The sequence below is a fragment of the Mycobacterium helveticum genome (assembly GCF_007714205.1).
Classification (GTDB): domain Bacteria; phylum Actinomycetota; class Actinomycetes; order Mycobacteriales; family Mycobacteriaceae; genus Mycobacterium; species Mycobacterium helveticum.
On the sequence record NZ_VMQU01000003.1, the window covers coordinates 57672 to 103905 of the forward strand.

Sequence of the window (46234 nt, forward strand, 5' to 3'; positions counted from 1 at the left end):
GCCGGCCAGCCCGGCGAACACGCCGAACTGCACGGCCCACTTGGTCGGGGTGAAGGTCAGCAGCAGCAGCCCCACCGCGGTGGTGCCGATCAGCCGCCAGGCCGGGCCGCTGGCCACGCCCGGCACCCGGCCGCGCCGCAGCAGCACCACCAGCACCACGAACATGCACAGCAGCAGCACCAGCACGGCGAAGCGCCGCGACATCGAGCCCTCCGCGTTGCTCTCCACGGTCAGGAAGTAGTAGCGCAGGAAGTCCTGGTACCAGGCGATCGTCGGGCCGACCTCATATTTGATGCGCGCCGACTCTGCGACCGTGGCCAGCGTCTGGCTGCGGAACACGACGACGGTGATCAGCGACAGCGCCGCCGCCAGCACCGCCAGCGGCGCGAGCACCCCGTCGGTGGCCCGGCGCCGCCGGATCACGACGGCGATGGCCCGCGCCCCGGTCAGCAGCGCGGCGACGGCGATCAGGCCCTGCGGCGCCAGCGTCGCGGTGAGCATCGCGACGATGACGGCGACCGCAGCCGGAGCCAGCCGGCCCAGCGCGATCGCGCGTTCCACCAGCATCCAGGTGGCCACCACCCCGAGGGCGATCAGCGGCTCGGGCCGCAGCCCGTTGTTGAACGGCAGCCAGGCGGCCAGGAACACCGCGCCCGCGGTGAGCACCGCGACCCGGTTGGCCGCCAGGCCGCCGCGGCCCGGTCCGAGCCGGCGCAGCGCCCAGTGCCCGATGATCAGCCAGCACGCGACCCCGGCCAGCGTGGCCGGCAGCCGCATCCACACGCCGGCGGTGCTCACCGACGCCATCCGGGACAGCACGGACAGATACCAGTCGAACGGCGCGTCCGTGGCCCCGAAGAAGCGGTAGTAGTTGGCCACGTAGCCGGCCCTGGCCGCGTTGCGGGCGATGGTCAGGTTGTACCCGTCGTCCGACGAGGTGGCACCGATGACATGCCAGCCCAGCAGCGTCGCGATCACCCCGGCGTCGGCCAGCCGGATCGCGGCCCCGGCGCGCCGGGGCGCCCCCGATCGGATTCGGCCGCGGCTGCGCCGGTCCAGCGCGGCCAGGGCGGCGACGGCCGCCAGCACCGACAGCGCAGCCACGACCATCACGGCCGTCTTCAGCGGGGTGGGTGCGGTGATGAAGCGGGTGTCGATGTCCACGCGCGCCGACAGCCCGGGCTGGGCCGGCACCGTCAGGTCGGTGAAGATGCCGCCGATCTGGGGCTTCTTCTCCGCCGGCAGGACACCGACGGCGCCGGGGATGCCGACGAAGTCCGCGCCGACGGACCCCGCGTCGGCCCACAGGTGCAACGCCCTGCAGGCGGCCGAGGCGACCGCCGAGCGCTGCGCCACCGCGGCCACCGAGTCGCGGAACGCGGCCACGACCACGTCCTTGTTGGCGCGCACGAACAGCCCGTTCTTGCCGGCGTCGACGCCGTTGGCGGGCAGGGTCGAAACCACCAGTCCGCCGTCGGCGGGCAGGGTGGCCATCGCGGGGCAGGGGATGGAGATGTCGAGTGTGCGCGGCGCCCCGGACACCAGCGGCGCGGTGATCTGGGTGACGTGCCCGTCGGCGGTGCCCTGCGGCCACAGGATGGTTGCGGTGGTCTGCCGCACCGGAAGCAGGGGGACGCAGGCGCACAGCAGCACACCCGCGATTCCCGCGGCGACGGCCACCAGCCGCAGGACGCGCCGGGATGGCCGATTACCGTCGGGGGACACGAGGCTCGATGGTAAGCGACGCCGCTGAGGACGCGGGGCATGGACGCGGCGATAGGCCCCAGCGGGTGCGCGCCCGCGCGACACGGCGACATTCGGGTGAATTGGGCGACTTTCTCGGTTGGGCGGCCGCGCGATGGCGCCCCGCCCTCAGTGCCTCAGCGGCCCGGGGTTCCACAGGCCGCCGCGGGTGACCGTCCCCAGTCGCAGCCGAGCCGGCTGGGCGTCGGGGTAGTAGGGCGTCAGCCGCTGCAGCGAGCCCCAGTCCCGCGACCAGTCGTCCTTGAGGTAGCTGGCCACCGTCGTCGCCTTCACCAGCAGTTCGGTGACGCCCAGCGGGCCGCCGCCGTTGTTGTCCATCACCGGCGAGTTGGCCTCCGCGCCGAAGCGGTCCGGCAGGATGCGCCATTTCGGTGTCTCGTCGACGCCGTTCTGGTGGCCGAACGGCCGCTGGCAGGGGAACGCCAGCCCGACCAGCCAGTCCAGGAACACCGGGTCCGTCGAGCCCACGACGTCCTGCAGCGTGCGCAGCCGCGGGATCCGCGGCGGGGTCAGGGCGATCCAGTGCTGCGGCGCCAGGTCCTCGTCGTCGGCGACCAGGCGGACCTGGGTGGCCGACGCCGGGATCGCCGACAGGGCCAGCCGCAGGTTGCGCCACGCCGGGGACGCCCCGACGTCGGCGAACTCGAACGCCCCGCCGGGGTGCCCGTCGGCAGCCTCGGCGTCGGTGGCCCACTGGACCTGGACCTCGCGCGGGTCGAAGCGGCCGGCCGCGCTGACCACCAGCAGCGGGCCCGCCTGGTCGCGGGGCGGCAGGCGGTACCAGCCCGACCGCAGCCTGGCCGGCACCTGCACGCCGGGACGCCAGCTGCCCAGCACCGGGGTGCGCGCCGGGTCCAGGTTGTAGGGCAGTTGCGCGCGGGAATTGTTGACACCGGGCGCGGCGCGGGTGCCCCCCTCGGTGCCGGCCCCGGTCCCGGTGATCGGGTTGTCGTCGCCGACGAAGCTGCGGTCGCCGGGTCGTTCCATCACCGGGTCGGCGCGGACGTCGGCGGGAATGCCGTTGGGCGTGAAGGCCTCCGACATGCCGGCGCCCAGGGCCGCCGCCACCGGGCCCGTGACCGGGGCCAGCATCCCGGCGTTGGGGTCCTGCTCCACCAGCACGTCCTCGGCCAGGCCGCAGGTGTTGCCGGTCAGGGCCTGCAGGTTCGACCGGCCCACCGACCACGCCGGGTATTGGCCGACCATCGCCACGGTCAGCGACGCCACCTCGAAGACCACCAGTGCCCACGCGGCAATCGCCAAGGGGGACTGGACGATTCCGGCCAGCCGCGACCCGAGACGGGTTTTCGACGCGCCCGGGGAACCGACCGCGCCGACGGCGACGAAGTGGAACCACGCGGCCAGCAGCAGCACCAGCATCGTCAGCCCGAGGAACACCGTCGACACGCCGTAGTGCCACCTGGGGAACGAATTCGACCAGGGCACACCGAAGTTGGAGACGTACCACCAGCCGTTCACGCTGGCGAAGCACTGCGCCATCAAGAACAGCACCACGGCCGCGAACACGGTGCGGTTGCGGCGCGAACGCATGGCCCCGGCACTCACCGCGACCGCGGCCAACGCCCCCAGCGATCCGGCCAGCCCGGCGAACACCCCGAAGTGGTGGGTCCATTTGGTGGGGGTGAACATCATCGCCAGGAACGAGATGATGGTGATCCCGATGATGCGCCGGCTCGGCCCGGCGGCCGTGCCGGGGATGCGGCCCTTGCGCAACGCCATCGCCACCGAGATGCCCAGCGCGAGCAGCACCGCCAGCACCGCGAACCGGCGGGCGATCGAGCCGTCGGGGCTGGCCATGAACAGCCGCTCATAGCGCAGGTGCTCGTCGAACCAGGTCAGGCTGGGGCCGACGGCGCGCTTGAGCGCGGTGGCCTGCATCTCCCCGGCCAGGGTCTGGTCGCGGAAGATCAGGATCACCGTCACGGTCGCCGCGGCCAGGATGGGCGCCAGCAGCGGCAGCAACCCGAACCGCTTGGACCTGCGGTGCAGGATGGTCCGCAGCGGCCCGACCGCGACCAGCAGCGCACCCACGGAGGCGATGCCCGTCGGCCCGGAGAACAGCGTCAGCGCGCCGATGATGCAGGCGCCCGCCACGGGCAGCAGCCGGCTGGTGGCCACCGCGCGTTCCACCGAGCACCACGTCAGCAGGATGCCCAGGGCGATGATCGGCTCGGGCCGCAGCCCGTTGTCGAGCGGCAGCCACACCGCCAGGAACATGCCCGCCGCGGTCCAGGCTGCGGCGCGGCTCCGCTTGACGGCGTGGCCCAGGCGGGGGATGACCTCGCGGCTGATCAGCCACCAGGACGTCAGCGCCATGATCAGGGTCGGCAGCCGCATCCAGATGCTGGCGGTGCTCACGTGGGCCCACAGCGCCAGCAGGTCGTAGTACCAGCCGAACGGGGCCTCGGGCGTGCCGAACCAGCGGTAGTAGTTGGCCATGTAGCCGGCGTGCTCGGACACCCGGGCCATGGTCAGGATGTAGCCGTCGTCGGAGGTGTTCGCGCCGACGAAATGCCACCACACCAGCACCGCGATCACCAGCGCGTCCAGACCGCCGATCGACCACCACCGCGCGGGCAGGAAGCGGCGGTGCCGGGTGGCCCCGGCGGTTTCGAAGGCGGTGTCGAGGACGTGCAGCGCGACCAGGGCGGCGGCGGTGCACAGCAGCCCGAGGATCATCGCGGCCAGTTTCAGCGGCGTGGGGCTGCTGCTGTAGCGGGTGTCCACGGTCGCCGCGAGGCTCAGCCCGGGCGGCGCGGGGCCGCTCAGGTCGGTGAACACGCCGACGATCTGCGGCCGGAAGTCGTAGCCGCTGCGCTCCCCGCGCAGCGGCGCCCCGGGATGTTCGGCGTTGGGCCCCTGGCGCAGCCCGACGAATTCGGCGACCACCTTCTCGGCGTGCGCGGTGAACGTCAGCCGCCGGCAGGCCGGGCTGAGCACCTGGCTCAGCGGGGCCGTCACCACCGGGACGTTGCGCACCACCAGTACCAGGTAGTCGTTGGCGCGCTGGATGAGCAGGCCGCGGTCGACGGCCTTGGGGGCCTGCTTGGGCACCGTGGACAGCAGCACCGTCTTGCCGGCGTTCTCGGGCCCGGCCAGCCCGGCGGCGGCCCGGCAGGGCACGCTGACGTTCAATTCGGTGGCGACGTAGCCGATCAGCGGCGCCTCGACGCTGTCGAAGGTGCCGTTTTGCGGCCAGTCGAGCTGGGCGGAGGTCTGGTTGACCGGCAGCAGCGGCGTGGCGACGGCCAGCAGGGCCCCGAGTAAACCGGCGACGGTCGCCACGAGCCGAGCGATCCGGTGGTTGGTTCCCGCGTCGCTCACGGAGCTAGATGGTAGTTCTTCGGCCCTAGCTGGGGTTTCGGTGACCATCAGCCGCCGCTCCCGGGCTTGCGGATGGCCAGGACGAACGGGCCGACGCTGTCGACGGCGAAGCGGGGGCCGGCGAACAGGGCCGCCCGCAAATCGACGACGTAGCGCCGCACGTTGGGCTGGTTGGGGTAGACGTCCTCGGCCAGCCGCAGGGTGTAGTTCCCGTTCGCGCCGCGACGCATCAGGAACACCGTCGGCGGCGGCCAGGGGCAGGTGTCCAGCGCGTGGACGAACTCGTCGGCGCTCTTGAGCGTCGACCACTTCTTGATCTGCGCCGCCCGCAGGTCGAACTGCGCCAGCGGGTTGGCGTAGTGCGAGGTCAGCCCCTGGAACCCCCAGTACGGGTAGTAGGACAGGAAGCTGTAGTCGGCGGTCATCACCACGGTCTGCTCACGTGCCCGGCCGGTCACCTGCCGGATGGTGGCATCGACTTTCGCGTAGAACTTCTCCGAACTCGCCGGCCGCCGGTCGCCGCGCTGCCCGTGGCCGTCGGTGTCGGTGTAGGCGATGGTGAGGTCGGGGCGCAGCACCTCGGGGATGTCCTGGCTGAACGCGATCGCCGCGGCCAGGCCGACGGCGCCGGCCACCGGCAGGGCGGCGCGGCTCCTGTCGGCCAGCGCACGGGTGGCCTCCAGGAAGCCGAACGCCCCGGCCGCGACCAGCAGCACGGTCAGCGTGGGCTGCAGCCGGAACGACAACAGCGTGGTGCGCGCGAGCGTGGTCAGCATCGACAGCAGCGACCACAGGTAGACGGCCAGCACGCCGATGCCCAGCGCGCCGGCCCGCACCGACGACCGGGCACACACCACCAGCCACAGCGTGCCCAGCATGCACACCGCTCCCAGCAGGGAGAACTGCAGCATCGGGAAGGTCAGCTCCGCGCCGTCGGCGGGCAGGTAGTGCTGGGCGCTGCCGGTGTTGCTGACCGGACTGTGCGCGGCGCGCAGCAGGAACGGCAGCCAGGTGGTGCTCGCGATGGCCGCCGCGATCACGGCGATGACGGCCAGCCGCCGCAGCGGGTCGAGCGCCGCCTCGGCGCCGCCGTGCCGCCAGCGCGCCCCGGCCGGCAGCAACGCCATGAGCACCACCGTGAAGGCGGTGAACGCGAACAGCAGTGTGTACCAGGTCGCCGTCCACCCCAGGAACAGCCCGGCGCCGATGACCGCCGCCCAGCCGCCGCCGCGCGCGCCGGCGCGCAGGCCCGACCAGGTCAGCACCAGCACCGGCGGCAGCAGCACCGTGATCATCGCGGCGTAGGGCTCCGGCGAGCCGTAGGCCAGCGTCGCCGCCGCGGTGGCCGCGGTGACCACCAGCGCGTACTCGAAGCGGACCAGCTGCCACCACAGCACCAGCGCCACCGCGACCGCGACGGCGATCGAGGTGATGGCCCACGGCTTGAACACCTCCCAGGCCGGTGTGCCGGTGAGCGCCGCGACGCGGCCGCCGATCCAGAACCAGCCCGGCGGGTAGAACGGCGGCAGGCCGAGGTAGGTCATGTCGTGCAGGGCGGGGCTGGCGGCGAGCCGGGTCAGGTATTCGGTGCGGAACTGCTGGTCCACAGAGACCCCGAACAGGTACAGCGTCGTGGCGCCCAGCGGCATGCCCAGGGTGACGACGGCGAACGCGGAGACGAACGCCAGCCCGCCCAGCCGGGCGAGCAGACGACGGCCCCGGCGCCACGCCCAGGTGGCGGCGACGAGCCCGGCCAGGCAGCCGACCTGTCCGACGGTGGTCAGCGCGTGCAGCTGGTTGGAGGACGGGTAGGCCGGCCACTGGACACCGGCGATCGCGACCAGCGACACGACGGCGACGGCGACGGCGACCAGCACGGCCGCGGCGATCTGGCCGAGGCCGTGCAGCGCGTTGCGCATGGTCAGATCGGCAGCCTGCGGAAGACGCTCCGCGGGATGTGTCGCAACACCATCATCACGTAGCGGAATGCTGCCGGCGCCCAAACCAATTCCTTACCTTTTGCCGCCGCCGTCACCGCGAGGTTCGCGACGTACTCCTTGTCGACGGTGAGCGGGGCTTCCTTGACGTGCGCGCTCATCCGGGTGCGTACCTGCCCCGGCCGGATCACCAGGACGTGAACCCCGTACTCCCGCAGAGCTTCTGCCAAGCCGAGATAGAAGCCGTCCAGGCCTGCCTTGGAGGAGCCGTAGACGAAGTTGGACCGCCGCACCCGCTCGCCGGCGACCGTGCTCATCGCGATGATCTGGCCGAAGCCCTGCGCGCGCATCTTTTCGCCCAGCAGCACGCCCACCGAAACCGCTGCAGTGTAGTTGATCTCGGCCGCCAGCACGGCCTTGCGCTGGTCCTGCCACAGTTCCTCGGCGTCCCCGAGCACGCCGAAGGCCACGATCGCCACGTCGATGTCGCCTCGGGCGAACGCCGCATCGATCGTCTTCGGATGGCTCTCGGGGTCGGTGGCCTCGAAGTCGATCAGCTCCACCGACCGCGCGCCCGCCGCCTTCATCTGGGCCACCGCGTCGTCGCGGCCCGGGTCGTTCGGCATGGCGGCCAGCACGATTCGCGCGTGCGCGTTGCGCAGGTAGCGCTCGCAGATGGCCAGCCCGATCTCCGACGTGCCGCCCAGAAGCAGGATGGCCTGGGGGTTTCCCACGGCGTCAAGCACCATTTACAGCAGCTCCAAACGTCGGGCCATGTCCGAGACGAACACTCCGGTCGGATCGACCTTGCGGCGCAACGCAATCCATTCGTCGATGCGGGGGTACATGGCGTGGAAGGTCTCGGCGGTGGTGCGCGAGTCCTTGGCGGTGTAGACCCGACCGCCGAATTCCAGCACCCGGGCGTCGAGCTCGTTGAGGAATTCGTTGACGCCGGGCTTGTTCGGGAAGTCCATCGCGACGTTCCAACCGGCCATCGGGAAGCTCAGCGGCGCATTGTTGCCCGGACCGAAGAGCTTGAACACGTTGAGGAATGAGTAGTGGCCCCGGGTTTGAATCCAGCGGATGATGCCCTTGAACTCCTCCATCGCATTTGGTGGCACCAAGAACTGGTGTTGCGCAAAACCTCTTGGGCCATAGGCATATTGCCACCCAGTCGTCAAATCAAGCATGTGGTAGAACTGCGTCAGGTTGACGATCTTGTCCTGGTAGTTCCCGCTCATCCGGTAGAACGCCTCACCGACCATGCTGCCCGTCAGCTTGGTCACCACGCCGACCGGGAAGATGTTGGGCACCGCGGGCAACTGGGGGGCGGTGAACTGCAGCGGATTCTTGGCGAGCTTGGGTGGCAGCTGCTCCGCCTTGGCCAGGCTGCCGCGGCTGATCGCCGCACGGCCCAGCTTGGGTGGCGCACTGATCGAGTCGAACCACGCGCTGGAGTAGGTGTAGTTGGCTTCGCTGCCGTCGAGGTGGGCGGCCACCGTCTCGTCGAGGTCCTTGGTGGCGATTCCGTCGGCGATGAAGTATGCCGTCTCCGTCGGCGTCATGGCGATGGTGGCGCGCAGCACGATCCCGGTCAGCCCGTTGCCCCCGACCGTGGCCCAGAACAACTCGGACTCCTCGCCGGCCGGAGTCAGGTGGTGCACGGCGCCGTCGGCCGTCAACATGTCCATGGACCGCACGTGGTTGCCGAAGCTGCCCGCGCTGTGGTGGTTCTTGCCGTGGATGTCGCAGGCGATGGCCCCGCCGACGGTGACCTGGCGCGTTCCCGGAAGCACCGGGACCCACAGCCCGAACGGCAGCGCCGCCTTCATCAACTGGTCCAGGCTGACCCCGGCGTCGACGTCGACGAGCCGGGAGTCGGCGCTGATCGAATGGATGGTGTTGAGCCCCGTCATGTCGATCACCAGGCCGCCGCCGTTCTGGGCGTTGTCGCCGTAGGACCGGCCCAGGCCGCGTGCGATGACGCCGCGTCCGCCCGCGTCGGCGACCTGGGCCACCGCCTTGGCGATCACCTCGGGATCGCGGGTCGACAGCACCCGGGCCACCGAGGGCGCGGTGCGGCCGAAGCCCGTCAGCCGGGTGGGGGTGGTGGGAACGTCACTGCTCGACATCGTCAAAGAGGGTACCGCCTGTACGTCCGGGCTCAGCGGATGCGGAAGATGACGGCCCGCTGCACGACGAAGTTGATGACGGTGGCGGTGCCCTGCGCGACCACGAACGCGGCCGGTATCGCCCACGCCCGGTAGTGCCACAGCGCGAGGCACAGGTGGTTGAGCCCCACCTGCACGGAGAAGGTGACCGCGTAGAGAACCATGACCGCGATGAACCGGGCGGTGCTCGGTGCCGCCTGAAACGTCCACCGGCGGTTGATCAGGTAGGCGGTGATGGTGCCCACGACGAAGCTGGTCGCCTTGGACAGGTCGACCTGTAGGTGCACCGCTTGGTAGAGCACCAGGTACAGGCCGAAGTCCACGATCCCGGCCAGGCTGCCGGCGATGACGAAACGCCCCACCTGCGTCATCAGGTTCAGGTGCGGGCGCGGCGGCGCCGCGCCGGACTCGGCGGGGATCATCGGGAGGAGTCTAACGGGGCGGCTCGGCGACCCGGGGTGCGTCAGCCGGGCAGCTTCACGTCGAGCACTTCGACCCGGTTCTGGCCCTGCGGCGTCGCATAGGTCACGGTGTCGCCGGCCTGGCGCCCGACCAGGGCCCGCCCCAGCGGGCTGTGCGCGGTCAGGGTCTCGGCCTCGCGGCCCGCGGGTGTCTCCTCGACGATGGAGATCACCTGCATGGTGACGACTTCGCCGTCGCCGAAACGCAGCGTCACCTCGGTGCCTGCGGGCAGCGTGGGGGCGCCGTCTTCGGCGGGCAGCGGACCCCCGCGCAGCCGCCGGTCCAATTCGGTGATCCGGTCGGTGAGGCTGACCAGTTCCTCGGCGCGCTGAATGGCCTCCGCCGCGTCGCCGTGGTCGCCGACCATGCCGCGGTCGTTTCTGACCTCCAGTTGCAGGCGCTCGCGGCGCTGCCGCAGCCGGTCCAACTCCGCGGCGAGGTTCTCGCGCGCCGCATCCGCCGCTGACGGGGCATTCTCGCTCACGTTCGCCGTCCTTCCGCCCCGCCTGGTTTTCCGTCGGTTATACACACCGATCTCGGTCCGGTCGACCGGACTACCCGTTCGGCGCCGCTGCGCCGGCCGGGCCGGCGCTGATCCCGCTGCTGTACGGGGCGCCGTATCGGGATCCCTACGGCAGGACGAGCAGCATCTGCGTCCCGCAGCGCGCGAACATGGCGTCCGCGCTCAACATCGCCGGCATCGCCGGCATCGCCGCCAAGGCGGAGGCCGAGCTGAAGGGGAAGATCGACAGCGCCGCCCATTCCGTTATGCGGCAACGCTTACGGGGACCTGGCGTGGCTGCGGGCACCGGATGCGGGCAGCCGGACCTAGTCGACGGCTCCTGGTGGCGCCACCCATTCCGTGGGCTGACCGGTGATCGTCGCTATCCGATCGAAGTCATGGTCGTAGTGCAGCACCACGAGCCGCGCACGTTCGGCGGCGGCGGCGACGAGCAGATCCCCGAGTTTCACCGTGCGGTGCAGACCTGCCACGGCGAGCGCCCCTTGCACCTCTAACGCACGGTCCAGCACGTCCTGATCGATCGTCGCCCGGGGCCAGGGTGACCGAGCGTGCCGGGTGCGTTTCCAATCCCGCCCGTTGCGCGCGCTGATCCCGGCTTCGAGGTCGGTGATGGTGCAACGGGCCACCAGCCCGGCCTCGATCAGCGGGATCAGCCGCTGCGCCACGGCCGGCTTGGTCACACGAGCGACGGCGGAGGTGTCGCCGAGAAAATGGGCTTTCAAGCCCACGCGGACCCGCGCTGCTCGTCGGCGGCCAGTTCCGCACTGCCCGCTATCACCTCAGGGTGCAGCAGGGCTTGACGCCGCTGAGCGAGCGCCAACACCTCCGCCAGAGCCTCGTTCACCGTCGCCTTGGCCGTCGACGTGCCGAGCAGTCGCCGCGCCTGCTCAAGCTTGTCGTCGTCCACATCGATCAGCCGCTTCGTCATCCGCCGAGTATATCCAAAAGGACAGAAGTGAATATCCTCGGCGAGCTCTGCCGCCGGCTTGCAACAAGGGGGACCGGACGTCCGGCGCGGCCCGGGCTCAGACCCAGTAGGGCACGCGGGCGCGGTATTGCCGCATCGCGAAGGCCGCCAGCAGCCAGCCGACCACGGTCAGCGCCAGCACCACCGCCCAGTGCCGCAGCTCCTGATGGGCGCCCAGCAGCGGGGCGCGGACGATGTCGAGATAGTGCAGCAGCGGGTTGAGTTCGACGATGCTCGCCCAGCGCCCGGCGCCCTGCTGGCGCAGGGTGTCGTCGTTCCAGATGATCGGGGTCATGAAGAACAACAGCTGCACGACCGAGAACAGCAGCGGGCCGATGTCGCGGTAACGGGTCGCCAGGATGCCGAAGCACAGTGCCACCCAGACGCAATTGAGCACGACGAGCACGAGCGCCGGGAGCACCGACAGGTCGGCCCACGACCACGGCTTGGGGTAGATGATCGCCACGACGACATAGATGACGATGTTGTGCGCGAACAAGATCATCTGCCGCCACACCAGCCGGTAGACGTGCACGGACAGCGGCGTCGGCAACTGCTTGATCAGTCCCTCGTTGGCGACGAACACGTCGGCGCCCTCCAGGATGGCGGCGTTGATCAGGTTCCAGATGATCAGGCCCAGCGTCACGTAGGGCAGGTGCACCGACAGCTCGAGGTGGAACAGCTTGGAGTACAGGCCGCCCATCGCCACGGCGGTGGTTCCGGTCGCGATGGTGATCCAGAACGGGCCCAGCACCGAGCGGCGGTAGCGCTGCTTGATGTCCTGCCAGCCCAGGTGCAGCCACAGCTCGTGACGCCGGAAACCGTCGGCCAGGTCGCGGCGTGCGCGGGCCAGCGTGCGTGACTGTGTCGCCGCATCCAGCAACGTCATCGGCGCCGCTCCTCCTCATCGCTTCGCTCTGCATCGTCGTCGGCGCGTGTCATGCCGGGCCTCCAGGCGTGCCGAACTGCTCGCGGCGCCCCATGCGGCGCAGCCGAATCCATTCCCGGAACCCTGCGGGGTCGCGGCGGGTCACCAGGAAGAACCAGCCGAAGCGGACCCACTCCTGCACCAGCAGCTTGCGCAACCCAGGCTGCGAGAGCAGGTAGCCGCGGTTGCGGTAGGTGAAGAAGCGCTTGCCGGGGTCGTCCGGGTACTGGGTGTGCATCCGGCCGCCCAGGATCGGCCGGAACTCGGAGGTTCCGCAGGGGTGCAGGTAGACGGCGTCCAGGCAGGTGCCGAACGGCAGCCCGGAGCGCACCAGCCGCCGGTGCAGCTCGACCTCGTCGCCGCGGATGAACAGCCTCAGGTCGGGCACCCCGACCGACTCCAGCGTGGCCGCCCGGAACAGCGCCCCGTTGAACAGCGACGCGATGCCGCGCAGCAGGTCGTCGCCCGCCTCGGTGCGCAATTCGCTGGTCAGCCTGCGCCACACCAGGCCGCGCCGCAGCGGAAAGGCCAGGCGCCGCGGGTCGTCGGAGTTGCACACCATGGGCGACACCTCGGCCAGCCCGTGCCTGTGCGCGCAGGCCAGCAGCGTGGCCAGCACCCGGCTGTCCCGGGGGCGCCCGTCGTCGTCGGCCAGCCACACCCAGTCGGCGCCCAGCGCCAGCGCGTGCAGCATGCCCAGCGCGAAACCGCCCGCTCCGCCGAGGTTGCGGTGCGACGCCAGGTAGGTGCTCGCAAGCGGTTGCCCCTGCACCAGATCGCGCACCCGGCCGTCCGCGGCACCGTCGTTGTCCACCACGACCAGGTGATCGGGCAGCCGGGTCTGGCTGCTCAGCGCGTCGAGCGACGTGGCGAGCTGATCGGGACGCCGGTGGGTGACGACGACGGCGATGACGGATTCGGTGACGGATTCGCTCATCCCACGGACCGGGTCTCGGCCAGCACCTCGCGCACGTGCCGGGCCGCGTCCTCGCCCTCGTAGGCGCGCACCACGTCTTCGATGCCGCCGGACTGCCGGATGACGCCGTGCTCGATCCACATCGCGGTCTTGCACAGCCGGGCGAGGAATTCGTTGGAGTGGCTGGCGAACACCAGGATCCCGGACCGCTCCACCAGGCTCTGCAACCGGGACTGCGCCTTCTTCAGGAAGTCGGCGTCCACCGCGCCGATGCCCTCGTCGAGCAGCAGGATCTCGGGGTCGATGCTGGTGACCACGCCCATCGCCAGCCGCACCCGCATTCCGGTGGAGTAGGTGCGCATCGGCATCGACAGGTAGTCGCCCAGCTCGGTGAACTCGGCGATCTCGTCGACCTTGGCCAGCATCTGCCTGCGGGTCTGGCCGAGAAACAGGCCGCGGATGATGATGTTCTCGTAGCCGGAGATCTCCGGGTCCATGCCGACGCCGAGGTCGAAGACCGGCGCCACCCGGCCGGTGACCTTCGCCCAGCCGCGGGTGGGTTCGTAGATGCCCGACAGCAGCCGCAGCAGCGTCGACTTGCCGGCCCCGTTGTGGCCGACCAGGCCGACCCGGTCGCCCAGTTCGAGCGACATGGTGATGTCGCGCAGCGCTTCGATGACGACGACGTTGGAGTTGTTGCGTCCGATCGTGCCGCCCGCCTTACCGAGGAAGGCCTTCTTCAGGGAGCGCGACTTGGCGTCGAAGATGGGAAACTCCACCCACGCGTTGTGCGTCTCGATGTGAGGACCGGAACCGGGCACCGTCACCTGTTTGCGACCTCTTACAGGTATTGGCCGTGCCCGGCGTGGCCGGCCTTGCCCATGCCCGGGGGCAGCGCGCCCTGGCGCATCTGCTCCAGCTGTGCGCGGGCGGCCATCTGCTGGGCGAATAGCGCGGTCTGGATGCCGTGGAAGAGCCCCTCCAGCCAGCCGACCAGCTGCGCCTGGGCGATGCGCAGTTCGGCGTCCGACGGGGTGGTGTCCTCGCTGAACGGCAGCGTGAGGCGGTCGAGTTCCTCGCGCAGTTCCGGGGCCAGGCCGTCCTCGAGTTCGCGGATGCTGGTGGCGTGGATCTCGCGCAGCCGGTTGCGGCTCGCGTCGTCCAGGGGTGCCACGCGCACCTCCTCGAGCAGTTGCTTGATCATCGTGCCGATGCGCATCACCTTGGCGGGTTGCTCGACCAGGTCGGTCAACGAGCGTTCGTCGGAGTCGTCATCGACCGCCATGATCCGCGGGTCGACGCCGCCGATGACCTCGATGCCGTCATCCTCGTTGCCCGTACTCACTGGGTCACCATCTTTCTGGGCCACCATCCTTCTCGGAGCTAAGCGTGTGGCGCCGCGGCCTGCCCGCGCCATTCATAGATTTTGGCCCCGCCGTTGTCGTAGATCAGGTTCCACGACTGCGATTTCTCCAATGACATTAGCCCGTCGGGAACGGCGAAACCCCGAACCGTCGGCTTGCTGATCAGGATGTAGCGGATGTGCAGGGCCCGCACGGCCTCGACCACCCGCGGATCGGAAACCCCGTTGCGGGCGTAGGCCCAGATGATGAAGCGGTTGTAGCCCGGCCCCGCCTGTTGCGGGTAGTCGTAGTGGGTCCACAGCGGGTGCAGGTCGGCGACGGCGTACATCCACGCGGTGCCGTCGGTGTTCGCGTCGGCGATCAGGGTTTCGCGGGCGCCGGGCAGTTTGGCGAGGTAGGCCATCGCCATGAGGTCGCGCTGGTCGATGATCACCGAGTCGTATTTGTCGCCGAACAGGAACGCGTGACGCGGGAAGTAGTGCCAGGCGCTCAGCACCCCGGCCACCGCCACCAGGACCGCCGTCGCCGCGGCCCAGGCGCGTTCCGGCAGTGGTTTGGACCGCGCGGTCAGGCGCCTGGCCGCCCACACGACGGCCCCGACGATCGCCAACAGCCCGACACCGGCGATGGGCGGGAGCAGCAGCGTCGTGGCGGCCGCCACCCGGCGCGGGTCCTTGTAGAAGAACTCCCCGAGCGCCCCGGCGACCGCGCCGACCGGACCGCCCAGCGGGGTCCCCGCGTCGACGTTGACCACGACCAGTACCAGCCAGACCGCCAGCGGCCACCAGATCCGCTTGACCAGCAGGATGAGCCCGCCGACGGCCAGCAGCGCGCTCAGCCCGTACTGCACCGGGAAGTCGTTGAGGTGACGCGAGTGCTGGAAGACGGCGTCGAAGAGGCCCCGCTTCTTGCTCAGGTAGGTGAGGAAGGAGTGCCCGGCGATGATGTCTTCCTGCTGCTTCACGCTGATGAACTGCGGCAGCATGATCAGGCCGCCCGCGACCGCGACGCCGGCCAGCGTCAGGGCGTCGGCGAGCCGTCCGCGCACGGGATGCCACAGCGCGTCGAGCAGCCACCAGGCCAACAGGAACATCACGACGACGATCCCGCCGGTGATGTGCACCGAGAACGTGCCGACCAGCGCCAGGATGGCCGTCGGGATGCGGTCGCGGTGGCGCAGCGTCGACGTGATCAGCACCATCGTCGGCACCGCGACACCGTAGGCCGCCAGGTTGGGCATCGCGGCGACGTCGAACTCGACGTAGGGCACCGCGGTGAACGACGCCGACAGCACCGCCGCGGCGGCCGCCGCGCCCGCGGTGCGCCAGACCGTCGTGCGCGCGCGCAGCAGGCGCCAGGCGAGAACCGCCGCGCTGACCGGGACCAGCCAGACCGCCACGGCCACCGAGTTCAGCGTGTAGCCGGTGGTCGGCGCGGCCCCGGTGAGCTGACAGAACACCGCGGTCAGCGCGTGGAAGACCGAGGGGTAGTAGAGCAGGGCGTGCGTCTCGACGTTGCGCAGCTCGCCCATGTGGGTGGAGGAGGCCTGGCCGGTGTCGAGGATGAAACGCACGGTGTTGGCGTGCCAGACCGAGTCCCAGGTGCTGGGGACCGACTGCCAGTGCGCGCCGAGGCCGCGCCAGGCCGCCCACATGATCGCCCACGCACCCAGCAGCACGCCGGCGGCCACGGTCAGCGCCGGCCCGCGGCCGATCCCGCGAGCTTCGTCTTGTTCGATGGAATCGGTGTCCCGGTACCGGGCGAGCAGCAGCTGCAGACCCGTCATCACCGCGCACACCAGCACCAGCGTCGCCAGCGCGGTCCAGCCGTTCCACGGGACGCCGACCGCGCCGAGCGGGATGATCGCCAACGCGACCATGCCGTAGGTCAGCGGCGGCCCGACCGCGATGGCGACCGGCCAGCTCAGCTGGTTGATGCGTGCGACGATCGTGCCCGGTGCGATCAGCAGGAACAGTGCGATCAGCGTTCCGAACCAGAGGCCCACTGGACTAGTATGGCTGCCCGGGTGCCGCGGCTCGGGATGCCACTGTCTGGCCGGGATGTCTGGGCACCCGCTACCGTCACAATTTCGCGGGACGGCGAAAGCTCTAAGGTGGCTGGCATGGCTTACGACGTTGCCCGGGTGCGCGGATTGCATCCTTCGCTGGGTGACGGATGGGTGCACTTCGACGCCCCGGCCGGGATGCTGATCCCCGATTCGGTCGCCACCACGGTGTCGACGGCTTTCCGAAGGTCCAGTGCCAGCATGGCGGGCGCGCACCCGTCGGCGCAGCGCAGCGCGGCCGTGCTGGAGGCGGCACGCGCGGCGGTTGCCGACCTGTTCAACGCCGACCCGGCCGGCGTGGTGCTGGGCGCCGACCGCGCAATCCTGTTGTCCGCGCTGGCCGAAGCGTCGTCCTCGCGCGCCGGCCTGGGCTACGAGGTGATCGTCAGCCGCCTCGACGACGAGGCCAACATCGCCCCGTGGCTGCGGGCGGCGCACCGCTACGGCGCCAAGGTGAAGTGGGCCGAGGTCGACATCGAGACCGGTGAGCTCCCGACGTGGCAGTGGGAGAGCCTGGTCGGCAAGTCCACCAGGCTCGTCGCGGTCACCTCGGCGTCGGCGACGCTGGGCACGGTCACCGACCTGCGGGCGATGACCAAGCTGGTGCACGACGTCGGCGGGCTGGTGGTGGTCGACCATTCCGCCGCCGCCCCCTACCGGCTGCTCGACGCCAAGGAGACCGACGTGGACGTGGTGGCGGTGAACGCCGCGGCGTGGGGTGGTCCGCCCGTGGGGGCGATGGTGTTCCGCGATCCCGGGATGATCAACTCGTTCGCCTCGATCTCCACCCACCCCCGGGCCGCCGGCCCGGCGCGACTCGAGGTCGGCGCGCACCAGTTCGGGCTGCTGGCCGGGATGGTCGCCAGCATCGAGTACCTGGCGGCCCTCGACGAATCCGCCCGCGGCACCCGACGCGAACGCCTGCCCCTGTCCATGCAGTCCGCCGGTTCCTACCTGAACCGCGTCTTCGGCTACCTGATGGTGTCGCTGCGGTCGCTGCCGCTGGTCATGCTGATCGGCCAACCGGAGGCGCGGATACCGGTGGTCAGCTTCGCCGTGCAGGACGTGCCCGCCGCGCGGGTGATGCAGCGCCTCACCGACAACGGCATCCTGGCGGTCATCGACGAGAGCTCGCGCGCCCTCGACGTCCTGGGCGTCAACGACATCGGCGGCGCCGTCACCGTCGGGCTGGCGCACTACTCGACGACGGCCGAGGTCGACCAGTTGGTGCGTGCGCTGGCGTCCTTGGGCTAGACGGTCAGCAGGATCTTCCCGCTCACCTTGCCGTCCACCATCTGGCGGTGCGCGTCGCCGGCCCGCTCGATGGGCAGCCGCGCGCCGATCACCGGCCGCACCCGGCCGTCGGCGAGCATCGGCCACACCGATTCCGTCACCGCCCGCACGATCTCGGTCTTGCTGTGGGGCCCCTTCACCGGCCGGGCCCGCAGCGTGGTGCCGATGACCCGCAACCGCTTGGACAGCAGCTTGCCGAGGTTGAGCTCGCCCTTGACCCCGCCCTGCATGCCGATGACGACCAGCTGCCCGTCGGCGGCCAGCGCGTCGAGGTTGCGGTCCAGATAGGCCGCGCCCATGATGTCGAGGATCACGTCCGCGCCGCCGGCCTCGTCGCGCAGCCGGGCGACGAAGTCCTCGTCGCGGTAGTTGATCAGGATCTCGGCGCCCAGCTCGCGGCAGAACTCGAGCTTCTCCGCCGATCCGGCGGTGATGGCCACCCGGGCGCCCAGCGCCCGCGCGACCTGGATGGCGTGGCTCCCGATGCCGCTGGACCCGCCGTGGACCAGCAGCAGCCGGCCCTTGCCCAGGTGGGCGGTCATCACCACGTTCGACCACACGGTGCATGCCACCTCCGGCAGCCCGGCGGCGTCGATCAGGTCGACCCCGTGCGGAACCGGCAGCACCTGCCCGGCCGGGGCGGCGACGTACTCCGCGTATCCGCCGCCGGCCAGCAGCGCGCAAACCTCCTGTCCCACAGACCATTCGGAGACGTCCGGGCCGACTTCGGCGACGACGCCGGAGACCTCCATGCCGATGGTCTCGCTGGCGCCCGGCGGGGGCGGGTAGTAGCCGGCGGCCTGCAGCACGTCGGCGCGGTTGACCCCGGCCGCGCGGACCTCGATCAGCACCTCGCCGGCGCCGGCGGACACGTCGGGGACTTCCTGCCAGGAGAGCCGGCCGGAGGATTCGGCGACGATGGCGTGCATGACGGCCACGCTACTAGCCGGCCCGGGCGGGCAGCCGGGCCCCGTTACGCTTGTCAGCGGTGGCGTGGCAGAGCGGCCTAATGCACTCGCCTTGAAAGCGAGAGACGGCTAACACCGTCCGGGGGTTCAAATCCCTCCGCCACCGCGGCTCACCGGCGGGTCCGTGCCCGATTTCGGGCCCGGGCTCAACCGGCGGGGATCTGCGCGGCGATCGTGTCCATCAGCGCGGTGTAGCGGCGCAGTTCGGGGTCCCGGCCCGGTTTGCCGCTGCTGATCACGCCGGCGGCGAGGCCGCGCTGCGGGTCGGCCCAGATCGCGATGTTGGCCAGGCCGAGGTTGCCGAACGCCGCCGGGGCGTTGCGCCCGAACGGCCCGAACCGCTCGGTGCCGAGCATGTACCCGGTGCCCCAGCGGGCCGGCATCAGGCCGAGCGCGACGTCGGGCCGCAACCGCCGGCACTGCCGCACCGCGCCGCGCATGGTCGCCTCGCTCAGCACCCGCACGCCGTCGAGTTCACCTCCGCGGCGCCACATTTCGGCGAACCGCGACAGCTCGTCGGCCGTCGAGACCGTGTTGGACGACGGCACGATGGTGGTCAGGAACAGCGGGGTGTTGGTGTAGGGGATGACCTCGTGCACGGTCCCGCCGATCGCCTTGCGGAAGATCTTCGCCACGACCGGCGGCACCGGCCGGCCGGTCGCGTGACTGGGCGCGACCAGCCCGACGTCGTGTTCGGGCACACCGAAATTCGTCCACCGGAAGCCCAGCGGGTCCAGGATCTCGGTGGCCAGGATCTCGCGGATCTCTTTGCCGGTGGCCCGCCAGACGACCTCGCGGATCAGCGGACCCCAGGTCAGGGCGTGATACATGTGCACCAGGCCCGGGCGGTAGAGCGGGCGCAGCTCGGAGAGCTTCTCGCACGCGTAGTCGTGGTCGTCGGCACGGGTGACGTCCGGCCGGGGCCCGGTGGCGAAGGGCAGGCCGGCGCTGTGGTTCATCACGTGCCGGATCGTGATGCGATCCTTGCCGTGGCTGGTGAACGTCGGCAGGTACTCGCAGACCCGGTCGTCGAGGGAGAAGACGCCGCGCTCGACGAGCATGTGGACCACGGTCGCGGCGATGCCCTTGGCCGCCGAGTACACGCAGAACGGCGTGTCCGTGCCGACCGGGACCTTGTCGGCGTCGGGCGCATCGGTCGGGGCGTTGCCCCACCCGTGGCCGATCGCCCGGTTGAGCACCACCCGCCCGTTATGGCGCAGGCACACCTGGACGGCCGGATGCATGCCGGCCGCGTACCAGTGCCGCGCGGCCTGCCAGATGCGTTCGACGGCGGCCCGGTCGATCCCGGAGTGGTCCTCGTCGCCGATCGCGGTCACCGAGTCCAGGTCGGCCGGCACGCGGATCTTGCCGTCGGGTGTGGTCACCTCAGCGAGGGTACGTGCCTCACTCGCCGGTGAACTGCGCCGGGCGCTTCTCGAACGTCGCCGAGATGCCTTCGGTCAGGTCCTTCGACGGCAGGAACGCGGCGTTCCACGCGGCGACGTAACGCAAGCTCTCCGAGACCGCCGCCACGCGCTGCTGGTCGAGAACATCCTTGACGCCGTGCACGGTCAGGGGCGGGTTGGCGGCGATCTCGTCCGCGGTGGCGTGCGCGGCGGCCAGCGTCGCCTCAGCGTCGTCGAACACGCCGTTGACCAGGCCGATCTTCTCGGCGCGCGCGGCGTCGATGTCCTTGCCGGTGAGCGCGAGCTCGCGCACGTGGCCGTCGCCCAGGATCCTCGGCAGGCGGGCCAGGCTGCCGACGTCGGCGACGATCGCCAGCTTGACCTCGCGCACCGAGAACTTCGCGTCGGCGCTGGCGTAGCGGATGTCGACCGCGGAGATCAGGTCGACGCCGCCGCCGATGCACCAGCCGTGCACCGCGGCGATGGTGGGGGTGCGGCAGTCGGCGACGGCGCTGATCGCGTTCTGCATGCGCCTGATCTCGGCGTGGAACTCCGCCCGCGGGCGGGCCAGCGCGTCGCCGGCCAGCAGTGGGGTGAACGTACCGCCCATCGCGGGCACATCCAGGCCGTAGCTGAAGTTGCGGCCGGATCCGGTGAGCACGATGGCCCGCACGTCGCGGTCGGCGTCCAGGGCGGCGAACAGCTCGGGCATCTCCGACCAGAACGCCGGCCCCATCGCGTTGCCCTTGCCGGGTCCGAGCAGCGTCACCCGCGCGACGTGGTCCTGGGTCTCGACGGCGAGCGATTCGTACGCTCTTGCTTCGTGGGCCATGCCGAGACCGTAGCGTGGCGCGCATGCCCCGTGATCTGCGACCCGGACCAGACTCCCCGCCCACCGACGAGCTGGATAGCGCCGAGGCCTGCCTGGCGGTGCTGCAGCACGTCGTGCATCCCCTCTCCGGTGACGACCTGTCCCGCCGGACGCCGTGTTCCGAATACGACGTGCGCCAGCTGACCGGGCATCTGCTGAACTCCATCAGGGCGCTCGGGGGCATGGTGGGCGCCGAGATCCCGCCGTGCGACGACTCCGACTCGGTGGAGCGCCAGATCGTGACCGCGGCCCGGCCGGCGCTGGACGCCTGGCGCCGCCGCGGCCTGGACGGCAGCGTGGCGTTCGGCACGGGGGAGATGCCGGCCCGGGACGCCTGTGCCGCGTGGTCGCTCGAATTCCTGGTCCACGCCTGGGATTACGCCACCGCCGTGGGCGGTGACGTCGATGCCCGCGAACCGCTGGCCGAGTACGTGCTGGAGCTGGGACACCGGATCATCAGGCCGGAGCTGCGCGCCATGGCCGGGTTCGACGACCCGGTCGGAGCGTCCGAGGGGGCCGGCGCGCTGGAACGCTTGATCGCGTTCACCGGCCGCAACCCGGCCCGGGTGAAGTGAGGCCGGGTCGCCCTACACGCGCTCGAGGTACCCTACACGCGCTCGAGGTAGAAGTAGTAGTAGCGTCCGCCATCGCGGACGCCCTTGCCGTTCATGATGCCCATCACCGCGTCGTCGTCGATCGTCTTGAAGTGGTCGTGCACGGGCTGGCCGTCGTAGACCATCGTGGCGGTGACCTCGCCGCGGAACACCTCGAGCCACAGGCTGGCCTCGCCCTTGCCCATCTCCACGTTGGAGAACTTGTTGCCGTCGGCGTCCAGGCAGACCAGCGGCTGCACGTCGGCGACCGACGTGAACGTCTTGCCGAACCAGCCGGCCTGCTCCAGCAGGCCGTTCATCTTGTGGCCGGTGACGAACTCGCCGCCCTTCCACTCGCCGAGCATCTGCTCGAGGGTCGCGGGCTGCAGGGTCGCCCAGAACTCGTCGAGCTCGGCGTCGGGGATCTGTCCGCCGCGATCCTTGAGTTCGGTGAACTTCTTGCGGGCCAGGGTCATCGGCTCTCCTCGGTAGGGGTGATCCAGTCGCGGGCGAAGTCCAGCAGCGCGTCGTTCTCGTCCGGGGCCCCGATGGTGATCCGGACGCCGTCGGCGCCGAACGGGCGGACCACCAGATGCGCGTCGGCGGCCCGGGCCACGAAGTCCGCGCTGCGCGGCCCCAGCGGCAGCCAGACGAAGTTGGCCTGCGTCGGCGGCAGGTTGTACCCGGCGTCCCGCAACGCCGCGCCGACCCGCGTGCGCTCGGCGACGACGGAGTCGGTGCGGGCCAGCAGTTCGTCGGCGGCGCGCAGGCACGCGATCGCGGCGGCCTGCGAGACGCTGGTCACCGAGAACGGCACGTAGACCTGGTCCAGGGCGGTGATCAGCTCCGCGGGGCCGACCGCGTAGCCGATGCGCAGGCCTGCCAGCCCGTACGCCTTCGAAAAGGTGCGCAGCACAACGACGTTGCCGTGGTCGCGGACCAGCGCCAGGCTGTCCGGTGCCATGCCGTCGCGGACGTACTCGACGTAGGCCTCGTCGATGGCGACCAGGATGCGCGACGGCACGGCGGCGACGAAACGGGCCAGCGCCCCGGGGTCGACGACCGTGGAGGTCGGGTTGTTGGGGTTGCAGACGAAGATCAGCCGGGTGCGGTCGGTGACGGCGGCCAGCATCGCCTCGAGGTCGTAGGTGTGGTCGCTCAGCGGCACCTTGACCGCGACCGCGCCGGCGATCTGCACCTGCGGCGGATACAGCTCGAAGGTGCGCCAGCCCATCACCACCTCGTCGCCGGCCGACGCGGTGATCTGAACCAGCTGCTGGCCCAGGCTGACCGACCCGCAGCCGACGGCGACGTGCCGGGGGCCGAAGCCCGGGCCCAGGTGCTCGGCCAGTGCCGCCTTGAGGGCGACGCAGGCGTTGTCGGGGTAGCGGTTGACGTCGCAGGTGGCCCGCTCGATGGCCGCACGCACGCTGGGCAGCGGGCCGAAAACCGTCTCGTTGCTGGCCAGCTTGATCGACCCCGGCACCGTCTTGCCCGGGACGTAGACCGGCAACCCGGCCAGCTCGGGGCGCAGACGGGCGGTCACTTCGACAGCATATGCCGGGGCTGTGTACGCTATGCCTCCGGCGGTAAGGGGATACCGGGAAGGGTCGGGTAACCTCGGGAAGTCCGATGGAGGCGTGCCAGAGCGGCCGAATGGGGCTCACTGCTAATGAGTTGTCCCCCTCAAAGGGGACCGGAGGTTCAAATCCTCTCGCCTCCGCCAGGAGCACACACAATTGAACACAAGCGCCCGTAGCTCAACGGATAGAGCATCTGACTACGGATCAGAAGGTTGGGGGTTCGAATCCCTTCGGGCGCGCTCACTAGCAGCTGATATGGGCTGTTTTGGTCTCCAGCACCGGCAACATTGTCACGGATTGTCACAACTCGTGCCGAACTCCGCGCGCCGTCGGCCAGCGCGTTTGGCTGTGAGTGCACATCCGTTCGCATCGTGAATGCCACGTCGGCGTGGCCGAGCCAGGCCGCGATCACTGCGGCCGGCACGCCCTGCAGGGGCATCGTGGTACCGCAGGTATGCCGTGCGTCGTGCAGTCGGATTCGCGGCACACCGGCCGCGGTGACGGTGTTGACCCACATCTTGGACAGCGTGTCTGGGTGGTACGGCTGCCCGGCTTCGTTGCACACCACGTAGTCGAGGTCGGTGGAGTCGACGCCGGCTTTCAGCTTTTCGGAGAGCTGCCGCTTTTTCGCCGCTTTCCGCTCGACCAACAGCGGGTCTGGGACGGGCAGGACTCCCTCAGGGCGGCACCGCCGTCATCGCCCGCGAGGCAATCGAACTCGACCGCGCCGAGGTGATGCGATCGCTGGCACGCGTTGACGTGCCCACAATCCGCCCGGTCAACCACCTCGTCGGCGAGGGTCAGTTTTGTCGTGCGCACCCGCCTGACTGCGACGGTGTCCACCGCGGTGCGATTGAGCGGTGGGGACCTATGAAGCTGACGACCTCCACCCCAGCGGCGGGTGGGCTGGAGCGTCGTGGTCACCGGGTGGGCAACCACGAGCACTGACCCCGAACAAATCGCCCGTTACGAACAACTACTGCACCCGTGGGTGACCATGACCATGGACACCATGATCGCGATGAAACCCGCGATCGCCACTCGCATCCGCATCGTCTACGCCAAAACGCAATTGTGAGTAGCCTTCCCGCAGCGAATCCGTCAGCAGCCCAACGGGTTACCGATAGCTCGCTATAGAACCTCTATTCACGAGCTCTCGGATCATCACGGCCGGAAGTGTGGTGCTCGAGTTGGCCATGAAGGTTAGCAATGACGGGTGCCACACCGACACCTTCGTCGCTGCCGACGAGTGGGGCCACAGCCCTCGGAGAGGAAATCACCCGGTGACCGGCAATGCTCATGCTGAGGCAATAATGGCTAACAGCGGAAGACGAGTCGAGGTTCGATGAATAACGATTTGCGGCAAGCTATTGCGTCTGCACCCATGTTCGACGGGCTGGACGCCGCACACGTGGACTTCCTGGCCGCACAGAGCCGCGCGATCTTCCTGCCCTCGGGCCAGGTGCTGTTCCGTAAAGGAACATCATCGACAGGTTTCTACATGGTTCGCGAGGGCCTCATGCAGCTTTCGGTGTCCAATTCCGAAGGCATGGTTTTAGGGCATGCTGTTGCGCGAGGTCTTCCATCGCGCCGAGCACCTCCGCCACGGTGATATCCCCCGTCGATCGCCGATCGATGTGCCGGTGCGGCCCGAACCTGAACCTCCACGTCGTCGAGCGCGTCAGCCCGAAAAGCCCCACCCCGGGAACCCGCGCCAGATCGGCGGCGTGCAGCATGCACGAGTCGATTCCCAGGAACAGGTCCGCCTCGGCCACCAAGCCCATCGACAGGTCCAACGGCAGCCCGAGGCGGGGCATGACGCGGTCACGTTCGTGCCCCACGTTGAGCTCCTCGTGTCCCATCCCGACGACCCAGGCGACGAAGTTGTCGTGACGCGCCAAAAACCGGTCCAGCAGATCAATGAACCTGGTTACCGGCCAACGCTTCTCTGACCAATCGGTATCGGCGTGCACGACGAGCACCTTGACCGCGGCGGGCACCGCGGCCCGGATCGCCCGGGCTTCCTGCTGTACGGAGAGCGGGAGGGGCACCGGCTGGGAGTACGGGTCGGCCCGGGCCGCGGGATCGAACAGCTGCGCCAACTTGAACAGCAGGTCGACCGTGTGACACGCCTCCTTCGGGACGACGACGTCGTAGTCCTCGTAGTCGTTCGTGAAGCCGATGCTGGTCGCGGGAGCAAGTCGCCGCCGAAGCGCCTGCCCGGTGTCCGACGGCCAGCCGAAGACCGTGGTGTTGATGAACAGGTCAACGGGACCGATCTGGGCTGCCAGCACATCGAAGTCCGGCGGCCGGTACGGGGGCAGCCCGCCCGGATGGAATCCCGGGATCTCCACATGGCGCGGGCTCACCTCCCGGAAGCACAGGTCGAAGGCCACCTTCGGGCCGATCATGGTGATCGGGGCGGTGAACGCGGCCTCAAAGTCGGCCACCGTCGGCAGCGTCAGGATCGAGTCGCCGATCTTGGCGTCGAAATACACCGCGGGACTGCGGGCCGCGAGCAAACCGCTCAGCGCGGCATGCGGGCTCACGGGGGCGCGACAGCCGTCGACGGCATCCCGACCAGGACGCCCTCGACGTCCCCGTCGGCGCTGAGCAGCAGGCCCCGTCCGGGTGGCAGCGCCTGGGCGCGGACGGCCCGGTTGATCCGGTTCTGCGGGTCGTTGTCCATGTAGAGCTGCGTCACCTTTGCCGAGTTCTGGAACCGCATCCACGGATCCATCTGCAGCGTCGCCCAGTTCGAGCTGTTACGGGTCGTGAACACGTGCAACCCGATCTGGCGGGCCCGTTCGATCAGCTTCCACAGCGCCGCCCCCACCGGCGGTTTGGGCGGGTAGCTTTGATCCGGGCGCAGATCCTGAACGTCGTCGATGAGCACGAAGTGTCGTGGCCCTTCCCACGGCTTGAGGGCCCGTAACTCCTTCTGGCTCAAGCCTTTCTGCGGCAACCGCGGCAACAGGACCTGCTGCGCGAGCTCGGTGATCACCTCGTCGATCTCGTCCTGGTCGTAGGCGTACGCGCGCACGTAACCCGGGCCGTGCAGGTCCCGCAGGCCGTGCGGGGCCGTCTTGGGGTCGATGAGCGTCAGTTGCGCCTCGTCGGGGCTGAACCGGCTCATGACGGCCTCCCCGATGGCCACCAGTGACAACGTCTTTCCGCAGCCCTGCCTGCCCAGGATCATCAGGCCGGGGCTTTCCCGCAGCTTCAGCGGAACTGGGCCCAACTCGTGGCGCTCGCCGATGGCGAAGGCGATCGACAGGTCGTCCCCGCTCGGGTGGGCGGCCTCATAGTCGAGGATCGCCCTGAGCTCCACGCGCTGCGGCAGGCGCTGCAGCGTCGCGTGCTTGGTCACTCCGGCGACCTCGGCGATGCGGCCGCCGACCTCGGTGATACCCACCAGCATGCCACTCGCGGGATCCGCGAGCGCCGGCACGCCGACGCGCAGTTCGTGCAAGCTGTCGGTCAGTCCGAAGCCGGGCCGGTTCAGGGTTCGCCGCGCCGCTTCCCGCGACTCGATCGACGAGTGCCCCATCTGGCTCTCGCTGGGGTCGGCCAACCGCAATTGGATTCGGGCCGTGGCGTTTTGCAGCAGGCTCTGGCGCTGCCCGTGAATCCAGCCGCCCGCGCTGCAGATCACGTGCACGCCGTATTCGGGTCCGCGGCTGCTCAGCGAGATGATGCGGTCCCCCAACAGGGTGTCCTTCGAGTACAGGTCGTCGTAGTCGTCGAGGACCACGAACACGTCGCCGAACGGATCGGTGGGATCGGTGCCGCCCAGGCCGTCGCTGCCGGGACCGAACCGGCGCTCGCGGAAGCCGTCGAGGTCGATCTTGAGGTGGCGGAACGAGTTCTCACGCGCGTCGATCAGCGCGTCCATGCTGCTCAGGATGCGTTCGATGCCCTCGTTGTCCTTCGGCGACACGATGTCGGTGACGTGCGGCAACGACGCCACCTGCGCCATGGTGGCCCCGCCGATGCAGAAGAACGTCACCCTTGCCGGGCTGTACATCGTTGCGGCCGAGCACATCAGCGTCATCAAGGTGGTGGTCTTGCCGCGCTGCTTGGCCCCGACCACGACGATGTTGCTGCGCAGCGCGTCGACCGCGTAAACGACCTGCCGCGACTCCTCGGGGATGTCCATCACGCCCACCGGGAACATCAGACCCGGGTTGCGGCCGTAGTCGACGTGCCAGGGCCTGCCCCGGTATCCTGCCACCAGCACGTCGACGGGCTCGGGGTCCTCCAGCGGTTCCAGCCATGGGCGGCGTGGCGCGCGGTGCGGCACGCCGTGCAGCGACTCACGCAGCACGTCGACGATCTTCTTGCGCTTGAAACCGTCTTCGTAGTACAGGAATTCGTCGGGTTCGGCACCCACGGCGGCGGCGGCCTCCAACGCCGCGGCGTCACCCGCGTCCAGCGGCTGGTACTGCCAGTTGTACAGCCGCGGCTTGGTCAGGGTCATGTCGACGGTGGTGGCCACCCGCGCCGTCTTCGGCACCACGAACGGCGCCGAGAGGTAGAAGCAGCGGAACGGTTCCAGATCGCGCGGTCCCACCTTCAGCAGCGCGAAACCGTTCTCCTTCGACGGCAGGTGGTAGGCGGCGTCCGAGCCGATCACCTCGCGGCTGTCGTCACCGGATTCGGCGCGCAGTGCGATGCGGAAGGCGATGTTGGACTTGACTTTCTGCAGCGACGACAGGTCGAGCCGCTGTCCGCCCAGCATGAAGAAGACGTTGGCGCCGCGGCCCTCCTGCCCGATGTGGATGATGAGGTTGATCCACTTCTCGTGGTTGGCGAACAACTCCAGGTACTCGTCGACGATGACCAGCAAGACCGGCACCGCGGGCAGGTCGCGCCCGGCGAGCCGGATCTCTTCGTAGTCGTTGGCGTCGCGCGCACCCACCGAGGTGAACAGCTCGTAGCGCTGCTTGATCTCCCCGTCGATGACCCGGCGCATCCGTTCGGCCAGGTGCCGCTCGTCCTTACCGAGGTTCGACAGCGCGGCCACCACATGCGGGATGCCCAGGATGTCCTGTGCCGCCGATTCGAACTTCATGTCGACGAAGATGACGTTGAACGCCTCGGGGGAATGCGTCAACGCGATCCCGTAGACCAGCGACAGGAAGAATTCCGACTTGCCCGAGCCGCTGGTTCCGATCACGACCGAGTGAAAACCGAAGCCGCCGAAGTCTTTCGCCCGCAGGATGATGTTCTGCAGCTCGCCGTTGGGTTTGGCGCCGACGGGGATCTCACACCACCGCTCGTCGCCGCGGCCGCGCCGCTCGGCCCACAGCCGGTCGACATCCAGCGCCCTGGGGTCACCGATGCCCAGCGCCCGCAGCAATTCCGTGGCTCCGGTGGCGGAGTCGCCGGCGTCGCTGCGGCTGGTCGGCGACCAGCGTGCCATCGCGCGCGCGTAACGGTAGGCCCGGTGCAGCGGCAGCTGATCGGCATGGCCGAAGAACTTGCCCCGGAACCGCAGCAGCGGCGGTGTGCGGTTGTCGTCATCGTCGGAGTCCGATCCGTTTCGCGGGGCTCTCTGCTGGCCGTTCACCGAAACCTTTGGCGCGCCGTGCCGCTCGCGCATCTCGAAGACCTGGTCGTCGGCGAATCCCACTCCGGTGCCTACCCGGGATGCGATGCGCAGCACGGTGATGCCGGCTTTGCCGACCTGACCGACCACGCTCTCCCAGGCGTCGGGGCTGCCGGTGTTGTCGTCGACGATCACCAGGTGCGGTCCCAGGTCGCTCGCGTCTTTGCCCTGCCCGGTTTCCAACGCCGAGCCCATCGCGGTCGGGCTCGCCGCCACCGGTGGCGTCCATGCGCCGCGCTTGCCCTTCAGGTGCAACTCGGCGCCTAAGGCCTCTTCGAGTTCCTCCGGGGTGGCGAATACCAGCCGGCGCCAGCCGCATGCGTCGAACAGCTCGTCGTGCAGGTTGTGCGGCAGCCACACCATCCAGGACCACACGTCCGGATTGCGGGTCACCACCATCAGTTTCACGTCGTGGGGGTTGTGGAACACCGCCAGCGAACACAACACCGAGCGCATCAGCGACCGCAGCCGGTCCAGGTCGTCGCCCACGAAGCTGAATCCCGGCGCCGACCGCAGGTTGACGACCTTGGCGATGTCGCGAATCTTGCGCTGCTCCAGGATGAAATCGCGGAGCGCCTGCCCGGTGACGGGTTCGAGTTCCTCGTCGGAGGAGATGTCGGGCCAGGTCACCGACAACACCGAGTCCGGGGCGTGCTGCACGCCGGTGCCCAGCCGCACCTCCAGAAAGTCGGCGTCCGCGCGGCCGCGCTCCCACATCCGTGGGCCGCCGATGATCGCCCCGAGTCCCTGCGGGTCGGAATGCAGCGCGTGCTGCCACTCGCGTTGGGCGCACACCGCGGTCTGGATCTCGTCCCGGTTGCCGTCGAGGTCGCGCAGGTAGCGGCGACGCCCACGTTCCATCTCACCCCAGGTGATCTTGCGTGCACGCCCGAACCGCCCGGAGAAGGCCAGCATGCTGAAGGCGCCGATGCCCATCAGCGGAAAGAAGCCAGTGGTCAAACTCCGCACACCCGAGACGTAGAGCATCACCACCGTGCCGATCAGCGCCACGATCAGCGCCGGCACGCCGATCATCACCCAGATATTGCGCGGCTCGCGTTCCGGAAGCGCGATCGGCGCGCTCGGCGCCACCCGAACCGGTTTCGGCGGCTCGATCTTGAGCCGGTTGATGGCAAACGCCCTCTTCGACACCTCTAGCCTCCGGCTCTCGCTGTTGTCGTCACCACGGCCGCCTTTCCGAACGCCGGAACGGTGTCCCGAGCCACCAGTGCCGACTGCTGCGACAAGGCCGGTCCCGCAGCGAAGGTCCGCAGCAGCGGCCACGGCGCCTGTACCGCGGCGGCCGGGTCGAGTCCCAGCGCACGCAGCGTCGTGTCCTCGGCGGCGATCCCGAACCGAACCCCGTTGGGAGACAACCAGAACAACGACTCCCGGGAATCGGAGGTGATCACCCCGCTGGTGGATGTCACGAAGTTCGCCGCCCCGGGTAGCACCAGCACCTGGTTGGCCACCACCGACGCCGGGTCGCGGTCATCACGGACGAGGTGCACGATACGTTCGTCCATCGACGCGGGGACCGGAAGGCCTCGCCCGTTGTAGACTGCCACCCGGGCCTGCGGATCCGTCGAGGCCTTCTCCCACCCCACACATGTCGTCGGATTCGCCGCGGAGTCAATGAAATTCAGCCGGGTGGTCGGGTAATAGTCCACCGGTAGGGAATTGACCTCCGGGGTGTTGACGAGCACGTCCGGGGTCACCACCCGCGGCGCCGTCGACCCGTAGGAGTTGGCGCTGCGCAGCAGATCCGCCACGAAACTGTTGATCTTCTGCGCCCCCTCGGGCAGCAGGACGTAGAACTGGCTCCCGCCGCCGGCGGTTTGGGCTTGCAGCACCGCGCCGACCTGGGAACCCACCACCCATTTCGACGGCGTGCCCGCCTCGGGAACCTGCGGCACGCTCAGCGGCTCGGTCGCCGGCAGCGCGTCGAACAGCGCCCGCGAGGTCTCGACGGGGGACGTGACGCCGGGATCGAGCCCCAGGCTCAAAGTGACCGCCCGATTGCTCGGATCGATCCGTGAGCGCTTGCCGTCCCAGATCACGTACGTGCCGCTCTGGAAGGTGACCAGCATTGCGGCGTCGCCGCGCAGCGGTGTCGCGCGGCCACCACCGTCGAGCCGGCCCGCGATCGAGGTCACCACCGGTTTGTCCCCGCTGCGCGGGCGGCCCGCCGTATCGCACACGGCCCACGCCGAGATCGCGCCGCGGTTCACCGGCATGGCCGCCGGCGCTCCCGGGATCCCGATCAGCGGTCCAGACGGATAATTCGCGATCTCGGCGGGTTTGACCCAGGTCGGCTGCGCCGCCGATCCCGTCGCCAGGCGCGCTGAGGTCAGGTTCAGCGCCGGATACAGCCGGCCGTCGATGCGGGCATAGACCGCGCCCGACTCACGGTCCCCGATGATCGCCGAATCCCCCACCGCGCCGGTTGGTTTGAGCACGTTCAGCAGAACCATCCAGCCGCCGGCAATAGCCACCAACACCATCGACAACGCCAGTGCGGCGGTCTGCTTGCGGTCGTCGTGCTTCATCCGCACCGAGAAGCGCGTCGTGGCGGCCCGCAGCCGCCGGTTGTAGAAGAGGTGTCCGGAATTCTGGTCGCGATTGGACAAACTCAGCGGCATCAGTACCCCCTGGGCGATCGGCGGGGATCGGCCTGCCGGATCCGATCGGCCAGATTCGACGCATCGGCGGCGACCCCGTAGCGGCCCCGCGCATAGTTGATGAACGCGCAGGCCTGCGCCACCAGATCGTGGATGTCGGTCGGCGTTCCTGGTTCGTGATACGCCGCGAACGTCGGCGCGATGAACTGCCACGCTCCTTTGCTCGGCGTGCCGTTGGCCGCGTTGGCATCCCAGTTGTTCACCGCGCCGGCGTTGTAGCCGGATTCGCGTCGAGCGACCAATTCCATGCCGCGCCTCCAGCGAGCACGCGCAACGGGATCATGAATGCCCTTGATGTCCAGGGCTTTACCGATCGCCGCCTGCACGGCGGCACGGCCGCTCCCGCCCGCATGGTGGCGTCGCTGCTGCAGGTAGCGCAGTCGGCGGAGCCGATGCGCCAACACCCGCGACCGCAGCCGCGACCGCGTGAGGTGTCGGTGCTGCGCTCGGAGCAGCGCCGCCATCCGGGTGACCGCCTCGCGCCGGCCCACCGGGGTGTCGGCACCCGGCGCCGCGTCGGCCCTGGCGGCGGCCAGGATCATTCGAGTCGCCGCCCTGGCGTGCGTGTGGTCGGCCCGCGCCGCCGCAACGATCCGGTCGAGCTCGCCGTCGGTGTCGGCGAGGCCGCGCAGCCTTTGCGTGGAGCTGTTCGACCGGTCGGCCGCGGCCCGGATATTGCGCGCCGCTGCAATCGCAGCGGCATGGGCGCGAATTCGCGCGGGCACATCACCGACATCGCCGCCGGTAACTTCTCCGGCGAAAAGGGAATGGCCGCGGGCCAAGGCCGCCACGGCTTCGGCGATCAGCGGACCGGTCAAAGACTTCCCCGCCCTCCCCGTGCTGTCGTCGCGCCCCCGCGCACCGCATCCATACCGGACAACTCCCACATTTTCCCGCCGGCACCATCACTCAACAGCATGAATGAGACGGCGGAGCTCTTTTCTGTAACCGGCGATCCCAGCCCGGTCGATCCGGTCGGGTTTCCGTCGCGAGACTACTGCCGTCGGCTGCGGCTGACCACTCACCGTCGGTGCCGTCGACTGCGCTCGTTACCGCCATTGAACTGGTTTTCGGGGTGGCGATGTTATTCCTTCGCCTCGTCCTCGGTCGGCATGATCACGATCCGCCGATTGGGCCGGTTGGTTACCACGCTCGGTTTGCCGTCGCCGCGCTTGGCGACGGGCGCGCTCGGCGGCGGTACCGTCAGGCGGCCCTTGACCGGCTGGCCGTTGGGCACCCCGGGCGCCGAAACCCGCTTTTCGGCCGGCTTGTCTTTGCTGCCGCCGTCCCCGCCGGCGCCCGCCGCACCCGGCATCATCGGCATGCCGGTCATCCCCGCGGGCCCCCTGGTCGGGGTGGCGCCCTCGGTCGGTGTGATCGCGGCCGGCTTCGCCGGTGCCCCCGAAGGAGTGGTTGGCGGCGACGATCCCGGCACGGGCGGCGGACCGAGTGAGCCGGCCGGGGTGGTGCCGCCGAGGCCACCGCCGATCCCACCACCACCACCGCCGCCGCCGCCGGCCTGCGGGTCGGCACCGAGGCTGTCCACAAGTGTCGGATCCCCGGCCGCCAGCGCCTCGGCACCATGAGAGGCCTGCTGGACCGCGCTCATCAGCGGTTGCATCGCGCTTTGGCCCGCCTGCATGGCCTGCTGCGGAAGCTGCGTGAGCGGTCCCATGACACCGCCGAGGACGCCGGTGAGCGCACCGGTGACGCTCGAGGCCATCTGCTGGACCATTTGCATGCCCTGCTGACCGCCCGCCTGCGCCCCGACCGCTTGCATCTGCTGCGCTGAATTCGCTTCATTGGCAGGGAATTTCGCCAGCGCGTCCGCCGCGTGTGCCCGGCGGTCCGCGTCTGCCTCGGCACTGGAAGCGGCGTCACCGGGCACACCGGCGTTGCTTGCGGCAACCAGAGCGCTGGACGCCGCATCGGCGGGTGAGGTTCCGGGCGGGGGCGGCGGGGTCGGCGCGATCGGGGGCGGCAGCGGTACCCCGTACAGGGCCTGCGACAAGGTATCCGGCGTCATCTTGATCGTGGTGCCGGGCGGAAAGTTGGGGCCCGGGGCTCCGGGTGCGGGACTGTCTCCGGTCATATCTTCACCTCCCCTGCCGTTCCGAGCCTCTAGCCCGCGTCACGCATAGTCGGCCGTCTTCGCCATCTTGGCACAGCACGCGTCTTACGGTATTCACGTCGGCCAAGGCAGATGGCCTAAGAGACGCCGCGGCGGGTATACGCGTTGAACCAGGCCAGGTGGTAATTCGCCAAGTATTCGTGGTCGTCGACGAGCGCCTCGATTGCAGCCAGCAGCATCCAGTCCGCCACGGCCGCCGCGTCGTGACGCGGGTATGCGCTCAACAACGAGTGCCGGACGTCGGTTACGCATGCGCGCAAGAGTGCGGCTTCGTTTTCCAGCACACCCGTCTTTCGCACCGCCGGCGCCGCAACCGCCAGCGCTATCCGCGGCAGACCGTCGCGGCGCCGCACGGCGTCCACCAGGCTCGGCCCGAGCTCGTCGATCTGGGGTGCCTCGGAGCGCGCCGACCGGTCACCGCTCAATATCGGTGCGTCCGGGCCGGGCTCGGCGACGTAGGCGTCGGGCTCGTGGGCGGCCGCGGTCACTACGGCCCCCAACAGGTCGACGACGCTGACATCGGCGCGCCGCGCCGCCGGTTCGAGGAGCGTCGCGTGGGCGGGCAGGCGGACGTGCGGCGGAATCCACCCGCCGGCCAGATCGGTGACCAGCAGGCTCGTGGCGCCGTCATCGCGTAGCCCGGCCGCCCACGACAGACGCGGTTCCTGGCGTGCCACCGCATCGACCATGCGCTGTAGGCGTTGCTGTTCGGCGGCCCGGCTGGAAACCGCGCCGGCAGTCGCCCCGGTCGCGGCCGACACCGACGCACCTGCCAACGTCGAGGAACTCGGGCCCGCCTGCCCCGCGGCGGTTGGGGAGGCGGCCCGTTCCACCGGAGAGACCATCGCCCCGCCCGCCGACGGGGACGACGGCGCCGACGGCGCGACCGGGGCCCCCGGCACCGGTGCAGTCGGGGCCGAGGCCATCGCCGGGGGCGCGACCACCGGTGGCCGCAGATCCGAGCCATAGGCGGGCAGCGGTCCGACCGGGGCGACAGGCCCGCCGGCGACCGGCGCCGCAGGCGCCGACCACGAACCACCGGTCATCACCGCGGGCGCCACCGGCACACCGCCGCCGGTCGTCGGTGCCAGCGGAGACGAGGTCGTCGCTGCGTCTATGGGACTGCCCGCGGGAGTGAACGATTCACCACCGACCACGGGAATGGACGGCGTGACGGGCGGCGCCAGCGGTGGCGAGGCCTGCGGCGGCGGAGCCGACCCTGTTCCCATCGCCTGCATCGCGCCCGAGGACAACGATTGCGCGCCGGCACTCGCTGGCTGACCGGTTGCCATTCCGGTCGCGAAGGACTGGCCGAGGGAGTTGGGCGACAGGCCTTGGCCTAGGGAGGCTGAGGGAGGGGCGCCCATGCCCGGTAGCGGCGGGCCCGCTAGCGAACCACCGGGTACGCATACACCCCCGGACGGGGTGGTAATCGGCGGGCCTCCACTGATGACGCCCGCGCCGTGAGCACCAGCCGCATCACCCTCCGGCGCCTCCGCAAAGTGTGGCGGGCCCACGCTATGTCCGCCCGCACCCTCTCCCGCTGCAGCAGCACCATGGCTGCCTCCACGGTGTGTGGCCCCGTAGCCGGTGCTGACGGGTTGGTCCTTGACATCTCCAGCCAACCCGTTTTGGAAAAATTGCTGCGGTGACATCGCGAATCCCTCGGCGGCGAGGGTTCTTTGAGCGGCGTCCATGATCGTAGCGACCGTTGCTCCAGACTTGTATCCGGCGAACCCATTTGCCTCGGCGATGAGCCTTTCGATTTCTGCCGCTTTCGCAAGGGCCGGTTCTTTCGAGTTCTCGATACTTGCGATTCGTTCGTTGTAATCGTCAGCGACTCCTCTAAGCCCTTCGCGCAAGCAATCAATTGCCCCTGCAGCGCTCTCAAAGGAGCTGGCTTTTATTCTATATTTTTCGACTAGGTCGAGGTGCTGTTTCTCACCCTGTTGGAAGCGCGATACAAGGTCGTCGACCGTGCGCCCCTGATTTTCTGACGCTAACTGTGTCCATTTTTTATGCAGTTCGTGGGCATAGTGCTCCTGCTGCTGTTGCTGCGACCGCCAATGCTCAGTTGCCGCATGCAGTGTCGACGACGGTTGCGGCCACCATGCGCCCACGAGGGCGGCGGTGTACTTTCCGGACGGCAAGTCTCCCGCCATAAGCCCCACTCACATATCTTCCAGGCAACCCGCAGATCGTCGGGTTCTCAGTGCACCTTGGACTATCCATCTTGGGACGTCCGCGAAGCGGCGGCAAATCACCAAGGCCGTGTTCTGCCGTTCGGAAGCCAAGCCTGGTCATTCAGCGGCTTCGATGCCTACGCTTCCACGGGGTGAGAGCGTTCCCTAGACGCCTACCGTCAAGCTTCCAGGCCGGCCAAGCAGGCGTGGCGGTTCCCGCCTTCAAAGCACCTAGCACGTCATAGTCATAGAAGGGGCGCTCGACTTGGTTTGGAACCAACCGTAGGTACTTCAACCCTCCACGCCGAGCTAGTGCACCGTGAGTGGTCGGCCGATGCGCGGATAACACCCTCAAAGAGTGCATATGCCGCTATCGACACATAGCAGCCATTGGCGCGTCGGCGCGGTTTACTTCGTCCACCGAGGCCTGGAAAACCGACGAGTCCTTATCGAACGCGCTAGCAATTGCAACTCCGTTGCGATACGCGTCAGCGAGCTTCCGAGCGGCATCTCGCTCACTGCCGTCCAAGGCTGGATTGTCTGTCGCTGCGTAAAGCATGCCGGCCGCATTCGTCAGCGAAATCCGCGCTAAAGCGACGTCGCTGCCGTTTGTCTCCTCCTTAACCGATCGTGCCGCTACCTGATATACATCACAAAGATTCTTCTTTGCATTAGCTGCTTGCTGAGGAGTAAATGTCGACGAACGGGTAGCGGGTAACGAACCTGTACTTGCGGGACTCGCAGTCGACCGAGTGAGGTCGACTATTCCCACTGCGAGCGCGGTCACCGCAATGATGCCAACAGCGGCAAGGGCGAGAACGATGCCGCCATTCGATCGCTGTCCGAGCATCTGTTGGGGTGAAGTCGGCTGAGCAGAAGCTGGCGGGTGCGGGGTCGTCACCCCAGCAAGGCTAATCGTTGGCCTGAGGCGATGTCACCAGACAGCATTAGCGCTTAGGAGGACGGGCCCGCGGAGACGATCGGCGCTTCACTGCAACTTTCGGCCGTAGGCATCGGGGATTGCGCCAGCGAACATCATGATTCCCTCCACAAGGTCCAGATCCAAAGCGGCACCAGAAGCACAATGCCGATGAGGCAGAACAACGTGAAGAACAGTCCCGTTAGGCCCAGCACCAATTGTGTGACCGCAGTACCCGTAGTGCCGATGTAAAAGCGCCCGGCCCCGAAGGTGCCGAAGAAGATTTGCAATAGCCCGGCGGCTACGGCCGACTTGGACGGAGGCATTGGGCCGCCCTGAATCACCGGGTAGGCAACCATGGGCATACTCAGCGGTGCGAGTTGATCTGTCCAGTTCGAGCCGTCGAAATACCGCTGAGCTGGAGCGCCGTTCGGATCGGGATACCAACCCGGCGGTGGGAGTGGTGGAGGTAAGGTCATAACGCCGCTGCTCAGTTGGATGCGTACTCAAGCATCGGCTCGGAGGACGCCGGTCCATCCGGCGGCGCAATGGTCAGGCTCGTTGGCCGGATTCGGTAGACGGTCCCGTCTGTTGGGTTTGTTGCGTCGAAGCCTGCCGAGGAGTCCACCGCGTTCGCCAGTTCGATGCTCGCGCCGTCGCTGAGCCGGACGCCGCGATAGTAGAAGTTGCCGGGCTGGATTTCGCAGACGACCACCACGGACTGCGTGGTGCGCCCCATTGCGGCCGGCTTGGTTCCCGAATCGCAGCGTGCCGCAGGGTAAGCGGTCCAGCCGAGGTCATCAGTTCCGGGCAGGCTGCTGTTGATGCGTAGTTGGGCGGTTGTGCGTTCCGGCGGTGGCGTGGTGCGCGGCATCCATATCGGGTGCGGCAGTTCGGCCAACGTCGTGGACGGGTTCGTCGCGGGCTGAGGCTTAGTGGTGTTCTCGTGCATCCGCGTCAACGCCCACGCAACGAAGCTGATCGTCAGCGCCACGACGCCGGCGCACGCAAGGAGCACCGCGACGTGTCCCCACGTCAGGCGCCACAACTGGCGCTGAATAAACCCAGCGTCGTCCGCGTTTGACCACGCGAGTTCCGGCGCGGCCTGCGTCGGCGGCGGCACGAAGGTGGTCGCGTCACCGTCGCCTGCCGCTGCGGTCGGTGGCTGATCGGCATCGTTGTCATCCGAGGTCGTCATCATTCTCCCGCTAAGAGTGTGCACCAGAGGCGTGACAGCTGTCCCGTTGTTCGAGTGATGATGATGCCCGCCGGGATGAGTACGAATCGCCGACACTGCCCGTACCGGAACGCTGGGGTAGCCCGGTTCTGCTCGCGCAAGTCGACCCGGGACAAGACCGCACGGCCGTGGGCACATTTTGGGTACTAATTTAATACCTGGGCGCGGCGATCGGCCAAAGACTCGGCCGCGGGGACGCGGTAACCATGCCCCTTTCAGTCGATGTGTGGCCGAGCACGGCAAAGGGTCCCGCGTCCCACCTCATCCCCCAACCAGCTGGTCCGTCACACTGAACCCGCTGTCACGGCGATGGTCATTCATGTTGCGGCACTGGCCCAGAAGCTTCACCGACCCGTCGGCGTCGGGGTACGGGCTGATGCCGATGCTGGCCATCACATCGTCTTGGTGGATCACCGTGCCGGAGGCGTGCTGCCCGTGCGGCGGGCCCGCGGACCAGCCGTTGGACTCCATCGTATTGGCGATCCGCTGAAAGTACGCGCTGTGATCGGAACCCTGCGGCACGACGAACGTCATGTCCAGGCGGCCACGATACGGCTTCTCCCCCTGGTCATTACACGATTCCCAGCGATAGCTTCCCGAAACATCCTGCAGCCGAGACACTTTGGCGATCTGCTTGGCGGCGGCGACCACCTGTGCGATGGACTGCCCATCGGACAGCGGCTGCTCGGGCTTGTTGGCCTGGTGCCCGGACGGAAGCCTCGCCGAACACCCCCCAAGCACCAAGACGGTTGCGATCAGCACCGCAACCGCAAGCCGGGCAGGCCATCGCCGAAGATGCTTACCCAAAACCGTGGTCACTTGTCACAGCAATCACAGTAGCGGCACGGTTATTCCACTCCGGGCAGCCGTCCGCCGAATCGGCTCACCATACGCGTGGTCCGGACAACTACGCGACCGAATTGCCCCGCACCGCGCGCAGCTCCTCGGCGCCGCGCTCGTCCATTGCGGTGAACTCGGTGGCGGCGTAATTCGCCTTGGCGCCCACAGCGGCAAGCGCGTCGTGGTGGGCCTGCAAGCTCCTCGCGTGCGCGTCGCGGGCCGCGCTCAGTGCCTCGTGAAAGGCATCGGCGGCGGCGAAGTCCCCGAACATGCCCGCCGCAACCGGCCCCCGCGCCAGGTGATCGGCCCCGTCGCGGGCGTGCGCTCCGGCGCGGTGGGACTCCTTGGCCCCCAGCTGCAGCAATCCCGGGTCGACGAACATCGTGGCCCCCCTTTCCGCCTCCGCGCCTTGCTGACCGCGGCGGCAAGCCTGCCGACCAGGCTAATCACGGCGCCGGTGCCGATCAATTCACGACGAGCGGCCCTCACAGCGGACTGGCGCCGTCGGCCAGACCGTCACCGTCGCTGTCGGTCAGCCGCACGTTCCAGTGGCCGTCGCCGTCGGTGTCGACGTATCCGGTCACCCCGTTCTCCCCCGGGCACAACACGCGGTCGGCCACCCCGTCACCGTCGGTGTCGAACAGCCGGTCGTCGGCGCCGCCGCGCCCGTCGAAGTCCACCAACGGGCCGCCGGTGTGCTGCACGCCGTCGAGCCCGTACCAGCGCAGCTGCCCGTCCCGGTGCCCGGCGACCGACCACGTGCCGGTCCCGTCGTCGGTGAACGACGCCTCGGGCCTGCCGTCGTTGTCGACGTCGAGCAGGGCATGGTCGGCCACACCGTCGCCGTCGAGGTCGGCCAGCGCGTCGTCGCGCAGCCCGTCGCCGTCGAGATCCACGCCCACCGCATCGAAGTGGCCGTCGCCGTCCAGGTCCAGGTCGGGTGTGCCGTGCAGCATCGCCGCCGTGCCGTCGTCACCACCGAGGCAGTAGTCCACGACTACTCCGACGCCGGCCTACCGTTAGGGGTTCCCGCGCGCTTGCCACCAGGACAGCAGCTCGGCGGTGGCCTCCTCGGTGCTCAGCGGCCCGCGTTCGAGCCGCAGCTCCTTGAGAAAGCGCCACGCCTCCCCCACCTGCGGGCCCGCCGGGATGCCGAGCAGCTCCATGATCTGGTTGCCGTCCAGGTCGGGACGCACCCGGGCCAGATCCTCCTGCGCGGCCAGCTCGGCGATCCGCGCCTCCAGCCGGTCATAGCTGGCCTGCAGGCGCGCGGCCCGGCGCTTGTTGCGGGTGGTGCAGTCCGCGCGCACCAGCTTGTGCAGCCGCGGCAGCAGCGGACCGGCGTCGGTGACGTAGCGGCGCACCGCCGAGTCGGTCCACTTGCCGTCGCCGTAGCCGTGGAACCGCAGATGCAAAAACACCAGCTGCGAGACGTCCTCGACCATCTGCTTGGAAAACTTCAACGCCCGCAACCGCTTTCGCACCATCTTGGCGCCCACTACCTCGTGGTGGTGAAAGCTCACGCCGCCGTCGGCCTCGTGCCGGCGGGTGGACGGTTTGCCGATGTCGTGCAGCAGCGCCGCCCAGCGCAGCACCAGATCCGGGCCGTCATCCTCCAGCGCGATCGCCTGCCGCAGCACCGTCAGCGAATGCTGGTAGACGTCCTTGTGCTGGTGATGCTCGTCGATGGCCATCTGCATGCCCCCGACCTCGGGCAGCACCACCTGCCCCATCCCGGTCTGCACCAGCAAGTCGATGCCGGCGACCGGGTCCTGACCGAGCAGCATCTTGTCCAGTTCCGCGGCCACCCGCTCGGCGCTGATCCGGCCGAGCTGCGGGGCCATCTCGCCGATCGCCTCCCGTACCCGCGGGGCCACGGTGAAGCCCAGTTGCGACACGAACCGCGCGGCGCGCAGCATCCGCAACGGGTCGTCGCCGAAGGACACCGACGGCGCGGCGGGGGTGTCGAGCACCTGCTCGCGCAGCGCGGCCAAACCACCCAGCGGATCAAGGAATTCGCCCGCACCCGCGGGCGTGACGCGCACCGCCATCGCGTTGACGGTGAAGTCGCGGCGCACCAGGTCGTCCTCGAGGCGATCCCCGTAACGCACCTCGGGGTGGCGCGACACCTGGTCGTAGCTGTCGGCGCGGAAGGTGGTGATCTCCAGGCGGTGCCCGCCCTTGCCCACGCCGACGGTGCCGAAGTCGATCCCGGTGTCCCACACCGCGTCGGCCCATCCGCGCACGATCTGTTGGACCTGCTCGGGGCGGGCGTCGGTGGTGAAGTCCAGGTCGGGACTCAGCCTGCCCAGCAGCGCGTCCCGCACCGAACCGCCGACCAGGTACAACTGGCGGCCCGCGGCCTCGAACGCCGCGCCCAACTCGCGCAGCATGGGGGCGTGCTGATTGAGGGCCACGGCGGCGGCGGTCAGCAGGTCGTTATCGGCGTCAGGCACGTTCGACCAGCCTAGTCGGACGACGATCGCGGCTGGGATGAGCGCTATCCCCGAGGCGGAACTCCCGGGATTTCCGTGTTCGGAACCTCGATGAATCGCTTCCGGCAACTGCGCCGGCATCTCAAGAGTGAGCCGGCATCTCAAGAGTGAATTGACCTGCCACCGGGTGCCAGTAGCGTTACGCGAGACAGGGAGGGTCGGCGGTGTTTTCCTACCCACACTGGAGGGCGGCCCCACATTGGAGGGCTGCGAAGTCGCATGCGCGAAGGCGCGTGGCGCCGTGACGTTAAGGATGACGCGATGCAGCTTCGGTACATGAGCCAGGCGGCGCTGATCATGTTCGCCGGCGGCGATCCGTGGAAGGTCAATGCGACCTTGCAAAGCGGGCTGCCGGCTCGAATCTCCGATCTCGCCCAAGCGTTTTACGACGCAGGTCTATCCACGGCCGAAGCTGACGCTGCATTTGGTCGCGCGCAAGACCGCTTTCAGAGGTCCTGGACCCACCGGGGCAGGGGTAACCCGATCAACGGCTCGTTCGAAGTTCGTCGCGCCACCAGAGCGCTGGGGCTTCAAGTGGTCCAGCTTCGCAGGATCGGCGTTGATCTGGAGGAGGTTGCGGCGGCCCTGGCCGAGGCGCAGCGCTCCGGAAATGACGCGATCTCTTCTCTCGAAGGCCGGCTGCAAAACATCGATGATCAGCTGGGGCAAGCCGTCGAGCTCGAGAAAGACCCGGCCTTGAGCGCGGTGGAACGGCGGCTCCTCGACGAACACATCACCGGACTCGAAGATCGGGCCATCGGTGACACCCAGCAGTCACTCACCAAGGTCGAGGGGATCCGGGATCAGTATTCGCGGCAACTGCACCTCGCAAAAGTCAACTTGCAGAAGCAGGACGGCTACGACCTGGCGCCGATCGAAGGGTTCGACGGCGACAAACCGGAAACCGTTCAGGGACAAGACGAGCGCCGGCACAACCAGATCGAGGCGTTCAAGCAGATCTTCGGTCGCGAACCGGTTGCGGCCGCCGACTGGGAGACAGCGGCCGCCCTCGACCCGCACAGTTACGACCCGAAGTTCCAGGGCACCGGACCACAGATCGAAGTGGCGAAAATCCGCACGGTGCCCGGGCAGGGCCTGGTCCGGGTCTCGCAATGGATCGAGCAGCGGGATGTGACCAGCTTTCCGTTCTGGCGGCGCGACCTCGGGAACAACAGGGTTGCAAACGCTCATTTCGACCCGGAGGACACGAAGGTCGCGACCTACATCGACTACGAGAACGGCCTCGTGGTGCTGCGACAGAATCCGTCCGTCGAGGAGACCTCGACCGGCGGACCGGGCAGGGTCAAGGTCGGCACACCCAAGGGCAGCGTGACCCAGCTCCCCGACGGTTCGGTTCGGATCAAATACGACGCCGGCAACCCGTTCGCCCCGGGCATCACAGCCGATCCCACGGGGCCGTTTGCCGATCATACGATCACCGTCAACGGCGATCTGGTGTTCACACCCGGACCGGACGGAGTGCAAGTCAACGGGACTCGCACCGACTACCCGTCCATGGAGGTGTATCAGGACCTCCCGAACGGCAGCACCCTCACAGCGCTGATCGACCACGCGAAGTCGGGCAGATCGTGGGGGCCTGCCCTCAACCTCTCCGGCCACCACGACATCGGTCCGCTGGGCGGCAAAGCATTCGCGCCGTTCGACACCGGCGCGTGGAATCCCACATACGATGTGCCTTCTGGGTTGCCGCTCACACAGTTCGGCCCAGCTTCCAACCCACCGTCGGTGTTTGCCCTGCCCGTCGGTGAGGGTGTACCGGCCTGATCGCACAGTGACAGGGGAGCGATAACGGATGAGATCCTTCGTCAGGCGGTACGGCCTGGACGCCCGGGGGTGGCGCACGGCGACGGTGTCGGCGCCATTCGTCGTCCAAGGCGTCTTGGCCCTGCTTCTCCTCGCCATGTGGGCGTTGGGTAAGTGGCTGTTCACGACCGAAAGTGGGCGCAGCGAACGGGCCTGGATGCTGACGGCTCTGCTGGTCACGACCGTGGTCACGCTGGCGGTCAGCGGCGCGCTGCTACGGTCACCGTCGCCTGCTCGTCGCGGGCTTTCCCTCAGCATCGCGGGCTCGTCGGCCATCGTCCTCAGCGGCGGTGCCGTCTACGCCTACCTGATCTTGCGGTGAAGGCGTCGAGGATGACGAGTGACTCTGCCGCCGGCCGCGCGAACAGTCGCTACGGTCCCCTGAGCTTCACGGTGACGCTGCTGCACGTTCTCATCGTGAACGGCACCACGTGGCTTTTCATGCCCTATTCGATCGTGCTTGTACTTCCGGCGGTGCTCATCTACATGGGGATTGCGGCCGTTCTCGCGCGGAATCCGGGGAAGGTCGGTCAGGTCGGGCGGGGAATGTTCCTCGGCAGCCTGTCGGCGCCGCTTTCGCTGATCGTCTTCGCTTTGGCCTGGGCTGTCGCAAAGGGGATAGGCGCGCTTTGACCCGCGCTTGGCCGAGCTGGCGACGTCGTCGGCCGCCCCGCCGAACGCATCGCGGCCACCACGGCAAACCCATTGAGCACCAACAGGATCAGCACCGGCAACACGGCGTCGGTGTGCGGCGCGATCTCACCGAGCCTCACCCCGGCCGGCGACCGGGGTCGCCGAGGCGGCCGGACGGAAGGGCAGTTCGGCCAGGAGGGTGGGGTCGGCACGGACGGATACGGATGCATCGAGAGTCAAGGGAACGGCATCAGGTACGGAAAGCTCAATGAGGGCGCGATCCCGCGATCGGACCGTGACGACAACCGGCGAGTATGTCAAGAACAGCGGCCCGTGCCAGCTACTATCGCTTGGGTGTCGGACGGCGAACAAGCCAAACCGCGTCGGCGTCGGGGTCGGCGCCGCGGTCGTGGTGCCGCGGCATCGTCGGAGAACCAGACCGACGGCCAACCCGCCGCGGCGCGGAGCGGTTGCGCACGGTCCACGAGACATCGGCCGGAGGGCTGGTCATCGACGGCCTCGACGGGCCGCGTGACTCTCAGGTGGCGGCACTGATCGGGCGCGTCGACCGGCGCGGGCGGATGCTGTGGTCGCTACCCAAGGGCCACATCGAACTGGGCGAGACCGCCGAGCAGACGGCCATGCGCGAGGTCGCCGAGGAGACCGGGATCCGGGGCAGCGTACTGGCCGCCCTGGGACGCATCGACTACTGGTTCGTCACCGACGGCCGCCGGGTGCACAAGACGGTCCACCACTATCTGATGCGCTTTTCCGGCGGCGAGCTGTCCGACGACGACCTCGAAGTCGCCGAGGTGGCCTGGGTGCCGGTGGAGGAGCTGCCGTCGCGGCTGGCCTACGCCGACGAACGGCGGCTGGCGCAGGTGGCCGACGAGCTGATCGACAAGCTGCAGAACGACGGGCCGTCCTCGCTGCCGCCGCTGCCGCCCAGCGCGCCGCGCCTGCGCCCGCAGACCCATTCGCGGACCCGCCATGCCGGCAAGCCCGCCACGGGCCGGAAGAACGGTCACGGGCCCGGCCCGTGACCGCGCCGCGACTCTGCTGGGCCGGCTCGATGCGCCTCGCCGTGGTGGTTGCCATCGTCGCCGGCTTCGCCGTGCTCACCGGTGCCGCCCCGCCCCGCGCGGCGGCCGGCGAGCCCGGAGCCACGCCGTTCGTGCGTATCCGCATCGACCAGGTCACCCCGGACGTGGTCACCACCACCAGCCCGCCCGTCATCACGGTCAGCGGCATGGTCACCAACATCGGCGACCGCCCCGTCCACGACGTGATGGTCCGGCTCGAGCACGCCGCGGCGGTCACCGCCTCCACGGGCCTGCGCACCTCGCTGGACGGCGGCACCGAGCAGTACCAGCCGGTGTCGGACTTCCTGACCGTGGCCCCCGAGCTGCAGCGCGGGCAGGGGGCGGGCTTCACGCTCTCGGCTCCGCTGCGCCCGTTGACGAAGTCGTCGTTCGGCATCGACGCACCGGGGATCTACCCGGTGCTGGTCAACGTCAACGGGACGCCCGACTACGGCGCGCCCGCCCGCCTGGACAACGCGCGGTTCCTGTTGCCGGTGGTCGGCGTCCCGCCCGACCGCGCCGACGACCTGGACTCCACCGTCGCCCCCGACACGTCCAAACCCGTGTGGATCACCATGCTGTGGCCGCTGGCCGACCGGCCCCGGCTGGCCCCCGGTTTTCCCGGCGGCAGCATCCCGGTCCGGCTGGTCGACGACGAGCTGGCCACCTCCCTGGCCGCCGGCGGGCGGCTGGACATCCTGCTGTCCGCGGCCGAGGTCGCCACCAGCCACGACGTCGACCCCGACGGCGCCGTCGGGCGGGCGCTGTGCCTGGCCGTCGATCCGGACCTGCTGGTCACCGTCAACGCGATGACCGCCGGCTACGTGGTGTCCGACGCGCCCGACGGTCCCGCCCAGCGGCCGGGCACCCCGACGCATCCGGGCACCGGCCAGGCCGCGGCGATCGCCTGGTTGAACCGGCTGCGCGCCCTGGCCCATCGGCTCTGCGTCGCGCCGCTGCCGTACGCCCAGGCCGACCTGGACGCGCTGCAACGCGTCAACGATCCCGGGCTGAGCGCGATCGCCACCACCAGCGTGGGCGGCATCGTCGATCGCATCCTGGACGTGGCCGCCACCCGCGGCGCCACGCTGCTGCCGGACGGACCGCTGACCGGCCGCACGGTCAACCTGCTCAGCGCCACCGAGAGCGGGGTCAACGGCAGCACGGTCGCCATCGCGGCCGCCGACCTGGCCGTACACGACGGGCCGGGCGCGCCGGGACGCAGCCTCCCGGACGCAGCCGACACGACGCCCCGGCGGGTGTCCCCGCAAGTGGTGGTCGCGCCGTTCGACCCGGCGGTCGGCGCCGCACTGGCCGGCGCGGGAACCAACCCCGCCGTCCCCACCTACCTGGACTCGTCGCTGGCGGTCCGGCTCGCGCACGACTCCCCGACCGCGCGGCGACAGGACGCCCTGGGTTCCATCTTCTGGCACGCCCTGCAG

Annotated in this window: 37 protein-coding genes, 3 tRNA genes and 5 pseudogenes (1 of these 45 running past the window's edge); 11 read left to right on the plus strand and 34 right to left on the minus strand. The window is 69.2% G+C overall.

The window, feature by feature from the left end; all coding sequences use genetic code 11:
• From FPZ47_RS01210 to FPZ47_RS01275, 14 genes are all read right to left on the minus strand, one after another.
• Window positions 1–1725, minus strand: the 5' portion of a protein-coding gene (locus tag FPZ47_RS01210) for an arabinosyltransferase domain-containing protein (RefSeq protein ID WP_144947989.1). The gene continues 1539 nt to the left of window position 1, outside the view; the window shows 1725 of its 3264 coding nt (coding positions 1–1725); its start codon is at window positions 1723–1725; its stop codon lies off the left edge, out of view.
• A 147-nt stretch (window positions 1726–1872) separates the two neighbouring features.
• Window positions 1873–5157: an arabinosyltransferase domain-containing protein gene (locus FPZ47_RS01215; RefSeq protein WP_144947986.1), complete on the minus strand. Its 3285-nt coding sequence runs from the start codon at window positions 5155–5157 to the stop codon at window positions 1873–1875.
• The gene (locus tag FPZ47_RS01220) at window positions 5157–7028 is read right to left on the minus strand and encodes an arabinofuranosyltransferase (protein WP_144947983.1); all 1872 of its coding nucleotides are present in this window, start codon (window positions 7026–7028) and stop codon (window positions 5157–5159) included. Before FPZ47_RS01220 ends, FPZ47_RS01215 begins: the two co-directional genes overlap by 1 nt.
• A gap of 2 nt (window positions 7029–7030) precedes the next feature.
• Window positions 7031–7795, minus strand: a complete 765-nt coding sequence (gene dprE2, locus FPZ47_RS01225) for a decaprenylphospho-beta-D-erythro-pentofuranosid-2-ulose 2-reductase (protein ID WP_144947980.1) — start codon at window positions 7793–7795, stop codon at window positions 7031–7033.
• On the minus strand, window positions 7796–9178 hold the full coding sequence (dprE1, locus tag FPZ47_RS01230; RefSeq protein ID WP_144947977.1) for a decaprenylphosphoryl-beta-D-ribose oxidase: 1383 nt from the start codon (window positions 9176–9178) through the stop codon (window positions 7796–7798). It lies immediately after the preceding gene.
• A gap of 32 nt (window positions 9179–9210) precedes the next feature.
• A complete protein-coding gene (locus FPZ47_RS01235) occupies window positions 9211–9588 on the minus strand; it encodes a GtrA family protein (RefSeq protein WP_246133261.1) in 378 nt (125 codons plus the stop codon).
• A 92-nt stretch (window positions 9589–9680) separates the two neighbouring features.
• Entirely contained in the window at window positions 9681–10163 is a 483-nt protein-coding gene (locus FPZ47_RS01240; protein WP_144947970.1) for a GreA/GreB family elongation factor, read from the minus strand.
• Window positions 10164–10507: 344 nt separating this feature from the next.
• Entirely contained in the window at window positions 10508–10882 is a 375-nt protein-coding gene (locus FPZ47_RS01245) for a PIN domain nuclease (RefSeq protein ID WP_246133259.1), read from the minus strand.
• 38 nt (window positions 10883–10920) lie between these two features.
• Window positions 10921–11130, minus strand: a complete 210-nt coding sequence (locus FPZ47_RS01250; protein WP_144947964.1) for a type II toxin-antitoxin system VapB family antitoxin — start codon at window positions 11128–11130, stop codon at window positions 10921–10923.
• Between the two features lie 97 nt (window positions 11131–11227).
• Window positions 11228–12058: a galactan export ABC transporter permease subunit Wzm/RfbD gene (gene wzm, locus FPZ47_RS01255; protein WP_144947962.1), complete on the minus strand. Its 831-nt coding sequence runs from the start codon at window positions 12056–12058 to the stop codon at window positions 11228–11230.
• 49 nt (window positions 12059–12107) lie between these two features.
• Window positions 12108–13034, minus strand: a complete 927-nt coding sequence (gene glfT1, locus FPZ47_RS01260; RefSeq protein WP_144947960.1) for a galactofuranosyltransferase GlfT1 — start codon at window positions 13032–13034, stop codon at window positions 12108–12110.
• Window positions 13031–13834, minus strand: coding sequence for a galactan export ABC transporter ATP-binding subunit Wzt/RfbE (gene wzt / locus FPZ47_RS01265; RefSeq protein WP_144948076.1), 804 nt, complete (start codon window positions 13832–13834; stop codon window positions 13031–13033). The genes glfT1 and wzt overlap by 4 nt, the downstream gene beginning before the upstream one ends.
• A gap of 20 nt (window positions 13835–13854) precedes the next feature.
• Window positions 13855–14298 (minus strand): bacterial proteasome activator family protein, encoded by a 444-nt coding sequence (locus FPZ47_RS01270; protein ID WP_246859810.1) that lies wholly within the window; start codon window positions 14296–14298, stop codon window positions 13855–13857.
• 98 nt (window positions 14299–14396) lie between these two features.
• Window positions 14397–16382, minus strand: coding sequence for a DUF6541 family protein (locus FPZ47_RS01275; RefSeq protein ID WP_144947955.1), 1986 nt, complete (start codon window positions 16380–16382; stop codon window positions 14397–14399).
• A gap of 117 nt (window positions 16383–16499) precedes the next feature.
• Between FPZ47_RS01275 and FPZ47_RS01280 the strand changes: the two genes are divergently transcribed.
• A complete protein-coding gene (locus tag FPZ47_RS01280; RefSeq protein ID WP_144947952.1) occupies window positions 16500–17696 on the plus strand; it encodes a cysteine desulfurase-like protein in 1197 nt (398 codons plus the stop codon).
• On the opposite strand, the gene FPZ47_RS01285 is transcribed toward FPZ47_RS01280, so the two are convergent.
• Window positions 17693–18664 (minus strand): NAD(P)H-quinone oxidoreductase, encoded by a 972-nt coding sequence (locus tag FPZ47_RS01285; protein WP_144947949.1) that lies wholly within the window; start codon window positions 18662–18664, stop codon window positions 17693–17695. The genes FPZ47_RS01280 and FPZ47_RS01285 overlap by 4 nt on opposite strands.
• A 58-nt stretch (window positions 18665–18722) precedes the next feature.
• Between FPZ47_RS01285 and FPZ47_RS01290 the strand changes: the two genes are divergently transcribed.
• Window positions 18723–18809, plus strand: a tRNA-Ser gene (locus FPZ47_RS01290).
• Window positions 18810–18849: 40 nt separating this feature from the next.
• On the opposite strand, the gene lipE is transcribed toward FPZ47_RS01290, so the two are convergent.
• A complete protein-coding gene (lipE, locus tag FPZ47_RS01295) occupies window positions 18850–20088 on the minus strand; it encodes a lipase LipE (RefSeq protein ID WP_144947947.1) in 1239 nt (412 codons plus the stop codon).
• 19 nt (window positions 20089–20107) lie between these two features.
• Entirely contained in the window at window positions 20108–20941 is an 834-nt protein-coding gene (locus FPZ47_RS01300) for a crotonase/enoyl-CoA hydratase family protein (protein ID WP_144947944.1), read from the minus strand.
• A gap of 23 nt (window positions 20942–20964) precedes the next feature.
• Between FPZ47_RS01300 and FPZ47_RS01305 the strand changes: the two genes are divergently transcribed.
• A complete protein-coding gene (locus FPZ47_RS01305) occupies window positions 20965–21555 on the plus strand; it encodes a TIGR03086 family metal-binding protein (RefSeq protein ID WP_210419801.1) in 591 nt (196 codons plus the stop codon).
• 32 nt (window positions 21556–21587) lie between these two features.
• Here FPZ47_RS01305 and FPZ47_RS01310 read toward each other — a convergent pair whose 3' ends face one another.
• Together FPZ47_RS01310 and FPZ47_RS01315 are read right to left on the minus strand one after the other, a co-directional pair.
• On the minus strand, window positions 21588–22049 hold the full coding sequence (locus tag FPZ47_RS01310; protein WP_144947940.1) for a DUF4334 domain-containing protein: 462 nt from the start codon (window positions 22047–22049) through the stop codon (window positions 21588–21590).
• Window positions 22046–23119, minus strand: a complete 1074-nt coding sequence (locus FPZ47_RS01315) for a pyridoxal phosphate-dependent aminotransferase (protein ID WP_144947937.1) — start codon at window positions 23117–23119, stop codon at window positions 22046–22048. Before FPZ47_RS01315 ends, FPZ47_RS01310 begins: the two co-directional genes overlap by 4 nt.
• Before the next feature lie 88 nt (window positions 23120–23207).
• On the opposite strand from FPZ47_RS01315, the gene FPZ47_RS01320 reads away from it, so the two are divergent.
• A tRNA-Ser gene (locus FPZ47_RS01320) sits at window positions 23208–23299 on the plus strand.
• Window positions 23300–23322: 23 nt separating this feature from the next.
• Window positions 23323–23395 (plus strand) — tRNA-Arg (locus FPZ47_RS01325).
• A 137-nt stretch (window positions 23396–23532) separates the two neighbouring features.
• Here the strand turns inward: FPZ47_RS01325 and FPZ47_RS30535 are convergent.
• Window positions 23533–23805 (minus strand): annotated as a pseudogene (locus FPZ47_RS30535) (tyrosine-type recombinase/integrase); the annotation flags it as partial.
• Window positions 23806–23813: 8 nt separating this feature from the next.
• On the opposite strand from FPZ47_RS30535, the pseudogene FPZ47_RS01335 reads away from it, so the two are divergent.
• Window positions 23814–24234 (plus strand): annotated as a pseudogene (locus FPZ47_RS01335) (pyridoxamine 5'-phosphate oxidase family protein).
• A 439-nt stretch (window positions 24235–24673) separates the two neighbouring features.
• Here FPZ47_RS01335 and FPZ47_RS01340 read toward each other — a convergent pair.
• The 14 genes and pseudogenes from FPZ47_RS01340 to FPZ47_RS01400 form a co-directional block, all read right to left on the minus strand.
• Entirely contained in the window at window positions 24674–25705 is a 1032-nt protein-coding gene (locus FPZ47_RS01340; RefSeq protein WP_144947934.1) for a glycosyltransferase family 9 protein, read from the minus strand.
• Window positions 25702–29919: a type VII secretion protein EccCa gene (gene eccCa, locus FPZ47_RS01345; RefSeq protein ID WP_144947932.1), complete on the minus strand. Its 4218-nt coding sequence runs from the start codon at window positions 29917–29919 to the stop codon at window positions 25702–25704. Before eccCa ends, FPZ47_RS01340 begins: the two co-directional genes overlap by 4 nt.
• A 2-nt stretch (window positions 29920–29921) precedes the next feature.
• Window positions 29922–31409 (minus strand): type VII secretion protein EccB, encoded by a 1488-nt coding sequence (eccB, locus tag FPZ47_RS01350; RefSeq protein ID WP_144947929.1) that lies wholly within the window; start codon window positions 31407–31409, stop codon window positions 29922–29924.
• A complete protein-coding gene (locus FPZ47_RS01355) occupies window positions 31409–32266 on the minus strand; it encodes a transglycosylase (RefSeq protein WP_144947927.1) in 858 nt (285 codons plus the stop codon). The genes eccB and FPZ47_RS01355 overlap by 1 nt, the downstream gene beginning before the upstream one ends.
• A gap of 266 nt (window positions 32267–32532) precedes the next feature.
• Window positions 32533–33540, minus strand: coding sequence for a hypothetical protein (locus FPZ47_RS01360; protein WP_210419802.1), 1008 nt, complete (start codon window positions 33538–33540; stop codon window positions 32533–32535).
• 116 nt (window positions 33541–33656) lie between these two features.
• Window positions 33657–34808: a DUF5631 domain-containing protein gene (locus tag FPZ47_RS29165; RefSeq protein WP_246133506.1), complete on the minus strand. Its 1152-nt coding sequence runs from the start codon at window positions 34806–34808 to the stop codon at window positions 33657–33659.
• A 1324-nt stretch (window positions 34809–36132) separates the two neighbouring features.
• On the minus strand, window positions 36133–36663 hold the full coding sequence (locus FPZ47_RS01370; protein WP_144954504.1) for a hypothetical protein: 531 nt from the start codon (window positions 36661–36663) through the stop codon (window positions 36133–36135).
• A gap of 134 nt (window positions 36664–36797) precedes the next feature.
• The gene (locus FPZ47_RS01375; protein ID WP_168209322.1) at window positions 36798–37040 is read right to left on the minus strand and encodes an NINE protein; all 243 of its coding nucleotides are present in this window, start codon (window positions 37038–37040) and stop codon (window positions 36798–36800) included.
• Between the two features lie 21 nt (window positions 37041–37061).
• Window positions 37062–37160, minus strand: a pseudogene (locus tag FPZ47_RS30540) (DUF2510 domain-containing protein); the annotation flags it as partial.
• 11 nt (window positions 37161–37171) lie between these two features.
• A complete protein-coding gene (locus tag FPZ47_RS01380) occupies window positions 37172–37975 on the minus strand; it encodes a hypothetical protein (protein ID WP_144954509.1) in 804 nt (267 codons plus the stop codon).
• 204 nt (window positions 37976–38179) lie between these two features.
• Window positions 38180–38737 (minus strand): hypothetical protein, encoded by a 558-nt coding sequence (locus FPZ47_RS01385; RefSeq protein WP_144954512.1) that lies wholly within the window; start codon window positions 38735–38737, stop codon window positions 38180–38182.
• A gap of 88 nt (window positions 38738–38825) precedes the next feature.
• The gene (locus FPZ47_RS01390) at window positions 38826–39140 is read right to left on the minus strand and encodes a DUF2563 family protein (RefSeq protein ID WP_144954515.1); all 315 of its coding nucleotides are present in this window, start codon (window positions 39138–39140) and stop codon (window positions 38826–38828) included.
• 103 nt (window positions 39141–39243) lie between these two features.
• Entirely contained in the window at window positions 39244–39753 is a 510-nt protein-coding gene (locus FPZ47_RS01395; protein WP_144954518.1) for a pullulanase, read from the minus strand.
• Between the two features lie 24 nt (window positions 39754–39777).
• Complete coding sequence (locus FPZ47_RS01400) at window positions 39778–41214, minus strand: CCA tRNA nucleotidyltransferase (protein WP_144954522.1); 1437 nt, start codon at window positions 41212–41214, stop codon at window positions 39778–39780.
• 300 nt (window positions 41215–41514) lie between these two features.
• Between FPZ47_RS01400 and FPZ47_RS01405 the strand changes: the two genes are divergently transcribed.
• The 5 genes and pseudogenes from FPZ47_RS01405 to FPZ47_RS01425 form a co-directional block, all read left to right on the plus strand.
• Complete coding sequence (locus FPZ47_RS01405; protein ID WP_144954524.1) at window positions 41515–43038, plus strand: putative alpha/beta hydrolase; 1524 nt, start codon at window positions 41515–41517, stop codon at window positions 43036–43038.
• A 28-nt stretch (window positions 43039–43066) separates the two neighbouring features.
• On the plus strand, window positions 43067–43399 hold the full coding sequence (locus FPZ47_RS01410) for a hypothetical protein (RefSeq protein ID WP_246133507.1): 333 nt from the start codon (window positions 43067–43069) through the stop codon (window positions 43397–43399).
• Between the two features lie 11 nt (window positions 43400–43410).
• Window positions 43411–43710 carry a hypothetical protein gene (locus FPZ47_RS01415; protein WP_144954545.1) on the plus strand — a complete coding sequence of 100 codons (300 nt, stop codon included), beginning with the start codon at window positions 43411–43413 and terminating at the stop codon, window positions 43708–43710.
• A 354-nt stretch (window positions 43711–44064) separates the two neighbouring features.
• A pseudogene (locus tag FPZ47_RS01420) lies at window positions 44065–44753 on the plus strand (NUDIX hydrolase).
• A 29-nt stretch (window positions 44754–44782) separates the two neighbouring features.
• Window positions 44783–46234, plus strand: a pseudogene (locus FPZ47_RS01425) (hypothetical protein); the annotation flags it as partial.

What these genes read in the sequence shown, in the direction of transcription:
- glfT1 (WP_144947960.1), bottom strand. Translation starts at nt 13,034, where the DNA reads ATGAGCGAATCCGTCACCGAATCCGTCATCGCCGTCGTCGTCACCCAC.
- FPZ47_RS01415 (WP_144954545.1), top strand. Translation starts at nt 43,411, where the DNA reads ATGACGAGTGACTCTGCCGCCGGCCGCGCGAACAGTCGCTACGGTCCC.
- dprE2 (WP_144947980.1), bottom strand. Translation starts at nt 7,795, where the DNA reads ATGGTGCTTGACGCCGTGGGAAACCCCCAGGCCATCCTGCTTCTGGGC.
- FPZ47_RS01285 (WP_144947949.1), bottom strand. Translation starts at nt 18,664, where the DNA reads ATGCACGCCATCGTCGCCGAATCCTCCGGCCGGCTCTCCTGGCAGGAA.
- FPZ47_RS01390 (WP_144954515.1), bottom strand. Translation starts at nt 39,140, where the DNA reads ATGTTCGTCGACCCGGGATTGCTGCAGCTGGGGGCCAAGGAGTCCCAC.
- wzm (WP_144947962.1), bottom strand. Translation starts at nt 12,058, where the DNA reads ATGACGTTGCTGGATGCGGCGACACAGTCACGCACGCTGGCCCGCGCA.
- FPZ47_RS01280 (WP_144947952.1), top strand. Translation starts at nt 16,500, where the DNA reads ATGGCTTACGACGTTGCCCGGGTGCGCGGATTGCATCCTTCGCTGGGT.
- eccB (WP_144947929.1), bottom strand. Translation starts at nt 31,409, where the DNA reads ATGCCGCTGAGTTTGTCCAATCGCGACCAGAATTCCGGACACCTCTTC.
- FPZ47_RS01375 (WP_168209322.1), bottom strand. Translation starts at nt 37,040, where the DNA reads ATGGTTGCCTACCCGGTGATTCAGGGCGGCCCAATGCCTCCGTCCAAG.
- FPZ47_RS01410 (WP_246133507.1), top strand. Translation starts at nt 43,067, where the DNA reads ATGAGATCCTTCGTCAGGCGGTACGGCCTGGACGCCCGGGGGTGGCGC.
- FPZ47_RS01360 (WP_210419802.1), bottom strand. Translation starts at nt 33,540, where the DNA reads ATGACCGGAGACAGTCCCGCACCCGGAGCCCCGGGCCCCAACTTTCCG.
- FPZ47_RS01215 (WP_144947986.1), bottom strand. Translation starts at nt 5,157, where the DNA reads ATGGTCACCGAAACCCCAGCTAGGGCCGAAGAACTACCATCTAGCTCC.
- FPZ47_RS01220 (WP_144947983.1), bottom strand. Translation starts at nt 7,028, where the DNA reads ATGCGCAACGCGCTGCACGGCCTCGGCCAGATCGCCGCGGCCGTGCTG.
- FPZ47_RS01310 (WP_144947940.1), bottom strand. Translation starts at nt 22,049, where the DNA reads ATGACCCTGGCCCGCAAGAAGTTCACCGAACTCAAGGATCGCGGCGGA.
- FPZ47_RS01405 (WP_144954524.1), top strand. Translation starts at nt 41,515, where the DNA reads ATGCAGCTTCGGTACATGAGCCAGGCGGCGCTGATCATGTTCGCCGGC.
- FPZ47_RS01235 (WP_246133261.1), bottom strand. Translation starts at nt 9,588, where the DNA reads ATGACGCAGGTGGGGCGTTTCGTCATCGCCGGCAGCCTGGCCGGGATC.
- dprE1 (WP_144947977.1), bottom strand. Translation starts at nt 9,178, where the DNA reads ATGTCGAGCAGTGACGTTCCCACCACCCCCACCCGGCTGACGGGCTTC.
- FPZ47_RS29165 (WP_246133506.1), bottom strand. Translation starts at nt 34,808, where the DNA reads ATGGGAACAGGGTCGGCTCCGCCGCCGCAGGCCTCGCCACCGCTGGCG.
- FPZ47_RS01250 (WP_144947964.1), bottom strand. Translation starts at nt 11,130, where the DNA reads ATGACGAAGCGGCTGATCGATGTGGACGACGACAAGCTTGAGCAGGCG.
- FPZ47_RS01300 (WP_144947944.1), bottom strand. Translation starts at nt 20,941, where the DNA reads ATGGCCCACGAAGCAAGAGCGTACGAATCGCTCGCCGTCGAGACCCAG.
- FPZ47_RS01305 (WP_210419801.1), top strand. Translation starts at nt 20,965, where the DNA reads ATGCCCCGTGATCTGCGACCCGGACCAGACTCCCCGCCCACCGACGAG.
- FPZ47_RS01270 (WP_246859810.1), bottom strand. Translation starts at nt 14,298, where the DNA reads ATGGCGGTCGATGACGACTCCGACGAACGCTCGTTGACCGACCTGGTC.